The following is a 56,903-nucleotide window of genomic DNA, read 5'->3' as shown; positions in this document are numbered from 1 at the left end:
TTCAAATTGAGGTGGTTTGAGGCGGGACCCATTTCCGCCAGTCTCGCGGAATTCCAGCCAATAAGAAAAGCGGCCGTTTCCGGCCGCTAAAGGGATTTGTTCCAATTTCTCTGTATTTCCGGAAAAACTTGGGATCCGGTCAGAGGCCAGCCCCAGGGGATCAGGACTTGTAGATCAGCCAGCTCTTGGTGAATTCTTTCTGCATTCCGTCCTCATAGACGACGGTGCAGTTGCGGCCGGCGTTTTTGGCGCTGTAAAGCGCGATATCGCTCTTGGAGTAGAGTTCGCCGGCATCGTCGGCGTGCGAGGCCATGCAGATGCCGATGGAGACAGTGACCGGGCCATAATTGACGCGGGTACGGGAATTCTTGAAGGGGGTGGATTCCAGCGTCCGGCGAATGCGCTCGGCGACCGCCGTCACTTCGTCCAGCGTGTTGCCGTCGATGATGAGCGCGAATTCCTCGCCGCCGGTGCGGGCGACGAAAACATCGCGCCGGACATTGGTGCGGATGACGGAGGCGACCGTCGCCAGAACCTTGTCGCCGACCGGATGGCCGTAGGTATCGTTGATCTTCTTGAAATTGTCGATGTCGGCCAAGAGCAGGGCGGTCACCGGGCGCAACGCCGGATTATTGAAGACGGCGGCCAGCCGGTCGTCGAAGGCGCGGCGGTTGGATAGGCGTGTCAGCGAGTCGGTATTGGCGATGCGCTTGTATTCGTCGAGTTCCTTGCGGACCTGGTCCATCTCCTGCGAGCGCTGGACCATGTCTTCGACAGTCTTTTCGCCGTGGGTGATCGTATCGCCGGTTGCCTGGGTGAGCAGGTCAATGGCGTTTTCGATGAGATCGGCGCTCATCGTGCTCTTGGAGCTGATGCGCTTGCAGGTTTCGTTCAGCAGCCGGTTATAGCTTTCGAGCGAGGTCTGCTCCTGGCGCAGCACGCGCAGCAGGCCTTCCAGCTCGCCGGCAATGCGGCTGTGGGCATCATCGAAGATCTTGGCTGGTGCAGTGTGGGAGCAATGCTGGGTGCCGAGAGCGTCGAGCTCGGCCTGCGTCGCCTGGCTACCGAGCGCAGCAAGGTCACGGGTGAGCGCCGGGTTGGAGCCAATATAGGCCTCGTAGAAGAGTTCGTAATTGCGGGGAATTGGTGCAACGCCCATGGAGCGCATGGCATAGGTGATCTGACCCGCCACATCGGGAACCTGCACCTTGGGCGCAACGGCCGTATTCATTCCGGCAACTCCTCATCCAATTCTTAAGCAATCTTCTATTTGTTATCTTAGATTTCTTGGGAAATGATTAAAGCGACATATACCAAAGATTACATACGATAAGTTTGATGGGCATCAATACTACGATCAGCCCTATGATTTTTCTCAAATATTTGTAAGTTCGACTGTAACGGAGACACCTCTTATGCGCGAGGTGCTCCAAAAAAGTTCAATCGTTTTCTCTTTTCAGGGATTGTTTTCGTTTTGTTGACGGTCGGTATCTTTGGTCTGGTCTACTGGCGGGCAGGGCGAGGCGACAGATTCTGTCTCAAGAGACCGGATTTATGGGGATCGGATCGCGGTCCCCTGTCGAAGGCATGAGATTATGGAATCGCCTCGCCACACTTCTCCCGCCATACTTGCGCTCGCCATCATTGCCGGCTGCGCTTTTCTTTTACAGCAGACTGGCTTCTTCAACGGCATCTTCAGCACGGATATCCTCGCCAGCGTAGAGGCGGAGGATATTCTCAGTGCATCCGATATCGCCGCCATGGAAAGACCCGTAGTTCAGCCCATGACGGCGGCCAGTATCGATCCCGCCGAGACGGCTTCGGTGCGATAGCCAGCAGCCCCAAGTCTCAGCCGAGGTTCAGCTCCTGGAAGAAGTCGTTGCCCTTGTCGTCGATGACGATGAAGGCCGGGAAGTCTTCCACCTCTATCTTCCAGACGGCTTCCATGCCGAGTTCGGGATATTCCAGCACATCGACCTTGCGGATGCAGTCCTGCGCCAGGCGGGCGGCCGGGCCGCCGATGGAACCGAGATAGAAGCCCTGATGCTTCTTGCAGGCTTCGCGCACGGCGCGCGAACGGTTGCCCTTGGCGAGCATCACCATCGAGCCGCCGAAGGACTGGAACTGGTCGACATAGGAATCCATGCGGCCGGCGGTGGTCGGGCCGAAGGAGCCGGACGCGTAACCGGCGGGCGTCTTGGCCGGGCCGGCATAATAGACCGGGTGATTCTTCATATAGTCCGGCATGCCTTCGCCCTTTTCGAGCCGTTCGCGGATCTTTGCATGGGCGAGATCGCGGGCGACGATGATCGTGCCCGATAGCGACAGGCGCGTCTTGACCGGATGCTTGGAAAGTTCGGCGAGAATATCGGCCATCGGCTGGTTCAGATCGACACGCACGACGGATTCGGAGAGCTTCGCCTCGTCGATATCGGGCATGTACTTGGACGGATCGGTTTCCAGCTGCTCGATGAAGATGCCGTCGCGGGTGATCTTGCCCTTGGCCTGGCGATCGGCGGAACAGGAAACGCCGAGGCCGATCGGCAGCGAGGCGCCGTGGCGGGGCAGGCGGATGACGCGCACGTCATGACAGAAATACTTGCCGCCGAACTGGGCGCCGACACCGAGGCTCTGCGTCAGCTTGTGGATCTCCTTTTCCATCTCGATGTCGCGGAAGGCATGGCCGTTTTCGGAGCCTTCGGTCGGCAGTTCGTCGAGGTAGCGGGTGGAGGCGAGCTTGACGGTCTTCAGGTTCATCTCGGCCGAGGTGCCGCCGATGACGATCGCCAGATGGTAGGGGGGACAGGCTGCCGTACCTAACGTGAGGATCTTCTCCTTGAGGAAGTCCAGCATGCGGTCATGCGACAGGAGCGAGGGCGTGCCCTGGAAGAGAAAGGTCTTGTTGGCCGAGCCGCCGCCCTTGGCGACGAAGAGGAAGTCGTAGCTATCGGTGCCTTCCTCATAGATATCGATCTGCGCCGGCAGATTGTTCTTGGTGTTCTTCTCCTCGAACATCTTGATGGGGGCGAGCTGCGAATAGCGCAGGTTCTTCTTTTCATAAGCGTCGAGCACGCCCTTCGAGAGCGCCGCCGTATCGCCGCCTTCGGTCCACACACGGCGACCCTTCTTGCCCATGATGATCGCCGTGCCCGTATCCTGGCACATGGGCAGCACGCCGCCGGCGGCGATATTGGCATTCTTCAGGAGGTCATAGGCCACGAAACGGTCATTGTCGGTCGCTTCCGGATCGTCGAGGATCGAGGCGAGCTGCTTCAGATGGCCGGGGCGCAGCAGATGGTTGATGTCGGCGAAGGCGGTTTCGGCGAGCAGGCGGATGCCCTCAGGGTCGACCGTCAGAATCTCCTGACCCTTGAAGCTGTCGACCGAGACATAGTCGCTGCTGATCTTGCGGTAAGGGGTGGTGTCGGCGCCGAGGGGGAAGAGATCGTCAGCCATCGAAGTGACCTTTCTGGTGGGATAGTTTGGAACCGGTCTAAAACTGGTGGATGGCAAAATCAATTGGCGAGGGCGGGGGATTAGCGGCAAAAATGACGCGTCTCCTCCCCCCTCATCCCTGTGCTTGTCACAGGGATCCAGCAGCCGCGTGTCCACGCGGCGCGGGACTCCCAGCCCTACGGCACCTCAAGTTATGCCGAAATATAGCGCATCGTTGAGACCCGGATTGTGCCGGTTCTGTTGTTTAAGAGTCTTTTCGGCTTGCAGACGCAAGCCGGCTGGATCCCTGTGACAAGCACAGGGATGAGGGAGGAGAGGGAGACGCCGAGCCTCTACGGCAGCAGATAAGGCAAGTGTCTTTGCCGCGTTCCCCAAATAGAAAAGGCCGGCTAAGCCGGCCCTTTCATGCTTCAAACCAACCCAATCACTTCGGACTGATCATCGTCTCCGGCCGCACGATCGCGTCATACTCTTCCGACGTCACCAGCCCACTCGCCAGCGCCTCTTCCTTCAGCGTCGTACCATTCTTGTGTGCCGTCTTGGCGATCTTGGCGGCGGCATCGTAGCCGATCTTGGGGGCAAGGGCGGTCACCAGCATCAGCGAGCGTTCGAGGCCGGCCTTGATATTGTCTTCGCGGGCCTCGATGCCGACGACGCAATTGTCGGTGAAGGAGACGGCTGCATCGCCGAGAAGCTGCACCGACTGCAGGAAGTTATAGGCCATCATCGGATTGTAGACGTTGAGCTCGAAATGGCCCTGGCTGTCGGCAAAGGTGAGGGCCGCGTGGTTGCCGAAGACATGGATGCAGACTTGTGTGAGCGCCTCGCACTGGGTCGGGTTCACCTTGCCGGGCATGATCGAGGAGCCGGGCTCGTTTTCGGGCAGGGCCAGTTCGCCGAGGCCGGCGCGCGGGCCGGAGCCGAGAAGGCGGATGTCGTTGGCGATCTTGAAGAGAGCGGCCGCCGCCGCATTGATCGCGCCATGGGCGAAGACCATCGAATCATGCGAGGCGAGCGCCTCGAACTTGTTCGGCGCGGTCACGAAAGGCATGTGGGTGATTTCGGCGATCTCTTCGGCAACCTTCTCAGCGAACCCGACCGGCGCATTCAGGCCGGTGCCGACGGCGGTGCCGCCCTGGGCGAGTTCGCAGAGGCCGGGCAGGGTCATTTCGATACGCTTGATGGCGGAGCCCACCTGCGCGGCGTAGCCGGAAAACTCCTGGCCTAGCGTCAGCGGCGTCGCATCCTGCGTGTGCGTGCGGCCGATCTTGATGATGTGGCTGAACTCGGTGACCTTCATGTCGAGGGCGGCATGCAGGTGCTTCAGCGAAGGCAGTAGGTGATGGGCGACCTGTTCGGCGCAGGCGATGTGCATGGCCGTTGGGTAGGTATCGTTCGACGACTGGCTCATATTAACGTGATCGTTCGGGTGCACCGGCTTCTTGGAACCCATGACACCGCCGAGCATTTCTATGGCACGATTGGAGATCACCTCATTGGCGTTCATGTTGGACTGTGTGCCGGAACCGGTCTGCCAGACGACCAGCGGGAAATGGTCGTTCAGCTTGCCGTCGATCACTTCCTGGGCGGCATCCACGATGGACTTGCCGATGTTGGAATCGAGCTGGCCGAGCGCCATGTTGGCACGCGCCGCCGCCTGCTTGACGATGCCGAGCGCACGCACGATCGAGAGCGGCTGCTTTTCCCAACCGATCTTGAAATTGCCGAGAGAACGCTGCGCCTGCGCGCCCCAGTAACGGTCGCTGGCGACTTCGATCGGGCCAAATGTATCGGTTTCGGTGCGGGTGGAACTCATGGCTTCGTGCCTTCCTGTCACATGCTGTTAAGAGCAGTCTTTGAAGATGAGGGACTTATAGGGTGGAAAGCTTTCCAAGAAAACCGGAGGTTATGCGAAATATTGAAGACGGATCTCAAGTTTTGCATCGCCATTCAGGCGCTGTAAGGCCGTGTTTTTTCGGCCACGCCGGGAAATTAATGCAAAGAGTGGCAGAAAGCGCCCTTTCTCCTGGTGGAAAATTCGGTAAAAAATTAACTAATAATTTCATAATTTTGTGTGAACTGCTGCACGGCGCTTGCGTTCGACCCCGTCACACAAAGTTGAGCCTGAAAGCGCTGGCGGCGCAGTCCGATTTCTGATGAATGGGCCGCAGCTGCCGGGAATTTCTGGAAGAATTGATCAGAGCCTTTTTGCTCGACAACAGCATGGTACTGGGACTGGAAAACAAGATGAAATTCGTTTTGAAAAGCGCGGTTTCCGCATTGGCACTTTCCTGTGTGATGGGCGCGGTTCCTGCGCATGCCTATACGCTGATGGACATGCTCCGCGGCGACCGGGCAAGAAGCGGCCAGAGCACGATCATCATGGATCCTTCGGCTCCGGTTCGCGGCAATCGTAACGGCCTTGGCGGCGATATCGATCCGGAAGCCGCGATGCCGAAGGTTTCCAGCCCGCGCTACTACACCTACAAGGCTGAAACGCTGCAGCTCGTCGATACGACGAAGTTTGCCGATCCTGTCGTCACCGGCGCAGTCGCCGACGTCTCCGGCTCGGCCACGACCGACGGTGCTCCACAGCGCCACTTCCTGACGGAAGCCAAGGTTCGCGCCAATGCCGATATCGCCAAAGCCCTGCAGGCCTATTACGGTGACGGCAAGAACCCGCTGGTCTGGGTTTCCAGCGATGGCATTAATGATCACGGCAAGGCGGCCCTTAGCGTGCTCGCCGATGCTGCAAGCGTCGGCCTCGATCCGGCCGATTATGCCGTGTCCGAACCGACCATCGATCCAGCCAATCCGGATCCCGATGTCCGCGACCGGGCGCTGACGCAATTCGAACTGGCGCTTTCCTCCAAGGTTCTCGCCTATGTGCAGGACACCACGCGCGGCCGCGTCGACCCCAACAAGCTCTCCGGTTATCATGATTTTCAGCGCAAGGTCGTCAAGCTCGATCCGGTGCTGAAGCTCTCTCGCATGAGCCCTGACGTCGCTGCCTATCTCAACAGCCGCAACCCCGACAGCACGCAGTTCCTGGCGCTGAAGGCCGAGCTCGCCAAGCTGCGCGCCGTCGACGGTGGCAATGAAGCGCCGATCACCATTTCGCTTACTTCCCTGCTGCGCCCGGGCGACAGCTCGCCGGAAGTCGCCAACATCGTCAAGGCGATCCAGAAGAATGGTTCGGAAGAGCTGAAGACCGCGCATGCGGCCACCTTCTCGGCCTATACCGGCAGCAGCGACTATTCGCCCGAGATCGTGTCACTGGTCGAGGACTTCCAGAAGGAACATGGCCTGAAGCCCGATGGCGTCATCGGCCAGGCGACCGTGCGCACCATGACCGGCGGCGACAGCAACGGCTCCAAGATCGACAAGCTCGTCGTTGCAATGGAGCAGTCGCGCTGGTTGCCTGATGATCTCGGCCCGCGCTATGTAATGATCAACCAGCCGGCCTTCATGGCCTATTACTATAACGACTCCAAGCAGCAGCTTGCGATGCGCACCGTCGTCGGCGGCAAGAACAACCAGACCTATTTCTTCGACGATGAAATCGAGACGGTCGAGTTCAACCCGTTCTGGGGCGTGCCGCAGTCGATCATCATCAACGAGATGCTGCCGAAGCTGCGCTCCGACCCGAACTATCTGGACCAGATGGGCTACGAGGTCGAAGTCGGCGGCCGTGCCGTTCCGTCTTCCAGCGTCGACTGGTATGGCTCGACGCAGAACATCTCGGTCCGCCAGCCGCCGAGCAGCGACAATGCGCTGGGTGAACTGAAGATCCTGTTCCCGAACAGCCATGCCATCTACATGCACGACACGCCCTCGAAGAGCTTCTTCAAGCGTGACATGCGTGCGCTGAGCCACGGCTGCGTGCGCCTGGCGGACCCGCGCGCCATGGCGGCCGCCGTTCTCGGCACGACGGTGGATGATGTGGCGAAGCAGATTGCTACCGGCCAGAACCATGCCGTGAAGGTGCCGCAGAAGATCCCGGTCTATGTGTCCTATTTCACGGCATGGCCGAACAAGGATGGCGTGATCGAGTATTTCGACGACGTCTATGGCCGCGATGCCTATGTCGACAAGGCATTCGATGTGACGACGAAGTCGCGTGAGGCGCAGATCTGACGCCAAGCGTTTGACTGGTAATTTGAACGGGCGGTCTTTGGGTCGCCCGTTTTGTTTTTGGGTGTTTGCCTACGGGAAATATGAGGAGAGGGGTCGTGACTGCAGATGCATCAACCCGATCGCCAACCCTCAGACAATAGCAACCTTCGCCGCAGAACCGTTCAGCAGACTCTCCACCAGTTCCGGCGTCAGTTCATCGAAATGCGTGATGATCACGTCAGGATCGAGGCTCGACACCGGCACATCCGAATAGCCGAAGGGTACGGCGATCGCCGGCACACCGGCATTCCTCGCCACCGCAATATCATTGACACTGTCACCGATCATCACGGCGCGGGCAACATCGCCGCCGGCGCGTTCAATCGTGCCGGTCAGATGCCGCGCGTCGGGCTTGCGGTATTCAAACGTATCACCGCCGGTGATCGCGTCGAAATAATGCGTCAGCCCGAGCTTCTCCAGGAGTACGGTCGCGAGCCCTTCCATCTTGTTGGTGCAGACGGCGAGCGCATAGCCCGATGCCTTCAGGCTATCCATCGCGGCGACGAGACCGGGGTAGGGCTCGGTATGGCCCGGCATGTTTGCGCTATAATGGGCCACGAAACGCTCCACCAGTGCCGGCAGCTCTTCCTGCGAGATCGGGCGGCCCTGCAGCTTGCAGGCGCGCTCGATCATCACACGGGCGCCCTGGCCGACCAGGTGCGTCAGGTCGTCATAGGTGACGGGCTTAAGATTGAGCGCTGCGATCGTGTAGTTCAGGCTTTCGACCAGATCGACATGGGTGTCGAGCAGCGTACCGTCGAGATCGAAGACAACAAGGGCCCTATTCTGGGGAAGAGCTTGGCGGGCATTTTCGGGAGCGGGGGTCAAAGTGATGCCTCTTTGCGGGGTAGGATCATCCGGGAGTAGGCGATGAACAGGCGAAAAGCAACGCCAGGACGGCTGATAGAAAAGTCGCAGCCGAAACGCGTGGCTTTCAATCGCAGGACGATGATTTTGGCTTTCGTTTGCAATACGAGCCGTGTAAACAGCACATCCAACGCAATATCAGGAGCTGGCGGCGCATGGATGCCCGCGAAATGAAGATCAAGGCCGCTGAGGCCGCGCTTGTCCATGTTGAGTACGGCATGCGCCTCGGAATCGGGACGGGAAGCACGGCGGAAGAATTCGTCCGTCTGCTCGCCGAAAGGGTTGCAGCCGGTTTCAAGGTGGAGGGCGTTCCGACGTCCGAGCGCACCGCGCGGCTCTGCGTCGAACTCGGCGTTCCCCTGAAATCGCTGGATGAGCTGCCACAGCTCGATCTCACCATCGACGGCGCCGACGAAGTCGATGCGGGCTTGCGGCTCATCAAGGGTGGCGGCGGTGCGCTGTTGCGCGAAAAGATCGTCGCTGCAGCCTCGACTCGGATGATCGTCATTGCCGACGAAAGCAAGCTGGTGCAGACGCTCGGCGCCTTCGCGCTGCCGATCGAAGTCAATCCATTCGGTCTCGTTTCGACGCGCATCGCGATCGAAAGGACCGCCTCGCGCCTTGGTCTCTCCGGCGAACTGACGTTGCGTCAGTCCGGTGACGGAGAGTTTACCACTGATGGCGGACATCACATCATCGATGCATCTTTTGGCCGCATTCCTGATGCAGAGGCGCTTTCGAGGGAACTGAATTCCATACCCGGTGTCGTGGAGCACGGGCTTTTCATCAACATGGCGGCGCTTGCGATCATTGCCGGTCCTGCAGGCGCCCGCACGCTGCAGGCAAACAGATAACAGGAGCATAGAAACTCATGATGAACATTGCAGGTCTTGGCCGTCTTGCCGCTGCGACCATCGTTCTTTCCGGGCTTGCCTTCGGCTCTGCCGCAAGAGCGCAGGAAGTGTCCGAAGAGCAGCTGAAGGCTGCCCGCGCAGCCATGGACGCCATCGGCGCAACCACCCAGTATGACAACATCCTGCCGGGTCTGGCCGAGCGTCTGAAGGCCGGCCTCATCCAGGATTCGCCGAACTATCAGGATGTCATCTCCGCGACCGTCGATGCGCAGGCGCTGGCTCTGGCACCGCGCCGTGCCGACCTCGAAAAGGAAGCGGCTCTGACCTATGCAAAGGCCTTCTCGGTCGAAGAGCTGAAGGCGATCGCCGACTTCTACAATTCCGACGTCGGCAAGAAGCTGCTGCGCGACGGCCCGGTTGCCTCGCGCGAAACCGCCAAGGCTGCCGACATCTGGGCGCAGGGCATTTCCCGCGACCTCGAAAAGCAGAGCAATGTCCAGCTCTCCAAGGTCATCAAGGCTCCGCCGCCGGCGACCGACAGCCCGGCGACGCCGGCTCCGGCCGCAGCACCGGCACCGGCCAAGCCGTAAGGCCGCCTTCACCTTTCGCAAAAGCCCGGCATCGTCCGGGCTTTTGTTTTTCTAATCCTCCCTCCTATATGTGAACCACCCATCCAGCGATTCCCTCCGGAGATCATCATGCCTTCCTTCGACTACGACCTCTTCGTCATCGGCGGCGGTTCTGGTGGCGTGCGCAGCGCGCGCGTCACGGCCTCGCTCGGCAAGAAGGTGGCGATCGCCGAGGAATACCGCTATGGCGGCACCTGCGTGATCCGCGGCTGCGTGCCGAAGAAGCTCTTCGTTTACGCCTCGCAGTTCCACGAGCATTTCGAGGATGCTGCCGGCTTCGGCTGGACGGTCGGCGAAAGCTCGTTCGACTGGAAGAAGCTGATTGCCGCCAAGGATGGCGAGATCGCGCGACTGGAAGGGCTCTACAAGAAGGGACTTGCCGGCGCCAATGCCGAGATCCTGGAGACGCGCGCCGAACTCGTCGATGCGCACACGATCAGGCTTCTGAAGACCGGCGAAACGGTCACCGCCAAGACCATCGTGATTGCAACCGGCGGCAGGCCGAACCCGCATGAGGCGCTGCCCGGCCACGAGCTCTGCGTTTCCTCCAACGAGGCTTTCCATCTGGAAGAGCTGCCGAAATCGATTCTGATTGCCGGCGGCGGCTACATCGCTGTCGAATTTGCGAATATCTTCCACGGGCTCGGCGTCGAGACGACGCTGATCTATCGCGGCACCGAGATCCTCTCGCGCTTCGATGAGGACCTGCGCCGCGGACTGCATGAGGCGATGGTTGCCAAGGGCATCCGCATCCTCTGCCAGGACGTGATGCAGAAGGTGACGAAGGGCGAAGACGGCCTCGTCATCGAGACGCTGAAGAACGGCACGCTCAATGCCGGTGTCGTCATGCTGGCGCTCGGCCGCGATCCGAATACCAAAGGGCTCGGGCTCGAAAAGGCGGGTGTTGCGCTGAACGAGCGCGGCGCCATCATCGTCGACGATTATTCGCGTACCAATGTCGAGAACATCTATGCGCTCGGCGATGTCACTGACCGGGTACAGTTGACTCCGGTGGCGATCCATGAGGCCATGTGCTTTATCGAGACGGAATACAAGAACAACCCGACTAAGCCGGATTACGACCTGATCCCGACCGCCGTCTTCTCGCAGCCGGAGATCGGCACGGTCGGCCTTTCCGAGGAAGAGGCGGGCAAGCGCTACAAGGAGCTGGAGGTCTACCGCGCCCAGTTCCGGCCGCTGAAGGCCACACTCTCCGGCCGGGCCGAAAAGATGATCATGAAGCTGATCGTCGATGCCGCAAGCCGCAAGGTCATCGGCGCCCATATCCTCGGTCATGACGCCGGCGAGATGGCGCAGCTTCTCGGCATCACGCTGAAGGCCGGCTGCACCAAGGACGATTTCGATCGCACCATGGCGCTGCATCCGACGGCCGCCGAAGAGCTGGTGACCATGTATGCGCCGAGCTACCGCATCCGTGACGGACAGCGCGTTTAATCTGGGTGTCTGATCTGTTCTCATGAAATGATGCCTGCCGCACGAGCGGCAGGCGAGAGTGGTTAGCTGGTTAGCCGCGGCGCGCGGATGACCTTCAGGAACAGCGCCTTCATTGCATCGGCAATGCCTTCGGTCGGCGACACCTCGAAATAAAGGCCGGGTGAGGCGCAGGCGGCCATGCGCGAGGGGATCTCGCTCTGGAAAGGCCTGATCCAGTCATTGTACCAGTTGTTGCTCGGCAGCGGCAGGTAGGTGGTGTAGAGCACGGCGATCTTGACGCCGCGATCCTTCAGCGGCTTGCAGAAAGACGTATCGATCGGTTCCTGGCAGCGGCCGCCGGTCGTCTTCTTGGTGCATGTCGAGGGCTTGTAGCTGTCGCCGACGCCATCCGACACGAAGAACAGGATCTTTTCCGGGTTGACGTTCGACGTTCCGTCGCCGGCCGGGTCGATGATCGTGTTCATCTGCGTCATGGCGCTGTCGAAGCTGGTGAGCTGGTCCTGATTGTAGTTCTGCTTGGGAATGGTCATCAGATCGACGGCGTTGGTATAGTTCTTTACCGCCGTCAGGTCCGAGGTGAGGCTCGATATCGTCGTCAGCTTGGCATCCTCGGCCTTGGTGCCGAACGTGTAGACGCCCATGCGGAACTGGTCGGCGCTGACGCGCTCGGTCTTGGCCGTATCGGTCAGCGCCTGGGTTGCCTTGCGCACTACGTCGATGCGCATGGCGACGCCGAGGTCCTTGGCAATCGTATAATTGTTGACGCTCTTGTCCATCTGGTGGCAGGCAAAGGCGCAGCCGGTCTTGGCCTCCAGCTTGGAAACATCGGTCGGGGTCGCGGCGACGCCCATGGAAGGCGTATTATCGAGCAGGATGTAGAAATCCATGAAGGAGGCGGTCTGATATTCCGCCGTCGCCGTGCCCGATATGGTGATCGAGTCCTGGCCGAGGACATGCATGAAGGTGGTGGGCACGGAGGCGCTGAAGGAGACGAACGAATTGATCTTGTTTGCCGTCTTGGTGACATCGATGCTGAGCTCTACAGGCACCGAGGTCAGTTCACCGGACATCTGTGAAAAGAAGATGCTGCGGGCATCCGTCTTGGCAACGGAGATGGTGCCGTTGCCCTTCATGGTCATGGCGGCTGCCACCGCATCCGATTTTTCGGAAACGGCGCCGACGGCTGCGGCATCAGCGGCGGCATAGAGCTGGGTGCGCAGGCTAAGCGCATGGGCATAGTCCAGCGCCAGACCGGCAGAGCCGACCAGCGGCACCATCAGCAGTGCCGTCATGATGCCGAAATTGCCGGACCGGTCCGAAAGGAAACCGGACGAAAGGATACCCATGCTGAACCCCTATTTTATTAGGGTATTCTGTACATTCGAAATCTAAATTAGCCGGAAAATAGCATGGTATATATAGCCTTAACGCCAGTTTCACCGTCATATTGGCGCAGCCAGAGTGACGCTGCGAGCCGCCGATCGAAACTCTCCCGGGGCGCCGAATGCGCTAGGCAAGGGGAGCCGAAAGGTTTATAAGCCGCCGCATTCTTTAACGGGCAGGCATCCGGGGCAAACTGGATGGGGAAGCAGATGAGTGACATGGCACAGAATTGGACCCCGAGCAGCTGGCGGAGCAAGCCAATCCAGCAGGTTCCGGAATATCCTGACGCGGCTGCGCTGGCCGCGACGGAAGCCGTGCTTTCCACCTATCCGCCGCTCGTTTTTGCCGGGGAAGCCCGCCGCCTGAAGAGCGCGCTTGCCAATGTGGCCGAAGGCAATGCCTTCCTGCTGCAGGGCGGCGACTGCGCCGAGAGCTTCCTGGAGCATGGCGCCGACAACATCCGCGACTTCTTCCGCGCCTTCCTGCAGATGGCCGTCGTGCTGACTTTTGGCGCCCAACTGCCGGTGGTCAAGGTCGGCCGTATTGCCGGCCAGTTCGCCAAGCCGCGTTCGGCGCCGATGGAAACGCAGAACGGCGTGTCGCTGCCGAGCTATCGCGGCGATATCGTCAACGGTATCGAATTCACGCCGGAATCCCGTATCCCGAGCCCGGAGCGCCAGCTCGACGCCTACCGCCAGTCGGCCGCGACGCTGAACCTGCTGCGCGCCTTCGCGATGGGCGGCTATGCCAATCTCGACAACGTGCACAAGTGGATGCTCGGCTTCGTCAAGGACAGCCCGCAGGGCGAGCGCTACCGCAAGCTTGCCGACCGCATCAGCGAAACCATGGATTTCATGAAGGCGATCGGCATCACCCCGGACAATAATCCGAGCCTGCGCGAGACCGATTTCTTCACCAGCCACGAAGCGCTGCTGCTTGGCTATGAAGAAGCGCTGACCCGCGTCGACTCCACCTCCGGCGACTGGTACGCGACGTCAGGCCATATGATCTGGATCGGCGACCGCACACGCCAGCTCGACCATGCGCATGTGGAATATTTCCGCGGCATCAAGAACCCAATCGGTCTCAAGTGCGGCCCGTCGCTGCAGCCTGACAACCTGATCGAACTGATCGATGCGCTGAACCCTGCCAACGAAGCCGGACGCCTGACGCTGATCTGCCGCTTCGGCCACGACAAGGTGGCCGACAGCCTGCCGAAGCTCATCCGCGCCGTCGAACGTGAGGGCAAGAAGGTCGTCTGGTCCTGCGACCCGATGCACGGCAACACGATCACGCTCAACAGCTACAAGACGCGCCCCTTCGAGCGGATCCTCTCGGAAGTCGAAAGCTTCTTCCAGATCCACCGCGCCGAAGGCACGCATCCGGGCGGCATCCACATCGAGATGACCGGCAAGGACGTGACCGAATGCACCGGCGGCGCCCGCGCCGTGACGGCCGAGGACCTGCAGGACCGCTACCACACCCATTGCGACCCGCGCCTCAACGCCGACCAGGCACTGGAGCTGGCATTCCTGCTGGCCGAGCGCATGAAGGGCGGCCGGGATGAGAAGCGGATGGCTGCCAACGCTTAAGGCGAGTAGCCGATAGAGTTTGAAAGCCCGGCCTTGCGCCGGGCTTTTTTGTTTGTGGATCGGCACACCTCATACTCCCTCATATCAGTGCTCACGGATGAGGGAGGAGAGGGCATCACCGCACCTGAACATCAAGATGGTCGTCGTGGCGCGCCGCCCGGCATCCCTGAAAACGCACATGATCGTCGACAATACCGAGCGCATTCTTCATATGCGGTTCAAGAAATACCTTCTCCACTCCGAACCGGCTCACGCCCTCAGTGGTCAGCCAATTGATCGCGGCAACCATCCGCTGCTCCTCAAGCCGATAGTCCGGAAACAACGGCTGCAGCACATCCAGATCCCATCGCCCGGTCAGCCAGTCATTCCATCCTTTGCATGGCTGCTCCTCGCCATCGGCGGGCTGCTCGAAGGCGAAATAGCCGATCGGCGAGCGAGTGATGCCATCGAGGACGTTGCCGCTGGCATCTTTGTAGTAATAGGCGAAGTCGAGCTTCCTGCCATCGGTATGCGACAGGTGCGGCAGCAGGGGAAAGCCCGTCAGGAACGGGAAGTTGGCATCCAGCGCGATGGTCGTGGTGCCGGGAAATTCCTTTTCCATATGATCGGCCAGGGCATGGGCCAGATCGCGCAGGCGTGGCGTCACATAGTTGCGACCGAGGGCGCAGTAGATCGGTGAGCGGATGACGAGCTTTTCCGAAGCATTTGCCAGACACGACAGGGGAACACGCCCGAAGATCGGTGCAACGATGCTGGTGGCGAATATCAGGCTGGTATAGACGAGTAGAAAGATTGCAAGCCTCGGCACAAATCTGCCCACGCCACAGAGGCGTGCAACCACAAGGCCCGCAAGATAAGCGATACCGCCGATCTGGGTGAGCAGGGTCAAAAAGACGACGATTGCGAAGCGGAAGGCGAAACGAAGCATCTGATGTTTTTTTGCAACGTGAGTTGCGATTATCTTCCATTGCCATTCTGATGAGTGATGACACAAGAGGGTAAGTTTGATGCGAACACGTCCGTCTGCGCGGCTGCTTCTGCTCGACCAGTTCGACTGCGTCCTGCTGTTCAAGTTCGTCTTCAGCTCCGGCGCCCTTGCGGGCAGCCAATATTGGGCGACACCGGGCGGCGGGCTCGAGGACGGGGAAACGTTTGAGGAGGCGGCTCTACGCGAACTGCGGGAAGAGACAGGCCTTCATGCGGAGCAGGTGGGAACATCGATCGGCAGCCGGTCCTTCGATCTGCGGCTAACCGATGGCGAGACGGTGTGGGCCGAGGAGCAGTTCTTTGCCGTGCGCGCCGAACGCGGCGCGATCTCCGACAGCGGTTGGACGGATTTGGAGCGGGAAGTCATGGCCGATCATCACTGGTGGTCGGCCGCGGAACTGGTCGGCAGTACCGAGATCATTTTTCCCGACGGAATCCTCGATCTGATGGAGGCCGCCGCCGCGCAGCCGGCCTTGCCTAGTGCCGTGCGTCGTTGATCAGCCCTCTTGTGGTCGGGTCACAGGCCCTGTATGCAGGCTGCATGACCCGTGTACCGACCCTTTCCGGCCTGTATTACGCGCTGCTCCCATAGAGCGGCGACGGTCATCTACGACACCCGAAACGCCGCACGGTCGGCGGCGTGTGTTTCAGCAGAAGGTCTCCGGCCTGATTGGCCCCCATGGAGACCCTTGTGACCCTCAATTTCCAACCATCCACCAGACCCCGGTCGGAGTTCCTGCGTGTTCTCTCGGAGCGCGGATTCATCCAGCAATGCACCGACCTCGAGGCGCTCGATAGCTGGCTCGGTGCCGGGAGCGGTACAGCCTATAACGGCTTCGATCTGACGGCCGACAGCCTGCATGTCGGCCATCTCATCCCCATCATGATGCTGCGCTGGTTTCAGAAGACCGGTAACAGGCCGATCGCACTGATGGGCGGGGCGACGACCCGGCTCGGCGATCCGAGCTTTCGCGATACGTCGCGCCCCTTGCTCAGCGAAGAGCAGATCGCCGGCAATCTCGCCGGCATCCGACGCATCTTCGAACGGTTCCTCACCTTCGGCGACGGGCCGACCGATGCGCTCATGGTCAACAATGCCGATTGGCTGGGCAATCTGAAATACCTGGATTTCCTGCGCGATGTCGGCCCGCATTTTTCCGTCAACCGCATGCTGACATCCGAAAGCGTGCGCCAGCGGCTGGAGCGGGAGCAGTCGCTCTCGCTGCTCGAATTCAACTACATGGTCATGCAGGGCTATGACTTTCATGTGCTTGCCGAAACGCATGCCTGCCTGCTGCAGCTCGGCGGTTCGGACCAATGGGGCAATATCCTCAGCGGCGTGGAATTCGGCCGGCGCGCCGGCGGACGAACGCTGTTCGGACTGACGGCGCCGCTCCTGACGACGGCCTCGGGCGCGAAAATGGGCAAGAGTGCTGCGGGCGCGGTGTGGCTGAATGCCGACCGGCTTTCGCCTTATGAGTTCTGGCAATTCTGGCGCAATACCGAGGATGCTGATGTCGGCCGCTTCATGCGGCTCTTCACCGACTTGCCGCTTGACGAGATCGCCCGGCTGGAAATGCCGAGCGGCTCCGAAATCAACGTGGCGAAGAAGGTGCTGGCGGATGAGGTGACACAGCTCTGCCATGGCGTAGATGCCGCGGCAGAGGCCTCCGAAACGTCTCGCCGCATGTTCGAAGACGGCGAAGCTGCCGCGGGGCTGCCTACCGTCATGGTGACCGGCGAAGGGCTTCGTGAAGGCCTGCCACTGCCGGACGCGCTTGTGACCGCCGGGCTTGTTAAGTCGAAAAGCGAGGCGCGCCGACTGATCCTTGGTGGCGGGGTTCGGGTCAACAGCCGCGGCGTTGACGATGAAACCATGCGGCTCGGTTATGCGGATATGGAGGGTGGCGTCATCCGCCTATCGGTCGGTCGGAAGAAGCACGTGCTGTTGCGGCCGAAACCGTGATGCGATCGGGGGCGGGCGCCTATGTCACGTAGGCGACCGCTCCCCGATGTTACAGGGCATTGCGCGCGCGGAAATGGCGCTGCAGGAAAGCCTGGGCCTTGAGGAAGCTCCACGTTTTGGCGGAGCCGGGCATGAAATCCTCGTTGTTCAGGATGTCACTCAGCGGTGATGCGAAGAGTTCGGCTGCCTCGTTACGGTCGGGCGCATGGCGGGCGCCGTCGAGGATTTCGGCGGCGGTAGAGCGGCTTGATGCCATCAGGAAAAGCTCCGGATGGCAGTAGACCGGATCGTAGGCGAAACCGATGGCGAAGGCTGAGGAGCGCGCGATATCGGTAACGGCAACCTCCTCGGCAAGCTCACGGGCCGCCTCGTCGAAGAGATCGATCTCTTCACCTTTCGCTGGCTCCGCGTAGCCGCCGATCAGATAGAGAGCGCCGGGATTTTGCTCGGCAGTGAGGCTTCGCCTGGTGACGATCACCTGCTGGTCTGCGGTGACAAGAACGACGGAAAGCCCGAGCGGGTCGGCGCGCTCGGCCTGCGGGTGCTCCTCGGCAAAGCCGGCATGGCGGGTCGCCACATAGGCGGAAAAGCATGTGCTCTGCGCCGTGATGGTCAGCCTGTTGTCTTCGATGCGCTGCGCGGCCATGCGCAAAAGCTGTCCGTCGAAGGCGGCGGGGTGTCTGGCGAGGAAGCGATCCCAGCCAGCCTTCCGCAGCGCCTCGACCGGATCGGAGAGGTGGAAGCTTCCGGCAAGGCGGCAATGGATATGATCGACTGGTATCGTGAATGCCTGGTCGGCAAATGTCATGTGCGCAATATCTTTCTCAGCAATTCGATGGCCTCTGTCACGGATGGTCCCTTTATCGGCGGCGGATCGGCCCGCTCGCAGAATTCCCGCCAGACGAAGAAGGTCAGCTCTGCGCCATCAGTCGGGGTTTCGCCGGGACCATAGGCGAAGGTCTGGAGCAGGCGGTAACGCTCATCCTGCCAGAAGAGATCTTCCACCCAGTCGTAGATCGGGATGATGTGGAAATGGATAGGGTAACCCGGCGCGTGGCCATAGCGGCCGATGTAGACGCGTTTTGCGCCGAGCACCGTGCCAAGGGCCGTCTGCGCCCCTGCCAGTAATGGGCCGAGTTCGGCGAGGGCTTCGGGCGAGAGTTCCGAGAGTTCGTTGGTAAAGCTTCGCGAACTGACCATGAGATAGCCGGGCAGGGCGGAATTGATGCGATGGTTCACCAGCCAGCCTGATGTTTCGGATACATAAAACTGTTCGGGAATTTCCAAGGACTGTTTCTCCATCGCGTGGGGCCTGCGTGGATTCGCACTGTGGCCGACGATGACAAGCTTCGGCAAGGCAAGGGGAAGTGACTTTCGCCTGTTGTCGAGGCAGATTGGGGACGCATCGAAGGGAAATGTTTTTGACTGATATTGCATGCGCCATCTTCTGGCGGGAAGGCCGGGTTCTGCTGGTCCGGCGAGCAAGGCACAAAGAGCGCTTTCCGGATTGCTGGGATCTGGTCGGCGGCCATGTTGAAACCGGCGAAAGCCCCGAGGCGGCAATGGTGCGCGAGGCAAAAGAGGAGGTCGGCCTGACCCCGTTGCGGTTCCGAAAGGTCGCCGAGCACCTCGAACAAGCTACCGCCTACCATCTCTTTCTGGTGAGCGAATGGCAGGGCGAAGAGCCTGTATTGCTTGGTGATGAACATACGGCGATGCAATGGGTCACGCCTGGTGAGGCCGAGGTCCTTCACGATATGGGGCACCCGCAATGGTGTTCGATCTTCCGCGAGCTTCACGCACAGTCTCTGGCTTGCAACATGGGTCGATAGCCGAGGCCGTCGTTCAGGCACGGCAACACATATAAATAAAACTATATTTAAAATGCGAGCCGGATGCCCTAATGGACCCGGCCCGCATTCGCTTACAGACTCGTTGCCAAGTTCCAGTTGTAGACACAGCGATCAAGGCCGATGGCGATTTCGAGGACGAGAACGTCGTGCTCGACGGCCGGACCCTTTTTCGGCTGCGTCCTGTAGCGTTCGGGAAAATCCGTGCGGCGGGAGATCGAGCAGACTTCCATCCACTTGTCGCCGTTATCCACTTCCACATCGACTGTCGTCTGCGAGTAGGCAGGCAAGCGGTCGGAGGGCACGATGCGGGTCGGCAGTGGAATGAGCGAGGCAATCATGCGGCGCACGGGCTCCAGCGAAGCGGCGTGGTAATCGTTGCCGCTATCGGCGGTGTAGGCGCATTGGAATTCCAGCTGCCAGAATTCCTTCAGGCGCATGTGCTTGGTCGGCTGCTCCTGCTCGCGCCGGTAGGATCGACCTGCCTGCCAGACGCAGAGAGGCAGACGCGTTCTGGAATGATTGCCGAGAATGTGCTGCATGTAGACGTAGCTAGAGGGCGTCGTTTCCGGCCGCAGTACGAGCGGTGGATCGGTTTCGGAAAGCTGTTCCTGCACCCAGATATCGGCATTGCTATAGGCATCCGAGATGAGGGCGCGCGGCGTCAGCGCCGGCGCCTCGACCCGTCTGACATCCCAGGCCGGGTTAACTGACCGGAGGAAGGTTCGCACTTCCTCGGAGAAGAAGCGGACCATATGGTCGCGCATGTTGATTTCACGCTCCTCCCAGTGGACGAGCGAATTGACATTGAAAAGATTGAGCACGGTGCCTGTCTCCCTGGCAGCCCTAACAGAATGATGGGGGCTTTACGTCCAGCAGTTCGCCGGACGCCTGGGGCATCCGGACGTCACGACTGGACGCGGAGACCTCGTCCGCCAAAAGCGCGCAGAACGGCAACCTGCAGGCAGGTGCGGTCAAGACGGGAGAGGGGCGCGCTGTTGGAACTCATGGTAAGCTTCGTACTTGCGGGGCGGGGGCTTGTCAAACCGGCTTTTCGCATTGCGGCACCCGGGCCATTTATGCATTCTGGCGGCATGAGCGATCTGGATCTGGACCATATTCTTAGAGAACTTGCTGCCCGTGAGCCGATCTTCCACAGGCGGGAATTCGGCACGTCGCGGGCCGATCTCGAGCGGATGACCGATAGCAATTTCTGGGAAATCGGTGCGAGCGGGAGAGTTTATCAGCGCAGTTATGCGATCGAAACATCGCTTGCGCGCTACGCGAACGGGCCAGAACCGCATGATTGGCCCTGCCGGGATTTTACCATCACGGTGCTGGCGGATGGGCTGTTCCTTCTGTCCTACATACTCGAAGAGCCGCAGCGCGTAACGCGCCATTCGACCATCTGGCGCCGGACAGACGAGGGCTGGAAGATCGTCTTCCATCAAGGCACGCCGGCGGGCTGAGCCGACGAGATGATGCTCTGCCTCTTCCAAAGCATCAGTTTTGCTGAAGCCTTTGATCAGCGCTTTGGATTTGACTGGCGGTTGTACCGACGTCACTCTCCCAGTTGCTTCGGGGAGAACGGAAATGAGCGAACATCATGCAGGCGGGTGCCTGTGCGGCGCGGTGCGGTTCGAAACGCGGGAGAATCCCGATGTCGTGGTCGGCTGCCATTGCTCGCAATGCCGGCGGCAGACGGGGCTTTATTATGCTTCGGCCGACGTGCCGGTTTCGGCGCTGACTATTACCGGCGAGGAAAACCTGCGCTGGTATCAGTCGAGCGATGAGGCCAGGCGCGGCTTCTGCTTGCAGTGCGGCTCGGCGCTGTTCTGGCAGAGGCTCGGCGGGCCGGCCATGTCCATCCTGGCCGGCGCTTTCGACGAGCCAAGCGGGCTCCACTTCGGCTATCATATCTTCTGTGCCGACAAGGCCGATTTCTATGAGATTCCCGATGGCGTTCCGCAATATGCAGTACGACCTTAAACCTTCACGAAGCGGTAGGCGCTGTCCTTGCGCTCGGCATAACCGACGCCGGGATAGGACCAGTGATAGCCGAGCAGCTTGATCTTTTCGGAGGCGGCGCGGTCGAGCAGCATGCGGCGGTTTTTCAGGGCGGTTTCGGGATCGGTGTCGAAGCCGAAATGCCAGGCGGGATGTTCGAAGAAGATCACGTCATTGGTGCTGGCGTCACCCGTGATGAGGAGATTGCCGTCGCCGGCAAGCTCGAAGGAAATGTGGCCCGGCGTATGGCCAGATGTTTCGATCACCTGCATTCCGGGCAGGATTTCCTGTCCCGGCTTGACGAGGGTGAGCCTGTCTTTGACCGCGAAGAGATCGCGTTGTGCGCCGCGGGCAAAATCGTGCAGCGCTGATGGCATATGGGTCTCATAGTCCTTGTCGGTCCAGAAATTCCATTCGGTCTCGCTGACGAAATAGTCGGCATTCGGATAGAGCAGCTTACCTTCGGCCACGGTCGTGGCACCCGAATGATCGGGATGGGCGTGAGTGAAGATCACCTTGGTGATGGCTTCCGGCTCGATGCCTGCTGCCTTCAGGTTGGCGGCGAGTTTGCCGGCACTAGCCTGGAAGTGGCTGCCGGAGCCGTTATCGATGAGGATGAGGTCGCTGCCGTGGCGGATGAGCGGGATATTGGCCTGAACCGGCGCGCCGGCCGCATCTCCGCCGAGCCGCGCCAGGATCGGTCGGCGCTCTTCCGGCGTCGCATCGGGAAGCAGGACTTCGGCGGGCAGAGTGATGAAGCCGTCGCTGATGACAGTGATATCGAAGGCGCCGTGCGTAAAGCGATGAAACTGCGCCGCATAGGTGCCGCGCGTCAGGGCAAGGGCCGCCGCGCCCGAGAGGGCGCCGGCCAGAAGCTGACGGCGCGTGGCCGATAGGCCGAGATTGTCCGGATTGTTCATCTGCTCGTCTCCTCGGAGATATCACCATGAGGAGACAATAGCAGCACGGCGATAGGGTTTCGCCTATAAAATTCAACATTATCAATGATTTACATTGCTTTTCAGTTCTTTACGGCCGATGCCAGGACACTATACCGGACAACCATTCCCTGACGACGGTGACGACCGCATATCAGGATTAAAAAGGCGCGCCGCAAGGGCGCGCCTTCGCATGTCTTCGAGAGAAAAACTTAAGCCTTGATGAAGGCCAGCAGGTCCGGGTTGATGACTTCAGGATGCGTGGTGCACATGCCGTGCGGGAAGCCGGGATAAGTCTTCAGCGTGCCGTTCTTCAGCAGCTTGGCCGACAGCGGCGCCGAATCGGCATAGGGGACGATCTGGTCGTCATCGCCGTGCATGACGAGAACGGGCACGGTGATCTTCTGCAGATCTTCGGTGAAGTCGGTTTCGGAGAAGGCCTTGATGCAATCGTAGTGCGCCTTGGCGCCGCCCATCATGCCCTGACGCCACCAGTTTTCGATCACGCCCTGGCTGACTTTGGCGCCCGGACGGTTGAAGCCATAGAAGGGGCCGGTCGGGATATCGAGGAAGAACTGGGCGCGGTTGGCGACGAGGGCTGCGCGGAAACCATCGAAGACTTCGAGCGGCAGGCCGCCGGGGTTCTTGTCCGACTTGACCATGATGGGCGGCACGGCGCCGATGATCACGGCCTTGGCGACACGACCTTCCTTGGCACGGGCGACATAGTGGACGACTTCGCCGCCGCCGGTCGAGTGGCCGATATGGACGGCATTCTTGAGATCGAGGTGATCGGTCAGTGCGGCAACGTCGGCCGCATAGGTATCCATCTCGTTGCCTTCGAAGGTCTGGGTCGAGCGGCCGTGGCCACGGCGGTCATGGGCGATGACGCGGAAACCCTTTTCGAGGAAGAACATCATCTGCGCGTCCCAGTCGTCGGCGCTGAGCGGCCAGCCGTGATGGAAGACGATCGGCTGGGCATCCTTCGAACCCCAATCCTTGTAGAAGATTTCAGTTCCGTCCTTGGTCTTGATGAAAGGCATGGTCTGGCTCCAATTTTCTGGTGATGTTGGACTGGTTGCGGCAAGCGCGGCTTTCGGCAGGGCGATGGCCGCAATGGCGGCGCCTCCTGCCAGAAGAACGTCCCGCCGTGTGGCATCCGCCGTCAGTGCAATGCTGCGTTCACTCATGATCGCCTCCGTGTGGCATGGTTGCCTCCTTGCGGGCTTCTCCGCGCCTCTTCGACGAGAACAAGCTGACTCACTTCCGGCAGCGATACGAGTTAACCGTCGTAAATTGATGCAAAGCAAAAATGACGGCAATGCGCCATTAGACGTATTACCTCATGAAGACAGTATGTTATCCGCAAGCTTTTTATTCTCGAAGCTGCCGGCGCTAGCGGGATTACCGCCTTCAGAAGATCAGCAAACTGGATTGCCCGAAGCGATCATTGCAGATTGCGCCAGATGACCGGCCGGTTCTCGTTGAAAGATCTGGCCTCCTTCTTCCAATGATTGAAGTGTCCGCGCTCTTGCAGCCTGGTTGCCGCGTCCCGACCGACCATCTTCGCAACCGCCGTCTCGTCCCCCATGTGGTTCAGCACCTCTAGGACCATATCGAGCAGGCCGACATAGTCGCTGGTGCCATAGGCTGAACAGAGCAGCTTCAGTCGGCTGCTGCCATTGGCAAGGTCGCGGGCCGAGGGTTCGGCTAGGTCTTCGGAGGAAAAAGAAAGCGGTGCGAACCAATAGGCGAGGTAAGCGAGGTCTCGCAGATGCGGCCCCGGACCTGCGAGGTCGAAATCGATGATCGCGACCGGGAGGCCATCCCGAAAGATCATGTTGTAGGGCGCAAAATCATTGTGACAAATCACGTCATTGCGTTCGGCAAGAGGGTAGGTATAGGCCCAATTGCCGTCGGGGACGAAGTCCAGGCTTCGGGTCGCATCGTGCAGCTTCCGTAACATTGTGGCGGATTCGGTGAGGGCAGCGGTATTCTCCCAGAGCGTCTCCGGGATCATCGCCGTGCCTGCCATGTAAGAGAGGATTTCTCTTCCGCTGTCATCGATACCTAGGAAACGAGGCGCATAGGCCAAACCCCACCGTTCCAGTTGCTTCAGCAGCCTGTGCACGTTCCCGCTATTCGGGCTCATTGAACGGCGTACCGTATCGGCGACCCTGACGACGCCGGCATTGATATTACCACCTGCGAGTGGCGTTTCGTCATCTGATGTCGGCATCCTTGCTCCCCCAGAGCCATGATCGCACTTGCAACCAGATAGCGGAAATAGACAGGGTTGCCCACGAACAGTTCGGCAGTCTGCTTAGGAGGGGCTGGCGTCGGCGATCCGCCGCTTGTCGAAGCCACGGAAACTGCTGTGCGCCAGTGGCGCGAGCGTGGCGGCGAGATAGGCTAAGCCTGTCAGAAGCAATGCGGTTGAAAGGCCCCAGGCATCCACCAATGCGCCGCCGACAAGCCCGCCGAAGGGGAGGAGCGCCCAGCAGAGCGCGGCATTCAGCGATGTGACGCGGCCTATCAAAGGCTTCGGCGTGCGCTCGAAGAGCACGGCCGAGAGGATGGGATTGAGGAAGCCCGAGGCAAAGCCGCCAATGGCGAGCGTCGTAAAAATGATCGCAGGCGGCGTTTCCACCGCAAAGACCAGAAAGCGCGGAAAGCCGGTCAGCAGGAAGGCGACCGTGTAAACGGCAAGGCGCGGCAGGCGCTCGCCGATCATGGCGGCAATCACGGCGCCGATAATCGAGGCGCCGGAGAAAACGGCAAACATGGTTCCGAGCAGGGCCGGGCCATGGCCCGAGGTCTGCGTCCAGACCGGCAACAAGACGGCGCCGAGGGCCTGATCGAGCAAATTGGTGGTTGCCACCATCAGCACGATTGCGACCAGCACCGCATCGCGGCGCAGGAAGCGCCAGCCTTCCGCGAGTTCACGGCCATAGGCGGCGATCCCGGTTGCTTCGGGCTTCGGAGCGCGCCGCAATTGGGGGATGCCGGCTGCGACGATCACGGCGGCAGCGGCGAAGGTGAGGGCGTTGACGGCTAGCGCCTGGCTTGCTCCGACAAGGGCGATCAGCGCGCCGGCGCCAGCCGCGCCTGCAGCGGATGCCAGGCGCTCGATGGCGCCAGCGACTCCGGTCACGCGTTCCAGCGGCACGGAGGCGAGTTCCGCAATGTCGGGGACCATGGATTGCTTGGCGGCATCCGAGGGGCCGCGCAAAACGCCCATGGCGAAGACGATCGGCAGCAGGATCGGCATGGTGAGCAGGTCGAGAAGATGCAGCACGGGCACGAGGCCGACGGCGATCACCGAGGCGCTGTCGCAGATGACAGCGATGCGCTTCGGGCCGACGCGGTCGATCAGGGGGCCGCCGAGCGCCTTGGCGACGACATAGGGCAGCATCTCCATCATGGCGACGAGGCCGGTCAGCACGGGGCTGCCGGTCGTGCTCAGCACCAGCCAGGGGACGGCGACGCTGGAGAGCCGCGTGCCTGAAATGGAAAGCGTTTCGGCGACCGCGAGCGCGATGAAGGGACTGCGGTGGCTCATGGCTCGCTCTCTTCCTCGCCATGCGGCAGGCGGCCCGGATAGGGAAAGGCGTGCAGCATGACAGTGAAAGGCACCGTGCCTGATGGCAGTGGCTCGCCGAGGGGCGGGGCCTCGCACATCGCTTCCATGAGGAGGTCGTTCAGCCGCTTCGTCAGGGCTTCGGCCTTTTCAGAAGTCAGCGGAATGATGATGTCGCTTGCGGTGCTGGCCTTCCGCCATGCGAGCGGCAGCTCGGCATATTCCTCGACTGCCTTCTGCATCTGATCGACCTGCAGGGAGAGGATCGCCTGCGTGAAGGCGACGTCCATATCGAAAGCCTCGCCTTCGGTTTCCGCCGGCGGCACCGAGGTGATCTCGTGGCATGCCCTCCACCAGCGGTCACGACGGGATGGCCCCGGCGCATCCTCGATGAAACCATACTGGGCAAGCTGGCGCAGGTGATAGCTCGTCGCGCCGCTGTTGAGCCCGAGCCGTGTCGCGAGCTGCGTTGCTGTTGCGGGACCATCGATGCGGAGCATGCCGAGCATGCGCAGGCGCACCGGATGGGCGAGCGCCTTCAGCGCCGTGACGTCGGGGACGACCCGGCTGACGTCGCGGGATGTAGATGACGCTGGTGTAGGAACGGGTGTTTTCATGGCGGCAGCTTAGTATCGCAAATGAATCTTTGCAAAGATTTCTTTGCAGATGTGACAGTAGACCGTCAACCCGCCGACGTCACTGTCTTGCGGCCTTCCAGCACGACCTTGAGAAGTGCATGGGCTGACAGCAGCGGGGACGCTTCGCAGTCGCCGAGGATCAGCAGGCCGGCGGCGGCACCTTCGGGTGTTATGTCCAGACGCCGGCCGGGAATGACGGCGACCGGTTTGCCCGATGTCAGAAAGGCGCGGATCGTGGCTGCGACGCCCTCGGCGGACCAGAGCGGGCCGGAAAGACCGATGCAGAAGGCGGCGTCGAAATCCTCTGTCACGATCTGGTCGAGGCGCAGAGTATCGGCGAGATCGTCGCGTGCGGCGCGGTCGGTGAGGAAACGTCCGACAGTAGGCTCCTTATGGACGCTCTGACGCAACTCGCTTGTCAGATCGGGGAAGCCGCCTGATGGTGTCGCGAGGACGATTTCTGCCGGTGCATCCCTGAAAAGGTAATAGGCGGGTGCGAGGCGGGCGATCCTGACCTCGCTGTTATCTCCATCCGCAGCGAGAATGATCAGAAAACGGATGGGTATTTGGACGTCCATGGGCATGCTCCTCTTGGGGAGCAATGATGCACGGACAACGAGAAGCGGACGAGTTGATCGTTGTAAATCGGTGTAAACGGGTTTAGCCGGCCGCGCCCGAAAGCTGCGCCGGTTCATGGCCGAGGGCTTCGAGATCGACGTTGATGCGGCGTTCCCAGCCGATCGCGCCATCCTGCCTTGCAGCGACGCGTGCCGCCTCGAGGATGGCTGAAGCGGCGTCCAGCCCTTCCGGGCTCTGCCCCTTTGCGGTGACCATTGCCTTCACCCGCAGGAGTTCGGGCAGGCACCAGCGTTCGCCCGAGACATCGCCATGCTCCAAGGCGCTATCGATCACCGCATGGGCTTCCGCATGTTGACCGAGGCCGGACAGGGCCTGCGCCTCGATGGACTGGAAGTAAGTGCGGAAAAGGTTGAAGCCGGCAAGATCGAGGATGTCCATTGCCGGGCGCAGCTTTGCGAGGCAGAGCCGGTATTCGCCGTCCCGCAGACGTAGCTCCGCCTCGAAGCCGTCGGCATAGGTGTGCCAAACGTCGAGCGACAGGGCCTTGGTATGGTCACGCAGAAGCCGGATCGCGGCAGCCGCTTCGCCGTCGTTGCCGGAGAGAAGCGCCAGCGGGCAGACGGCTTCGGCGAGAAGATTGCTGATCGAATGGTTATGGCCGATATCGCGGGCGTAGCGCATTGTCTCTTCGACCTCCTTCAGCGCGGCCTTCTCGTCGCCCAATATCCAGAGGCAGCGGGCGATGATGATACGCGCCGTCACGCGCTGGTCGAACTGAAAGCGGACGGAATGGCGGGCCTGCGGCACATGCTCGTAGTCGGCAAGCATCGCCAAAAGCTCCTGGCGGGCCTCGCCGTGGCGGCCGAGCCAGTGGAGCGTAGCAGCCTTCATGCGCCTGCCGATGACGACATCGGTCGGATCGGCGGAGGACGGAGCAAGGGCTGCGAAGCGTTCCGCCAGCTCCAGTCCCTGGCGAGGCTCGGCGCGGTTCAGCACATCGACCCAAAGCGCCCAAATGGCGCGAAGTTGATGATCGACATCGCCGAGTTCCTCGGCGATCCGCCAGGCCGTCGTCCAGGCGGCAACGCCGTCTTCGGGTGCATTGGTGGCACGAAGCTGCGGCCAGCCGAGCGCGGCATAGAGTTTCATGCGGCTTTTCTCGTCAAGGCCGGGGCGGGCATCGAGGAAGGTTATTGCATGGGTGAGGGCCGCCAGGCACTCGTCAAGCAATGACAGGCGAAAGAAAAGCGGCAGGGCGGCGACCGTCAGGCGTACGCCGAGCAGCGCATCGCCGCCTGATGGACCGAAGGCCCAGTCCAGGGCTGCGCGCAGGCCCGGCACCTGCTGGGCGAAATCGTCAGGCCATTCCTCCGGTGAGGCGGCATAGAGATCCTGTTCGGCGCTTTCGAGCGCGCTAGAGAGACAGGCGGAGAAGCGGGCCATGACATCGGGCAGTTCGCCCGAGGCCGCAAGCTTTTCGCCGGCATAGAGGCGGGTCGTATCGAGCAGGCGGTAGAGCGTTTCGTCGGTCGCGGTCTCGACCACGACCAGCGATTTGGCGACGAGGGCGGCCAGCAAATCCCCGGGTTCGGTGCCGGAGAGGACCGCGGCTGCGGCCCCGCTGCTGAAGCGGCCGCGGAAGACGGAGAGTTCGCGCAGCGCCTGCTGCTCCTCCGGCGACAGGATGAGGTAGCTCCAGTCGAGCGTGGCGCGCAGTGTCTGGTGGCGGGGCAGCGCCGTGCGCCGGCCGCGCGTCAATACCCGGAAGCAGTCGGAGAGCGAGCGGGAGAGGGCGGCGATGCCCATCGCCTCCAGCCGGCCAGCGGCAAGCTCGATTGCCAGCGCAATGCCATCGAGCCTCGTGCAGATATCGACGACATCGGCGGCGTCCCCGTCCGTCAGCTCGTAACCGCCGAGGCAGGCATCGGCGCGTTCGACGAAAAGCTGGACGGCGGGCGAGGCCAGGGCAGCCTCTGCTGTCACGGCAGACAAGGGCAGGTCGAGCGGCAGCAGACGGTGGACACGTTCGCCTTCAGCGCGCAGCGGCTCGCGGCTGGTGGCGAGGATATGCAGATCGGGCGCTTCCGCCAGCAGGTCTTCGGTGAGCTTGGCGATATCGCCCACCACATGCTCGCAGCTGTCGAGCACGAGCAGGACATTGCGCGGCTGCAAATGGGCGGCGATCTCCACTGCGATATCGTCGCTGCGCGAGAGGATGCCGAGTGCAGACGCCACGACCGTCGGCACGAGATTTCCGGTCGCGACTTCCGACAGGTCGATCCAGACGATCTCGCCATCGAAGCTGCCGCGCGCAATCACGGCGCGGGCAACGGTGGATTTGCCGATGCCGCCAGGGCCGGCGATGGTCACGAGACGGCCCTTGGTGAGCTGTCTGGTCACCGCCGCGATCGTCTGTTCGCGGCCGAAGATGCGGGCGGGCAGGCGTTCGGGGCGGAATCTCGGGAGTGTCGGCCGAGCGACAGGCACTGCGCCATTGTTCCGGCGGTTGACGGGCGCGATGAAGGTATAGCCGCGGCCGGGCACGTTGGTGATGAATTGCGGTTCGCGCTTGATGTCGCCCAGCGCCTTGCGCAGGGCCGAGACGTGGACGCGCAGATTGGCCTCGTCCACGAACGTATCCGGCCAGACCTGCCTGACGATCTCCGCATTGGTCTTCAGCTCGCCCGGATGGTTGAGCAAAAACAGCAGGATATCGACGGCGCGGCTGCCGAGAGGCACGGCAGACCCTTCTCGCAACAGGCTGCGCCTGGCGGGCACTATCGAAAATGCACCGAACTGAAGCTCTTCTTCCAAGCATGCTCCCTGCGTGATGGCCGCAGGTTGGCTAAATGCCTGCTCCCTGTCAAATGAAACGCGGTGACAGGGCTGGAATTGCGACGAGATTTCAGACGTTTAAGGCCGTGCTATTTTAGCGGGCTCAAGCTTGCCCGCGCTCAGCAAGGATGGCGTTCAGGCGGGAGACATCCTCTCGCAGCGCAGTCAGTTCCGTCAGCACACGCATATCGATCTTCTGATGCAGCGACAGAACCTCAAGCTCGGCCTTCAGATTCACCTCATAATCCTTGGCGGCCTCGAAACGATCGCGTTCGGCCTGCCGGTTCTGCGACATCATGATGATCGGCGCCTGGATAGCCGCAAGCATGGAAAGGATGAGGTTCAGGAAGACGAAGGGATAGGGGTCGAAGGCGCGGGAAAAAAGGATGACCGTGTTGATGATGGTCCAGACGACGAGAAAGGCCAGAAATGCCAGAATGAAGGACCATGAGCCGCCGACACGGGCGATGCCATCGGCCAACCGCTCGCCGAAGGAGGATTCGGCGGCAATGGCGGCGTTGACGTCTGTGGAGATGATCTTGCGCTCATGTGCCTTGGCCAGCACGCGCTTTTCGATGTCACCCAGTTCTTCGGCCGGCTTGCCGAAATGCAGGTGGACGAAATTCGGAAGATTATACATGGCATTGTCCCGGGAGTGGATCGAATTGGCGCGCAGTATTCCGCCGTCGCCGCAAATTGCAATGCGTATCGGCGTCGCGCAAGACAAACAGAGGGATAGGCAGAGCGATGGGGCCACCCTTCATCAAATTTTCGCCGCAGATCGCTACGGCTTTTGAAGCGGCTTATTGCGGTGCACGAAGGGGCGGATTAAATGAATGACATGACACAGGAAAACGCTCTCTCCCAGACCTTCAACATCGCCATCGCCCAACTGAACCCCACGGTGGGCGATGTCGCCGGAAACCTTGCCAAGGTGCGTGAGGCGCGCGCCGATGCGGCGCGGCAGGGCGCGCATCTCTTGATGATGACCGAGCTTTTCATCTCCGGTTACCCACCGGAAGATCTGGTTCTGAAGCCGGCCTTCATCCGCGCTTGCTGGACGGCGGTCGAAAGCCTCGCGGCAGACACCGCCGATGGCGGACCGGGCATCGTCATCGGATTTCCGCGCCAGGACGAGACGGGCCGCTACAATTCCATCGCCGTGCTCGACGGCGGCAAGGTGATTGCGGTGCGCGACAAGATCGACCTGCCGAATTACGGCGAGTTCGATGAGAAGCGCGTCTTCGACCAGGGCGCGATGCCCGGACCCGTGAATTTCCGCGGCGTGCGCATCGGCGTTCCGATCTGCGAAGATATCTGGGGCGATCTGGGTGTATGCGAGACGCTCGCCGAAAGCGGCGCGGAAATCCTGCTCGTGCCAAATGGCTCGCCCTATTATCGCGGCAAGGTCGATATCCGCCATCAGGTGGTGCTGAAGCAGGTGATCGAGACAGGCCTGCCGATGGTCTATGCCGCCCAGCTCGGCGGCCAGGACGAACTCGTCTTCGACGGCGCAAGCTTTGCCTTCAATGCCGATAAGTCGCTCGCCTTCCAGCTCAGCCAGTTCGAAACGGCCCTTGCGGTGACGACCTGGAAGCGGACAGAAAACGGCTGGCGTTGCTCGGAAGGGCCGATGGCGCGCATACCCGAGAGCGAGGAGGCCGATTACCGCGCCTGCCTGCTCGGTTTCCGCGACTATGTGAACAAGAACGGCTTCAAGAATGTCGTGCTCGGTCTCTCGGGCGGCATCGATTCGGCGATCTGCGCGGCAATCGCCGTCGATGCGCTCGGCGAGGAACGGGTGCGCACGGTCATGCTGCCCTATCACTATACGTCCGAAGACTCGTTGAAGGATGCGGCCGATTGCGCCAAGGCGCTCGGCTGCCGCTACGATATCGTGCCGATCGAGGGACCCGTGACGGGCTTTTCCTCGGCGCTGTCGAGCCTCTTCGAGGGCACGAACAGCGGTATCACCGAGGAGAACCTGCAGAGCCGTGCACGCGGCACGATCCTGATGGCGATCTCCAACAAGTTCGGCTCGATGGTGGTCACCACGGGCAACAAGTCGGAAATGTCGGTCGGTTATGCGACGCTCTACGGGGACATGAACGGCGGCTTCAACCCGATCAAGGATCTCTACAAGATGCAGGTCTATGCGCTGGCCCGCTGGCGCAATGAGAATGTGCCGCCGGACGCGCTCGGCCCTTCAGGCGTGGTCATTCCGCAAAACATCATCGACAAGGCACCGTCCGCCGAGCTTCGTCCCGACCAGAAGGACCAGGATTCGCTGCCGCCCTATCCCGTGCTCGACGACATACTCGAATGCCTGGTCGAGCGGGAAATGGGGGTCGAGGAGATCGTGGCGCGCGGCCATGATGTCGAGACGGTCCACCGTATCGAGCATCTGCTCTACCTCGCCGAATACAAGCGCCGTCAGTCGGCGCCGGGCGTGAAGATCACGAAAAAGAATTTCGGCCGCGACCGGCGCTACCCGATCACCAACCGGTTCCGGGATCGATAGAAAACTCATCTGGGAGAGGACGAGATGCGCAGCTCTGTCGAAATCTACAACGTCAGGAGAGGCGAAAGCCGCGTCGTCTGGCAGACGGAGGCGCTGGTGGAGGCGCCGAATTTCTCAGGCGACGGCGCCTATCTGCTGATCAATGGCGACGGGCTGCTCTACCGCCTGCGGCTCGACGGCAGCGATCTCGTTGAGAAGGTCGATACCGGCTTTGCAGTCCACTGCAACAATGACCACGGCATTTCGCCCGATGGCGAGGAAATCGTCATTTCCGACAAGACCGAGTTCGGCAAGTCGGCGATCTACATCCTGCCGATCGAGGGCGGCAAGCCGCGGCTGATCACCAAGAACCTGCCGTCCTACTGGCATGGCTGGTCGCCCGACGGACGCGAACTTGCCTATTGCGGCATCCGCAACGACCTCTTCGATATCTACACGATCTCGGTCAAAGGCGGCGAGGAGAAGCGGCTGACGCATGGAGAAGGCCGCAATGATGGGCCGGACTGGTCGGCCGACGGGCAGTGGATCTATTTCAACTCCAGCCGCACCGGGCTGATGCAGATCTGGCGCATCCACCCCGATGGTACGGGTCTCCAGCAGGTGACATCAGACAATTACGGCAACTGGTTCGCCCATCCGTCACCCAACAACGACAAGGTGCTGATTCTCTCCTACGACCCCGATGTCTTCGACCATCCGCGTGATCTTAGTGTCAGGCTCAGGATGATGGACATGGACGGCGGCAACCTGACGGAGCTGTTCGAGCTCTTCGGCGGGCAGGGCACGATCAACGTGCCGAATTGGTCACCGGATGGCGAGGAATTCGCTTATGTTCGGTATTTTCCGGCGAAGGCCTGATCATCATCATTGAAGGATGACGCGGCGGGGTTTGCCCGCCGCGACTGATGCGGCCACTCAGGCTGCGACGGCTGCCTTGCGGCGGTCGCGGACGGCCTTGGCGAGATCCTCGAGCACCTCGACCGACGTATCCCAGCCGATGCAGCCGTCGGTGATGGACTGGCCGTAGACGAGCGGCTTTCCGGGGACGAGATCCTGGCGGCCGGCGACGAGGTTGCTCTCGATCATCATGCCCTTGATGTGGTGGTTGCCGGCAAGAATCTGGCCGGCGACATCATGGACGACCTTCGGCTGGTTCATCGGATCCTTGTTGCTGTTCGCGTGGCTGGCATCGATCAGCATGCGCGGGTCGACGCCGAGCTTGACGGCTTCGGCGATGACAGCCTGCACGTCAGCTGCCTCATAGTTCGGCCGTTTGCCGCCACGCAGGATGATGTGGCAGTCCTCGTTGCCGCGCGTGGAGGCAATCGCTGCCTGTCCATCCTTGGTGACCGCCGGGAAATGGTGCGGCTGGGAGGCCGCCATGATCGCGTCGAGCGCGATGCGCGCGCTGCCATCTGTGCCATTCTTGAAGCCGATCGGGCAGGAGAGACCCGAGGCGAGCTGGCGATGGATCTGGCTTTCGGTCGTGCGCGCGCCGATGGCGCCGTAGCTGACGAGATCGGCGATATATTGCGGCGTGATCGTATCGAGGAATTCGCAGCCGGCCGGCAGGCCCATGGCGTTGATGTCGAGCAGCAGGCGGCGCGCGAGGCGCAGGCCTTCCTCGATCCGGTAGCTGCCATCCAGATGCGGGTCGTTCATCAGGCCCTTCCAGCCGACGGTGGTGCGGGGCTTTTCGAAATAGACGCGCATGACGATTTCGAGATCGCCGGAAAGACGTCGTCGCTGCTCGACGAGACGGCCGGCATATTCGCGGGCAGCCGCCGGATCATGGATCGAACAGGGGCCGATGATGACCAGCTGGCGGTCGTCCTGACCGGTGAGGATATTGTGGATCGTGTCGCGCGTGCTGGTCACGGTCTTGGTAACAGCGGCGTCACGCGGAATTTCCGAGATGATATCGGCAGGTTTGGTCAGCGGGGTGATCTCGACGATGCGCAGATCATCAATAGTGTCAGTCACGGTATGCTCTCCTGTTGGTCATACCGTGGCGGAACAAAAAAGCCGCCAGGTTGACTAGCGGCTGTTCGGGTTGTCGTCGCGTTAGTTTCGGTTACGCACAGACCCGCATCCGCTGGAAGCAGCGGTACGAATAAAATCGCGATGCGTAAACGGACGAAATCGACATGCGGCTTATGTAGCCATGCCGATCGGAATTGTCACGTAGAATCTGTGAGGAAAAACGACAGATCCGTGAAGTTTTCAGCGGCTCTCCGCCATTGCCTGTCCGTGGGCCTGTCCCTGGGCCTCTTCCGGTTCTGCCGCCTCGGCATGTCTGTTCTTGTGGCGGCGTGTCGTCAGCTCCTCGCCGGCATTGGCGGGCAGGCGCAGGAAAGTGATGCAGGCAAGTGCTGATATCGCCGCTACGATGAAGAAAGCGATATGAAAATCCGAGACCAAAAGCTTGCCGCCGTGGAAGCTCGAGGAGATTTCCAGGATCGTGCCGGCTACCGCAACGCCCATGGCCATGGAGATGCGCTGCGCCACCGCGTTGATGGCAGTCGCCTGGCTGCTGTCGGCCTCGTCCACATCGCCGAAGACCATGGCATTGACGCCCGAAAAGGCCATGGAGCGGAGGAGGCCGCCGACAAGAAGACAGCCCATGATGACATACATCGGCGTTTCGGCAGTGAAGAAGCCATTCACGCCGAGGAAGATTGCCGCGAGGAAGGTCGTCAGCGCGATGACGTTGCGGAAGCCGAAGGCGTTATAGGTGCGGTTGGCCGCAAATTTCGAGCCCATGGAGCCAAGAGCGCTGATGAAGGTGATCGAGCCTGACTGCAGCGGCGTCAGGCCGAAGCCGAGCTGCAGCATCAGCGGCATCAGGAAGGGCAGCGCGCCCAGGCCCATGCGGAAATTCGAGGCGCCGAGGATTGCCGCCCGGAACATCGGGTAACGAAACATCTTGGGGTCGAGCAGCGGATGCGGCGTGCGCCTGGCATGCACGAAATAGAGGATGCCGGAGAGGACGCCGACGGCGACAGTGACATAGCCGTAGATGACGGGAACGGCGGGCAGGCTGATGACGGAGAGGCCGAATACGAAACCGGCAAAGCCGATACCCGACAGGAAGAAGCCCGGAAAATCCATCGGCTTCGGGCTGCGCGGCTCGACGGCCGGCAGGAAACGGGTGACGAGGACGATGCCGATAATGCCGATCGGCACATTGATCCAGAAGATCCAGTGCCAGCTGAGATATGTCGTCAGGAAGCCGCCGATCGGCGGGCCCATGATCGGGCCGATCAGCGCCGGAATGGTCAGCCATGCCATGGCATTCACCAGTTGGTGACGTGGCGTGCCACGCACCAAGAGCAATCGCCCGACCGGCGTCATCATCGAGCCGCCGGCACCCTGGATGAGGCGGGAGATAACGAAGGCGGCGATGGAATTGGAGAATGCGCAGGCGACCGAGCCAACCATGAAAACGAAGATCGCCAGGCGGAAGATGTTGCGTGCGCCGAAGCGGTCCGACATCCAGCCGCTGATCGGGATGAAGATTGCGAGCGCCACGAGGTAGCTCGTTACCGCAAGTTTCAGCGCGATCGGCGAGGTGCCTATATCGGCAGCAATCGCCGGCAGGCTGGTGGCGATCACGGTCGAATCCATCTGTTCCATGAACAGGGCGACCGCAAGGATCATCGGCGTTAGACGGGACACGGGCAACCGGAAGGCAATGAGAGAGGATTCGGCGCCAGCGGCGTCGGGTCTCGTTCTAGGCCAGCATTTTCAGCCTGTCCACGAAATGAATGTCGCATGCAGCTTGCCGCCATGCCGTTTCCGCGCCATAGATCACCCGTCAGGTGCCCGCTTTCACAAGCGGGAGAATCGGGAATCCGGTGCAAGACCGGAACGTGCCCAACGCTGTAAGGCCGACGCTTGCCGCATAGAATGCCACTGGCCGCAAGGCCGGGAAGGTAGCGGTCAAGCGGATGACGCCAAGTCAGAAGACCGGCCTGGCAAGATAGACCCAACCCGCGCGGACGGCGGGCGGTTGCGTTGTTGGGGATTTGACGATGCGACCCATTGATGATGCCGTTTGCCCGGCATCCAGCTTTTCTGCGGCCGAACGCGAGGCCGTCTATCACGCGATCATGACGCGGCGTGACGTGCGCAGCCAGTTCCTGCCCGATCCCTTGCCGGATGATCTGGTGACGCGTCTTTTGACCGCCGCGCATCACGCGCCCTCGGTCGGCTTCATGCAGCCGTGGAATTTCATTCTGGTGAAGAGCGTCGAGGTAAGGGCGCGGGTACGCGATGCCTTCCTTAGGGCGAATGAAGAAGCGGCCCGCATGTTCGACGGCGAGCGGCAGGAGCAATACCGTTCGCTGAAGCTCGAAGGCATTGTCCAGGCGCCGCTCGGCATCTGCGTGACCTGCGATCCAACCCGCAGCGGCAGCGTGGTGCTGGGGCGCACGCATAATCCGCGTATGGACAGCTATTCCACCGTCTGCGCCATCCAGAACCTGTGGCTTGCTGCTCGCGCCGAAGGGGTGGGCATCGGCTGGGTCAGCATTTTTCGCGAGGGTGACCTGAAGGAGATCCTCGGCATTCCCGATCACATCGAGATGGTCGCCTGGCTCTGCGCCGGCTTCGTCGACCGGCTCTATGATAAGCCGGAACTGGCGGTCAAAGGCTGGCGGCAGCGGATGGCGCTGGAAGAGCTGGTTTTCCATGACGGCTGGGGGCAGGTGGAAAGCGAGGCCGCGCCGGTCTGAGCCGGCGCGGGTGTGCATCATTCTGCCGGCTGGGTGCCGCAATCCTCGGCGCAGGCCGGCGTCTTCCAATGGGCGAAGACGAGGAAGCTTGCGGCGGCGAGAAGCCAGACACCAATCGCGCCATAGAGCATGACGCCACCGAAGCCTGCGACCAGCGCATCATGCACCGTCCCGGCCGGAATGTCTGGCAGGGAGGCAATGTTGCCGGCGGAGATCCGTTCGGCGAGCAGGCGCAGGTCGCCGGCATCCGTCGAGGTTGGCAAGGTGCTCTTGAGGTGGGAGAGCACGCCGCTGAACAGGATGAAGCCCATGACGGCGATGTTGATGGCGAGCGAGATCATCCGGGCGCTCATGTCGATGCCGGAAGCCATGCCGGCGCGATCGCTGGAGACAGCGCCTGTCGTCGTATTGGTGACCGGAGTGTTGGTGAAGCCAAGCCCGATGCCGGCAAGCAGCGCGCCAGGCAGCATCGTCAGCCAGCTTGGCGCGGCGGCGGCACTGCCTGATTTCATCAGCAGGAAGCCGAGCCCGATGGTGAAAAGGCCGCCGGGAATGATGATGCCCGGCCGATAGCGCAGCATGAGCCGTTCGGCGAGCGGCGGTACGACGAGCGTCGGCAGCGTATAGGCAAGCAGCGCCAGACCCGCGGCCACACTGCCATAACCGAGACCGGCTTCATACCAGATCGGCAGATAGATCATGAAGGGCCAGAAGCTGATATTCATGGCAGCCGAGCCGATGATGGCGCCCGAGAAGGCGCGGATGCCGAAGACCGAGGCATCGAACATCGGTCGCGGGTTCAGCCTCTCGGCGAAGATGAAGGCGACGAGGCTTGCCGCGGAAAGTCCGATAATGGCAAGCGCGGTAGGGCTGGCAAAGCCGAGAGCCGGACCCTGGGTGATGAAGAAAGCGAGGCAGAAGACCGCCAGCGAAAGGGTGGCGATGCCGGCGATATCGAGCCGTCCTGCAGCGGGGTCACGCGATTCCTCAACGCCCGTTACGGCAAGGGCCACCGTCACGGCAGCCAGCACGGCATGGATGAGGAAGACCCATTGCCAGCCGGCGGCTGCTACGATCGCAACGCCTATGATCGGGCCAAAGCCGAGGCCGATGCCGAAGATGATGCCCCACCAGCCGAAGGCCATGCTGCGGGCTCTGCCCTCCGGGAATTGATGGGAGAGGACGGCCACCTGGCAGATCAGCATCACGCCGCCGCTCATGCCCTGCAGAAAGCGAGCAACGATTAGCAGCGAAACATCCTGAGCAAGGCCGGCAATCAGCGAGGTGAGGTCAAAGGCGGCAATGCCGATCAGGAAGACGCGCTTGCGGCCGTAGCGATCGGCTAATGTGCCTGCTGCCATCAGCACCGTCGTCACGGCGATCGTATAGGCATTCATGATCCATTGCAGCGCGCTGAAATCGGCATGCAGCACCTTTTCCAGCGTCGGCAGGATTGCCGGTACGCTCGATATTTCAAGGCCGAACATCAGTGAGGAGAGGCAGGCCGCCATCAGGGCGACGATGCCTCTGATACGTGAGGATGGAGGGGAGGCAGGGGTCATGCTTTGGCCTTTCGACGTTGAGACTTGCAAGGGTGACATCCGTTGTCGTCCATTTGCGTCAGCATAAGCAGAGCTTGATCATTACAGAATTGGATGATTGAGTATTTCAGACACAACAATTTCGGATAGATCCAATGACCATGCTCGATGTCGATTCCGTTCAGGCTTTCGTGACGATCGCCGAGAACAAGAGCTTCACCCGCGCCGCCAATGAGCTCGGCAGCACGCAAGGGGCGATCAGCGTCAAGCTCAAACGGCTGGAGGAGCGGCTCGGCCATCGGCTGATCGAACGCACGCCGCGGCTGGTGCGGCTTTCGGCACAGGGGGCGGTATTTCTTGATGCCGCACGGGAATTCCTCGCTGCCCATGACCGGGCGATCGCGGCACTTTCCTCGTCGCGCCGTCATTTCAGGCTGGGCATTGCGGCCCATGTCGCCGGACCGGAAGTACCGACGCTGCTTGCGCGCCTCAATGCCCATGACCCGGGGTTGACGATCGAGGTGCGGCTCGACAATTCCTGCGAGTTGCTCGCCGCCTTCGATCGCGGCGACCTGGATGCGGCGATCGTCCGTCGGGATGAGGACCGGCGCGATGGCGAGGTTCTGGCACCAGAGCATTTCGGCTGGTTTGCAACGCCGCAATTCGAATATCGCCACGGCGAACCGCTGCGTCTTGCAGCACTGTCGCCCAACTGCAAGGTGCGGGATGTCTGCACCCGAGCGCTCGATGCGGCGGGCATTCCCTGGGCGGAAGTCTTCCTCGGCGGAGGCTCTTCGGCTGTGACAGCAGCCGTTTCAGCCGGGCTTGCCGTCTCGACCTTCTCCCATCGTCTGGCGCCTGTCGGCACGATCGAGGTCAGCGAGCGCTTCGGCCTGCCGGCGCTGCCATCCTCCGAGGTCGTGCTGCATTCGACACTGACGGATGCCAAGTCGCGTGCGGCGCTGCGCACACTGGCGGCAGCCTTCCGGGAGCACCGCTCGTCAAACTGAAGATGCGATTTTGATTGCCGATATCGTGGTTATTGCTGTTGTTGGGGCTGCGGGCCTGATGTCGCCGGATTGGTGAGATCGATCTTGCCCTGATCGCCGGCCAGGAATTGCGGGCCAACCTGGCGCACCTTGTTGCTGGCGGGGTCGTAGGGACGATCCGGCACCTGCGCCTGCGGGGCGGGCGGGGCGCTCGCAGCCTTCGGTGCTTCCATATGGATCGTGGTGATCGAACCCTTCGGCTCAGGCGCCGGCGCATAGGCTGCCTGGCTCTTGCGCATTTCCTCGTAATAGGCGGTCAGATTGCAGGAGCAGGCGGATTTTTCGCCGGGTGCGCGGGTCTTGTAGGCGAAGGCATTCTTCATCGCGCCATAGGGGGCGCCCGTTGCCGTCGAGATCATGTTCGAGGCTTCGGCGCTGGAGATGTCGCGGTAATAGAGCTCCGTCTCCACACCAGGGCACATCTTGGCGCAGGTCGCGGCATCGCGGCCGAAATCGACCGAGGTTGCATTATTGCTGATCGGGAAGAAGCCACCGTCGCAGGTGCGTACGCAGATGGTGCTGACGGGCGAGAGCATTTCCGCCCGCGGCAGGCCGTAACGCTCGCCGCCGCCAAGCGGAATGAAGGTGTCGCCGCGCATGGCCTGCTCCTCGATGGAAGGAGCCGGAGCATAGGCATCACCCTGCGCAGGTTCGCTAAAGCTGTCGCTGTTGCAGCCATTGTCTTCGAGTGCCGCCATCAGCCCCTCGCGGGCCGGATCGGCGCCACCCTGGCGCAACTCGTTGCGGCGATCCTGCAGGTAGCGGATATTGTCCACCATCTTGGCTTCGGACTGCTCAAGCTCCTCACAGAAGCCGGCATTTTCGCCGCCGACGACGACCATGCTGCCCGACGTGCAGCCGTAGCGGCGCAGATCGCCGCGCACCTTGCGCAATTCCAGGTTCTGTTCGGCAAGCGCGCCCGCATATTGGCGCATCTCGGCACCATTCGTGCCGATCGATTGCGGCAGATCGGCAAGACGCCCGCGCAGATCCTCGCAGATCGCATTGGTCTCAGCGGCTGCCGGAACCGCAAATGCCAGAAAGAAGAGGAGAGACAGGTTTCGGCGCTTCACGACGTCGTCCCGGAATGAGAAAGTATCTATCGGTCAATTGCGGCTTCAACCGACCGCGCTTTGTCTTAACGTATTTCCCTTAATAAGCTCGAAGTAATTCCTAGCGCATTTTTGCGATCTTATCCAGCAAGCCCTATGCTTCCACTCCCATCTCTCCCGCAGCTACGCGGGAGCCCGCTGATATCTAAACGGCTGATATGACAGGAATTTCCGACGAGATTCGTTCTCTCTCAACGACACCGGTAAAACCGGAACCCCGACACGGCCTTCACGTTTTCGTGGACGGTTGTTATGAGCCCGGTACGCGGCAGGGCGGGTGGGCCTTCGTCGCCTACCGCGATGGCGTGGAAATCGCGTCCGGTTTCGGCGGCGTAGAAGATTCCGCCAACAATGCGATGGAACTGACTGCAGTGCTTGAGGCGGCAATCTGGATCAGCCGCACAGCAGAGGGCGTGGCAGCGGTCATCTGGTCCGATTCCGTCTACGCCGTAGACGGCTGCAACAGCTGGCGTCCTATCTGGAGGAACAATGGCTGGAAGAAAAGCAACCCAGGTGGCAAGGCCAGAAACCGGGCGATCTCGGATGCGGAACTCTGGAAAGCCGTCGATATCGCGCTATCCCAGAATCCATTGATAGCGATTGCCTGGTGCAAGGGCCATTCCGGCATTGAAGGTAACGAACGCGCCGACGAGCTGTCGGATCAGGGACGCCGATCCATACGGCGTGCCTGATATGCCGGAAGCCAACGGCCGTCGCTTCGCAGACGGCCGCAGCGCGGCTTACGCCGGCTGCGATGCCTCGACAACAGCAAGTGCTGCCATGTTGACCACACCGCGAGACGTAACCGACGGCGCCAGGATATGGGCCGGCATTGCGGTACCGAGCAGGATCGGGCCGACATGCAGGCCGTCGGTCATTGACTTGACGACACCGAGCGTGATGTTGGCCGCATCGAGGTTCGGGAAGACCAGCAGGTTGGCTTCGTCATGCAGCGTCGTGTGCGGCATGACGCGGCGGCGCAGCTCCTCAGAGATCGCGCTTTCGCCGTGCATTTCGCCGTCGACTTCGAGATCGGGAGCCGCTTCACGCACCAGCTGCAGCGCATTGCGCATCTTGGTGGCGCTTTCGGATTCGCGCGAACCGAAGTTCGAATGCGAGACGAGGGCGGCGCGCGGGGTGATGCCGAAGCGCTTGATTTCCTCGGCTGCCAGCACTGTCGCCTCGGCGATTTCCTCGGCCGTCGGATTGAAGGTCACATAGGTGTCGGTGAAGAAGGTCGCGCCGCGCTGCGAAATCAACAGGCTGAGCGCAGAGAAATCGCGCACGTTCGGACGCTTGCCGATGATCTGACGCACGTCGCGCAGATGCTTCTCGTAACGCCCTTCGAGGCCGCAGATCAGGGCATCGGCTTCACCACGCTTCAGCGCCAGCGCACCGATGACTGTCGTGTTGGTACGAACGATGGTGCGCGCTGCCTCCGGTATGACGCCGCTACGTCCGACCAGCTGCAGATAGAGATCGACATATTCGCGGAAGCGCGGATCGTCCTCGGGGTTGATGACCTCGAAATCCGACAGAGGGCGGATGCGCAGACCGTAGCGCTTCAGGCGTGTTTCGATGACCTGCGGGCGGCCGATGATGATCGGCTCGGCAATGCCTTCTTCGATCAGAACCTGAGCGGCGCGCAGCACGCGCTCGTCTTCACCTTCCGAGAAGACGACGCGCTTGCGCTCAGCCGTCTTTGCCGCCGTGAAGATCGGCTTCATGATGAAGCCGGAGCGGAAGACGAAGCGGTTCAGATGGTCGAGATAGACATCGAAATCGGTGATCGGCCGGCGGGCGACGCCGCTTTCGGCAGCAGCCTTTGCGACGGCAGGCGCGATGCGCAGGATGAGGCGCGGGTCGAAGGGCGAGGGGATGAGATAGTCGGGGCCGAAGACCGGGGTTTCACCGGAATAGGCGCGGGCAGCAACGTCCGACGGCTCCTCGCGGGCGAGGGCCGCGATGGCGCGCACGGCCGCCATCTTCATTTCCTCGTTGATCGTCTCGGCGCCACAGTCCAGCGCACCCCTGAAAATATAGGGGAAGCAGAGGACGTTGTTGACCTGGTTCGGGAAGTCGGAGCGGCCGGTACAGATCATCGCGTCCGGACGCGCTGCGCGGGCGAGATCAGGCATGATTTCCGGCGTCGGGTTGGCAAGCGCCATGATCAGCGGCTTGTCGGCCATCTGCGCCAGCAGCTCCGGCTTCAGGACGCCGGCAGCGGACAGGCCGAGGAAGACGTCGGCGCCGCCGATATTTTCGGCAAGCGTGCGCGTGTCGCTCTTCTGGGCGTAGATCGCCTTCCACTCGTCCATCAGCTCGACGCGGCCTTCATAGACGAGGCCTTCGAGATCGTGGACCCAGATGTTTTCGCGCTTCGCGCCGAGCGTCACCAGCAGGTTGAGACAGGCAAGCGCTGCCGCACCGGCGCCTGACGCAACGATCTTGACCTCTTCGATCTTCTTGCCGGCGAGTTCCAGGCCGTTGAGGATGGCGGCGGCGACGATGATTGCGGTGCCGTGCTGGTCATCGTGGAAGACCGGGATCTTCATCTTTTCGCGCAGCTGCTTCTCGATGCGGAAGCATTCCGGGGCCTTGATGTCTTCAAGGTTGATGCCGCCAAAGGTCGGCTCGAGCGAAGCGACGGTAGCGACCATCTGATCGACATCTGGCGCATCCACTTCGATATCGAAGACGTCGATGCCGGCAAATTTCTTGAAGAGGACAGCCTTGCCTTCCATGACCGGCTTGGAGGCGAGCGGGCCGATGTTGCCAAGGCCGAGCACGGCGGTGCCGTTGGAAATGACGGCAACGAGATTGGCGCGGGACGTATAGTCGGCGGCCTGCTCCGGATTGTCACGGATAGCGAGGCAGGGAGCGGCGACACCCGGAGAATAGGCGAGCGCCAGATCGCGCTGGTTGCCGAGCGGCTTGGTCGCCTGGATTTCCAGCTTGCCGGGGCGTGGATAGCGGTGGAAGAAAAGCGCCTGCTCGTCGAGGCTACCGCCCGTCAAATTCTTTTCCGATTTGGATTTTTCCTGGTGATCCATCGCCGCCTCCAGCGTTGTTCGAAGTCTTTTGAAGACTCCTCCATACATCAATCGACCGGTCGGAACAGTACGGAAATAGCCGCAGCTGAACTTTTTGACCTGATGGTAACGGGGAGCTGACATTGGCCGGTGGATTGAAAGGCTTGCCGGCCTTTCCTGCGGTTTGTCATCTTCCTGATACACGAGTCTGATTTTGGAAGACCAGACGAAGAACGATGGGACACGAGCGGAAAGGCTTGTGACAGACATGATGGAACCTCGGCGCTTCCGCACCCTCTTCATTTCCGATGTGCATCTCGGCTCGAAAGCCGCCAAGGCGGATTTCCTGCTGGATTTCCTGAAATACCACGAGGCAGACACGATCTACCTCGTCGGAGATATCGTCGATGGCTGGCGCCTGAAGCGCAGCTGGTACTGGCCGCAAGTCTGCAACGACGTGGTCCAGAAGCTTTTGCGCAAGGCGCGCAAGGGTACGCGCGTCGTCTATATTCCCGGCAATCACGACGAATTCCTGCGCGCCTTTCCGGGCATGCATTTCGGCGGCATCGAGGTCGTCGAGCGCATCATCCATGACGGCGCCGACGGTAAGAAGTACCTGATCCTGCATGGCGACGAATTTGACGTCGTCGTGCGCAACGCTCGTCTGCTCGCCTATCTCGGCGACTGGGCCTACGACACGGCGATCCGCATCAACATCGTGCTCGCAGCGGTCCGCCGCCGCCTTGGCATGCCCTACTGGTCCTTCTCGGCCTGGGCCAAGCTGCAGGTAAAACACGCCGTCAATTTCATCGGCGAGTTCCAGCGGGTGGTTGCCGAGGAAGCCCGCAAGAGCGGCGCCGACGGCGTCATCTGTGGCCATATCCATCACGCCGTGATCGAGGATATGGACGGCATCCGCTACATCAATACCGGCGACTGGGTCGAAAGCTGCACGGCGATCGTCGAGCATGAAGACGGCAGGTTCGAACTCATCACCTGGCGTGCGCTCACCAGCAACGTGCCGGCACTGACATCGGTCGAATTGCTGGAAGAGGGCGATCTTGCCCCGCAGGCTGCCTGAATAATGTGTGCGTACCGCATCGGCGGTCTCCGCCGATGCATCATGAATTTAGCCGTTGCCGTCTGGTGACAGGCCCTATTTATTTTTTTAAATCGTTTCGATTTATATCCGTATCGTTTCGATCGGGCTATTTCTCGCCATAGTCGTGTTTGATGGGATGTGTTAGGCAACGCACAGTTTCCTTCAGGTCCACTATGATTCCCGCACAAAATCCCTCGACGGGTGAGGGAGCGCCGCCGCGTTTCCGGCTGCTCAGCGCGCTTTGTTACAGCGCGCCGCTGCTGGTCAACGGTATCGTCCTGCCCTTCTTCCCCGTCTGGCTTGCGACTCACCAGTTCAACGATCATCAGATCGGCACGATCCTCGCCGTGCCGATGGTGGTGCGCGTTCTCGTGGCGCCGATCGTCGCGGTCTTTGCCGACCGCATGCAGGAGCGGGCGCATGTGCTCCTATGGTCGGGCATCCTCTCGCTGCTGACGGCCATCGCGCTCTACTGGACGAGCAATTTCTGGCCGGTGCTGATCGTCTTTGCGCTCCAGGGCGCGACCTTTGCCCCTTATGTGCCTGTCGTCGAATCGATCGTGATTTCGGGTGTGCGCCGCTGGGGGCTCGATTACGGCTCCATGCGCGTCTGGGGCTCGATCGCTTTCATTATTTCGACGCTCACCGGCGGCGAACTGGTCGGGCGTTGGGGTGGCGGCATGGTGCTGCCCGTGATGATCTTCGGCTTCGTGCTGACGATTACGATGGCGGTCTTCTGTCCCCGTATCGGGCCGACACGGCGGCGCGGCCAGCCGATCAATCTTCCGGCGACCACAGGCAGCGGGCTGCGCGAGCCGCATCTGCTGCTTTTGCTGCTCGGCGTTTCGATCCAGCAGTCAAGTCATGCGCTCCTCAACGCCTTTTCCTCGATCTACTGGCATCAACTCGGCTTTTCGGGCACCGAAGTCGGCATGCTCTGGAGTGCCGGTGTGGCCTCTGAGGTCACGGTGTTCTTCCTGTCGCGGCGCCTCAACCGCCGCTTCAATGCCTGGACGCTGATCCGCTTCGGCTGTGCCGTCAGCATCTGCCGCTGGGTGTTCTTCCCGACGGAGACGAGCTTTATCGGTTTCTTCATGCTGCAATGCCTGCACGGCTTCACCTATGCCTTCGTGCATACCGGCGTGCAACGGCGCATCGTAGCCACCGTTCAGGAGACGCAGGAAGCCTCGGCCCAGGGCGCCTATTTCTTCTATATCGGCATGGCCTCGGGCCTGATGACGATCGCCTCGGGTTATATCTATTCCGCGCTCGGCCTCGACAGCTATTATGTCATGGCCTGTGTCGCCGCCTTCGGGCTCGCCCTCGTCATCATCGCCTATTATCTTCAGCCCCAGAGGCTGGCTTCCGGCGGAAATACGAGAGAGCCGGCATAGTTGAGACCCGGCTCGCGGTCGCGGGCTAGGAGCAGCGGGCCGTCGAGGTCGACGAAATCGGCATCCTGCGCCAAAAGCACGGCAGGCGCCATCGCCAGCGATGTGCCGACCATGCAGCCGATCATGATCGAGAAGCCAAGCCGTTGTGCTTCTTCCTTCATTTCCAGCGCTTCCGTTAGGCCACCGGTTTTATCGAGCTTGATGTTGATCGCGTCGTAACGATCGGCAAGGCTAGCAAGGTCGCCGGTGTGGTGGACGCTTTCATCGGCGCAGATGAGCACATGGCGGGCAATCTCGGCCAGCATGTCGTCGCGTCCGGCCGGCAGCGGCTGCTCTACCAGCGCGATATTGGCTTCGGCAGCAATGCGCAGATGATGTTCCAGCCGGTCTTCCGGCCAGCCTTCATTGGCATCGAGAATGATGGCGGAATCGGGCGCGGCGGCGCGCACCGCCCGAATGCGGCTCTCGTCGTCGCCGGTGCCGACCTTGACCTTCAGGAGCGGGCGCTGCGCATGCTCGCGGGCCTGGGCCGCCATGACATCGGGTTCGCCGAGCGAGATCGTATAGGCCGTGGTCAGCGGCTTCAGCTTGCGCAGATCGAGCCGGAAAGCGACGCTTTTGCCCGTGAGCTTGGCTTCGAGATCCCACAGCGCACAATCGACAGCGTTGCGGGCTGCTCCCGGCGGCATGGCTTGCAGCAACCCGGCCCGCGAAATGCCGTCCTCGATCAGCGGGCGGGCCGCTTCGATCTGGGCCATGACGCTTTCCATCGTCTCGCCGTAGCGGCGATAGGGCACACATTCGCCCAAACCCCTGGCACCTCCCTCCGTCAGCGTGCAGGTGATCACGTCCGCCGAGGTCTTTGCCCCGCGCGCGATGGTGAAAGTTCCCGCAATCGGGAACGAATTCATCTGGATATCAAGATGGCGCGGCATATTTGCTCTCCTGCGAGCATGGAAATTGCGCGTTGCTTCTGTATATTAACGCGCCGGGCGGCGAATATATGTTCGCGAGTCGGGACTGTCGCTGCAAGCATTGAAAGACACAAGTATTTTGAAGTCCGAGAAACGCAACGCCGCCTCGCTGCATGTGGACGACCGAGCCGGGGGCTCGGGCCAGCTTGTGCATCTTGAAGGCAATTGGCGGAGCGCCAACATCCATCTCGTCCTGCAGGATTTCGAGAAATTGTCGCGCAACAATAGCGGCGACCTGACGCTCGATCTCTCCGATGTCACCGATATCGACACAGCCGGCATCTGGTTGCTTTGCCGACTAAAGAAACAGCAGGAAGAGGCGGGGCGACCGGTTCATTTCGAGGGCACGAACGAGCATATCGACGAGCTGATCGCCACCTTCTCCAAGGAGCCTGAAAAGCAGGAACCCGAGCAGAAGGAGAAGCTCTCGATCGTCGAGCGCATCCTCGCACCGATCGGGCGGATGACCCTCGATGTCTGGGACAATGTCGCCGCCTCCATGTATATCCTCGGTTCGGCGGTGCGCGGCGCGCAGATGAAATTCGGCCGCGGCAGCGGCGTTTCGCCGGCCTCGATCGTCAACCAGATCGACCATATGGGCGTGCGCGCCGTTCCGATCATCCTGCTGATGTCCTTCCTGATCGGCGCGATCATCGCGCAGCAGGGTGCCTTCCAGCTTCGCTATTTCGGTGCGGAAATCTTCGTCGTCGACCTCGTCGGCATCCTCCAGCTTCGTGAAATCGGCGTGCTTCTGACCGCTATCATGATCGCCGGCCGATCGGGCAGCGCGATCACCGCCGAGATCGGCTCCATGAAGATGCGAGAAGAGGTCGACGCGCTGAAGGTGATGGGCCTCAACCCGATCGGCGTGCTGATCTTCCCGCGGCTGGTGGCGCTGACCGTTGCGCTGCCGCTCCTGACCGTGATTGCCAACTTTGCTTCGCTGGCGGGTGCCGCTGCCGTCGCCTATCTTTATTCCGGCATTACATTTGCAACCTTCCTGTCGCGCCTGCATGAGGCCGTAACGCTTTCGACCATATTGGCCGGCATGATCAAGGCGCCGTTCATGGCGCTCGTCATTGGGATTGTCGCAGCTGTCGAGGGCCTGAAGGTCGGCGGCAGTGCCGAATCGCTCGGCCAGCATGTGACGGCCTCTGTCGTGAAGGCGATTTTCGTCGTCATCCTGATGGACGGGCTTTTTGCGATGTTCTATGCAGCGATCGATTTCTGACATGGCGGACGACGTGGATCAGCAACCGATCGAGGCGGGTAAGAACGAGGACCGTAACGGCAACGGAGACCGCGACATCGTGCTGTCGGCGCGCGATGTGACAGTGGCTTTCGGTCCCAAAGTGGTTCTCGACAAGCTGAATCTCGATATTTACCGCGGTGAAATCCTCGGCTTCGTCGGCGCTTCGGGCACCGGCAAATCGGTGCTGATGCGCACGGTGCTGCGCCTGCTGCCGCGCCGGGCCGGCACTATCAAGATCCTGGGCCAGGATTTCGACGAGCTGAATGAGCAGGAACGCAATGCACTCGACATGCGACTCGGCGTGCTGTTCCAGCAGGGGGCGCTCTTCTCCTCGCTGACGGTAAAGGAGAATATCCAGGTGCCGATGCGCGAATATCTGGATCTGCCTGTTACGCTGATGGATGAACTGGCGCATCTGAAGATCCGCATGGTGGGGCTCGCGGCCGACGCTGCCGACAAATATCCGTCGGAGCTATCAGGCGGCATGATCAAGCGCGCGGCCCTTGCCCGTGCGCTGGCGCTCGATCCCGAACTCGTCTTTCTCGACGAGCCTACATCGGGCCTCGATCCCATTGGTGCTGCGGAATTCGACGAGCTGATCGCCAATCTGCGCGATAGCCTGGGGTTAACCGTCTATATGGTGACCCACGACCTCGACAGCCTGTTTTCGGTCTGCGACCGTATTGCCGTGCTTGGAAAGAAGCGGGTAATGGTGGAAGGAACGATCGACGACATGCTGGCCTACGACGATCCGTGGGTTCAGGCCTACTTCAAGGGCAAGCGCGCGCGTTCGATCGTGCCGCAGGACGACGCGCCGGCGGCCCGGGCGCAGCATGACAGCGGGAAGTGACCGGAGACGATGGAAACCAAAGCCAATTACACGATCGTCGGTTTTTTCACCGTTCTGGTGATCGCAGCCGCATTCGGCTTCGTTTACTGGATGGCCGAATATGGCCGCAGCGGGCCGATGGCCGAGCTGATCGTGCGCATTCCGGGCTCTGCCAACGGCCTCAGCGTCGGTTCGCCTGTTCGATTCAACGGCATCCAGGTCGGCTCGGTGCAGACACTCTCCATCGATGCCGACGATCCGCAATATTCGCTGGCTTTTACCGAAGTGCGCTCGGACGCGCCGATCTATCCGTCCACCAAGGCAGCCCTTGAAATCCAGGGCCTGACCGGTGCTGCCTATATCGAGCTTTCTGGCGGCCGCAAGGAAGACAAGAACATTCTCCAGCAGGCGCTGGAAAGCGGCAAACGCGCCGTCATCGTCGCCGACCAGTCGAGCGTCACCAACCTGCTCGCAACCGCCGACAAGATCCTCGACCGAGCCAATGATGCCGTCGGCGACGTGCAGGGCTTCGTGCGCGATGCGCGCGGGCCGCTGACCAAGACCCTGCAGAATGCAGAAACCTTCTCGGATGCGCTCGCCAAGAATTCCGGCAATATCGACAGCTTCCTGCAGAGCGTCGGCGATCTCTCCAATACGGTGCGCAACGTCTCGGGCCGGGTGGACTCGACGCTTGCGGCTGTCGAGGACCTTGTAAAGGCGGTCGATGCCAAAAAGATCAATACGATCCTGAGCAATGCCGAGAAGGTGAGCCGCGATGTGGCCGATGCCTCCGGCGATCTGAAGAGCTTGGTTGCCAAAGTCGACCAGACGGTGACGACCTACAACGAATTCGGCAAGAAGGCGCAGGTGACGCTCGATCGTGTCGATACGCTGGTCGCCGCCATCGACGCCAACAAGGTGAAGGGTTCGGTCGACGATATCGCCCAGGCGACCAAGGATGCACGCGCCGCTGTCGCGTCGATCCGCGATGTCACCGATACCGTCAGAGACCGCAAGAAAGACATCGACCAGACGATCCAGGACGTCCAGCAGATGGCGAACAAGTTAAACTCGGCTTCGACGCGCGTCGACGGCATCCTCATCAAGGTCGATGCGCTGCTCGGCTCCGACAATACGAATTCGCTGTTTACCGAGGCGCGCGCGACGCTCGAATCCTTCAAGAAGGTCGCCGACAACGTCAATACGCGTATCGGGCCGATTGCCGACAATCTGCAGCGGTTCTCGGGCAGTGGCCTGAGTGACGTGCAGACGCTGGTCAACGAGCTGCGCGGCACGGCGAACAACCTCAACAATGCCATCAGCAATTTCGACCAGAATCCGCAGCGGATCATTTTCGGCGGGCCGACGGTCAAGCAATATGACGGGCGCACGCGGCGCTAAACAGAGGTCAGGGGTAGCGTAATATGGGTCTATCGCATGTGATGTCGCGCCGTTCCTGGATCCGTGGAACGGCGATTATTTTGCCGCTGACGGCAGCGCTTCTTGCAGGCTGCGGAACGACGGCGAAGAACGACACCTATGATCTCTCGGCAGCTACGGTCGATGGCACCGGTCCCTCGGCCAAGAGCAAGCAGATCCTGATTGCCGATCCGACGGCATTGAAGGCGCTGAACAGCGACCAGATCGTCATCCGCGTTTCGCCCTCGGAAATTCAGTATCTGTCACGCTCGCAGTGGAGCGATACGCTGCCGCGCATGGTGCAGTCGAAACTCGTCCAGGCCTTCGAGAATTCCGGAAAGCTCGGCGGCGTCGGAAAGCCGGGGCAGGGACTGGCGATAGACTATCAGCTCGTAACCGACATCCGCTCCTTCGAGATCGACGCAGCGTCTGGCAACAAGGCTGTGGTGGAGATTTCCGCCAAGATCCTCAACGATCGAAACGGCACAGTGCGTGCCCAGCAGGTCTTCCGGGCCACTGCTCCGGCCGGCGGTGACAACGTGAGTTTCGTCAAGGGGCTAGGCCGTGCCTTTACATCGGTCACCGACCAGATTGTTGGCTGGACGCTGACATCGATCTAAGCCTTCTCTTTATAGAGATAAGGCCCGAAACCGTCAGACGGTTTCGGGCCTTATTCGTTCCTGGCTTGTCTGGACGGGTTACTTGGTCGGCTGGGCATCCGTCATCGTCGGGTTGCCGCCTGTCGCCGATGCGGTCGCGGTCGAAGCGGAGGGCAGGTAGCTGTCGAGCAGGCCGGCCATCTTGTCGTCGCGCAGGCTGGCGGTCTTTTCGCCCATGACGACGCCGACGACGCGGCGGCCGTCCTTCGCTGCGGATGTCACGACATTGTAGCCCGATGCGTCGGTGAAGCCGGTCTTGATGCCGTCGACGCCGTTGTAGCGGTACATGAGGTTGTTATGGCCGCGCAGCTTCATACCGCGAAACTGGAAGCCGCGCATCGAGAAGAGCTTGAACTCTTCGGGGAAGTCTCGCATCAGCGACACGCCGAGTGTGGCCATATCGCGTGCCGTGGTGACCTGCGCCGGATCCGGCAGGCCCGACGGGTTCTTGAAGACGGTGTCCTTCATGCCGAGCTGATGGGCCTCATCCGTCATAATCGTACCGAAGGCTTGTTCGGAGCCCCCGAGCTGTTCGGCAAGGGCCACGGCCGCATCATTGGCCGACAGCACCACGATGGCTTCGACGGCCTCCTTGACCGTGACCTTGCGGCCGGCGCCGACGGCGAGCTTGAAGGGCTCCTTGCTCTCGGCATTTTCCGACATGGTGATCTTCTGGTCCCAGGTCAGGCGTTTGTCATGCAGCGCCTGGAAGGTGAGATAGAGCGTCATCATCTTGGTCAGCGATGCCGGATAGTTCAGATCATCCTGGTTGGACGCTTCCAGAACCTGGCCGGTCTGCACGTCCACGAGGAAGCTTGCCTGGCCGGCCTCGGCCTGAATGAACACGCCCAGAAGAAATGCGGACGAGAGGGCGGCGGCCATGAGCCGGGAAGTCGTCTTGGTCATCAATGTCTACGGTCTCTGTCGTGGCAAGCAATTGGCTTGGTGATGGTCTGATGGGGGACTGCCCCGTTGGTGCATGCGGATCAGGGATGTTTGTGACGGAATGAAGGAGCTGGGGCAATAAAAAAGGGCCATCCACAGATGACCCCTTTTGTCTCACCATGTCAGACTTCCATCCGACAACTCAGTTCAACCGGCCCGCCGCGTGGGCAAGCATCGTATAGACCTTGCCAGTATCCGACGTGAGGTAGGACTGCGTAACCGTGCGGTTCGGATCGGTGCGGGCGACATCGGCGAGCAGCTTTTCGAAATCACCGATATAGCGGTCGACAGCGGTGCGGAATTCCGGCTCGCGGTCATACTTGCGCTTGATCTCGTCGAAAGTCTGCTGGCCCTTCAGCGTGTAGAGGCGGCGGGTGAAGACGTCACGCTCACCGCGCTGGTAGCGGCGCCACAGATCCACCGAGGCGTCATGGTCGATGGCGCGGGCGATATCGACCGAGAGCGAGTTCAGCGATTCAACGACATGGCGCGGGTTGCGGCTGTCATTGGCGCGCTGCGTGGGGGTCGGAGCCGGAGCGGCGGCTTCCGCTGCCGGGCGGGCCGGGGCAGCACGCGATGCTTCCTCGGTCTCTTCGCGCGAGGCGCCGCGCAGGAGATCGCTGATCCAGCCGCCGCTGGTGGCTTCCGTGCGCGGAGCTTCCTGTCGGGCCGGAGCAGGAGCGGGAGCCGGCTGGGGAGCCTGGGCGACCGGGCGCTGCGGAGCAGGGGCGGGAGCGGGTGCCGCTGTTGTTGCGGGGGCAATGGTGCCACGCAGTCCCATGGACTCGATCGACTGGCGTGCCGTCGGTGCCGGCTGCGGAGCCGGAGCCGTCGGGATCACCGGCTGGCTGACGCGCGGCGCAGGCTCGGCCTGGGCGAGGCTGCGGGCGACCGGCTCGGAGATTTCGAGACGCTGGCTGGAGCGGCCAACAATCTGCGAAATATCCTGCAACGCCTTGATCTGCTCGGCGACGGCGCGGCGCATGGCGGACGCGCTTTCCTTGGCTTCTTCCGGCAGATCGAAGGCGCCGCGCTTCAGCTCGGCGCGGGTGGCGTCGAGTTCGTTGCGGATGTCGGTTGCGGAGCGGCGGATATCTTCCGTTGCACCCGAGAAGCGGCCGACAGCGTCGTCGATCGCATCGCGGAGCGATTCGCGCAGGTGCTGCGCTGCGCTGTCGGAGGCACGGCCGGCCTCACCGAGCATGCGTTCGACTTCCGAAAGCGAAGCCGTCAGGCCGCCACGCAGGCGGTTAGTGAGGTCGCCGGAGCGGCGCTCGACATTGGCAAAGCTGGTGTCGATCGTCGCATTGGCTTCCTCGCCGGCGCGGTTGATCGCTTCGCGCATGTTGGACGCTGCTTCCTCGGCGCGCTTCTCGGTATCCGAAAGCACGCGTCCGATATCGGCAAACGAGGCCTGCACGCTCTGGCGCAATGTGCCGGTGACCTGGTTGGAGCGCTGCTCGGCGCGTTCGAAGACCGTTTCGATCATGCCGCCGAGGCCGCGCATGGTCTTTTCGATCTCGGCCGAACGCTGCACGAGGCCGGTTGCCAACGTCTGCAGGGCGGTCTCACGCTCTTCCAGGGTCGAGACAAGGCCGGACTGGGCGGCAGCGAGAAGCTGCGAGGCCTGGCCGAGAACCTTCGAATGGTCGTCGAAGCGGCCGATGATGCCGCCGACCTGAGCGAGCGTCTGGCCTGATATATCCGACAGGCGATCGACCTTGCCTTCGAGAAGGCGGGTCGAAGCCGAGACCATTTCGGCAGCTTTAGCAGCAGAGTCCGTGAAGCGCGTGGTGGTGTCGCCGAGGCGGCTGTCGACGCCGCTCAGCTGATCGGCGGCGCGCGTCATCATCATGGACATGGCGGCGCTGCTTTCCGACAGGCGCTGGACAAGGCCGTTGACGTTGTTCGTCAGGCTGTTCTCGATGGCGGCGACGGCATTGGCGACATTTTCGGCACGGGCGGCGACGGCCTCGGTGAGCGCTTCATTTTCCGCACGCAGGCGCTCGGCGCTGAGGCTTGCTGCCGCGGTGATGCGGGCTGCAGCTTCCTGGCCGGCGTCGGTGTAGCGATCGATGATCGGCCGTGCCGTCTCATCCAGGATGCGCGTCAGCTCGGTGGAGCGGCCGGCAAGCATGGAGTTCAAGTCGCGGGTGCGCTCGTCGAGCGTCGTGCGGATCGAATTGCCGCGTGCTTCCAGCGCCTTGTCGATATCTGTGAGTGTGGTGTCGATTTCGCGGGCACGCTGCTCCAGGCTGGAGCGGATGATGCTGCTGCGGGCCTCCAGCGCACGGTCGACCTCGGCCATGCTGGATGTGATCTGGCTGCCGGCATCCGTCAGCGTCGAGCGGATCGAATTGCCATGCGCTTCCAGCGTCTGGCCGGCATCGGCGAGAGCATGGTTGATGGCGCTGACCTGGCTGCTGACGATGTTTTCTGCTTCCGCCACCTTGCTGACGATGACGTTGCCGGCCTCGGAGAAGGTCTGGGCAACGGCGGCAGCCTGGCCGGCGAGGCGGCTCTGTGCCTCGGCGACGCGGTTGACGATCTGCGACGAACGCTCGTCCATGGCTTCGGCGAACTGCTGGCCGGTGCGGCTCAGCAGTTCCGAGGACTTGGTGGCTTCGCCATCCATGCCTTCGGCAGCTTCGGCGACGGCGTTGCGCAGGCTAGCAGCAAGACCAGCCGCCTTGCCTTCGATCGTGCGGTTGACGGCATCGAGACCGACGGTCAGAGCGCGGTCCATGGTGGAGAGACGCTCTTCGATGCGCGCGGTGCCGCGATCCATCATGTCGCTCAAGGCCGAGGTCCGGCCGTCGATCGACTGGGCCATGTTCGCACTGCCGCTGTCGAGCGTTTCGGCAAGATGCGCCCGGCGGCTGTCCAGAGACTGGGTGAGATTGGCGCTGTGGCTCTCGAGAGCATGCGTGAGGTTGGCGCTGCTGTTGTCAAGGGCCTGGGTGAGGTTGGCGCTGCCGGCATCCAGTGCATCCGTCAGGCTGGCGGCGCGGCCGTCGAAAGCTTCCGTCAGGCTGGCGGTGCGGCTGTCGAGTGCCTGGGTCAGGTTTGCGGCGCTGTTGCCGAGCGTTGCCGCGATGCGCTGGGCTGTGTCGTCGCCGATCGAACCCAGACGGGAGATACCGTCATCCAGAAGGCCTGAGAGATGGCTGCCTGCAGCATCGACCTTGTCGGCCACGCCGCCGACGCCGTCGGCAATACGGGCCTCGATGGCGGCAAGGCTGGCTTCGACGCGGGCGCCGGTCTCGGTGAAGCGGCCCGTGAGGTTGTCGACGGAGTGGTCGAGATGGCCGGAGAAATCGGCGGCCGAACGCGAGATCGTGTTGGCGGCTTCCTGGAAGCGGCCGGCAATCTGGCCGGCACCTTCGCGCATGCGATCCTCAAGCGACTGTGCACTCTTATCGATCGCAGCGCGGATCGCAGCTTCGCGATCTTCCAGCGACATTTCGAGCATGCCGATGCTCGTCGCAACCGACGTGCCGATCGAGGTCGCCTGTTCGGAGAGCGTGTCGTTGATGAGATTATGAGCCTCGGTCAGCGTCAGCGTGATGGCATTGGTGCGGTCGTCAAGCGTGGTGCGGATGCGGTCATGCGCGGCGGCGAGCCCGCCTTCGACGTTGCTTGCGGCATCGTTGGCGAGGGCGGCCATACGCTGCTGGGCGTCGGTGAGGCCATCCTCGATGCGGCCCGTCATGCTGCCGATGATGCCTTCCATGCGGGCGCTGCCGGCATCGAGGGCTTCGGACAGAGTGGAGGTGTGCTCGGCGAGCGCGGTTTCCAGACGTGCCTGATTATCCGTATAGGCGGCGCGGATCGCTTCCGTGCGGTCGGCAAAGGCGCCGGCAACACGCTCTTCGGCATTGGCAACGGTGTCCATAATGGAGTTGCTGCGGTTTTCGAGCGCGGATTCGAAGCGGCTCTGGCCATCGTCGAGCGAAATGGCGAGCGCCATGGTCTTTTCGTCAAGCGTATCGGACAGGCGGTCGGCGCTGTTCGTGACGGCATTGACGATGGATTCGGCGCGGCTGGTGAGTGCTTCCTCGATGCGGAACTGGCTTTCGCCGAGCGATGCGGCGATCCGGTCATGCGTGCCGGTGGCAGCATGGACGAAAGCATCAGTGCCCGCCGTCAGCGTGTCTTCCAGGCGGCTCTGGCTTTCGTTCAGCGAGATGGCAAGGGCCATTGCCTTTTCGTCGAGCGTTTCGGAGAGGCGGTCATGCGTGCCGGAGACGGCGTTGATCAACGCTTCCGAATGGGTCGAGAGCGTGTCTTCGATGCGCGACTGCGTTTCGTTCAGCGAAATGCCGAGCGCCATGGCCTTCTCGTCGAGGGTTTCAGCGAGACGGTCATGCGTGCCGGAGACGGCGTTGATCAACGCTTCCGAATGGGTCGAGAGCGTGTCTTCGATGCGCGACTGCGTTTCGTTCAGCGAGATGCCGAGCGCCATGGCCTTCTCGTCGAGGGTTTCAGCGAGACGGTCATGCGTGCCGGAGACGGCGTTGATCAACGCTTCCGAATGGGTCGAGAG

Annotated in this window: 50 protein-coding genes, 1 pseudogene and 1 riboswitch (1 of these 52 running past the window's edge); of the genes and pseudogenes, 25 read left to right on the top strand and 26 right to left on the bottom strand. The window is 61.5% G+C overall.

The genetic code is table 11. The features are described 5' to 3' along the window. Positions 1-20 carry the final stretch of a glucan 1,4-alpha-glucosidase gene (locus J2X71_RS29020; protein ID WP_310387683.1) on the top strand. 2,404 nt of this gene lie to the left of the window's left edge, so the window shows 20 of its 2,424 coding nt (coding positions 2,405-2,424); the start codon falls outside the window, past its left edge; it ends in the stop codon at positions 18-20. 140 nt (positions 21-160) lie between these two features. Here the strand turns inward: J2X71_RS29020 and J2X71_RS29015 are convergent, their stop codons facing one another. Next, positions 161-1,231, bottom strand: a complete 1,071-nt coding sequence (locus J2X71_RS29015; RefSeq protein ID WP_310387681.1) for a diguanylate cyclase domain-containing protein — start codon at positions 1,229-1,231, stop codon at positions 161-163. Between the two features lie 364 nt (positions 1,232-1,595). On the opposite strand from J2X71_RS29015, the gene J2X71_RS29010 reads away from it, so the two are divergent. Then, positions 1,596-1,832: a hypothetical protein gene (locus J2X71_RS29010; RefSeq protein ID WP_310387680.1), complete on the top strand. Its 237-nt coding sequence runs from the start codon at positions 1,596-1,598 to the stop codon at positions 1,830-1,832. 16 nt (positions 1,833-1,848) lie between these two features. Here the strand turns inward: J2X71_RS29010 and J2X71_RS29005 are convergent, their stop codons facing one another. Both J2X71_RS29005 and fumC read right to left on the bottom strand, forming a co-directional pair. Further along, positions 1,849-3,456 carry a fumarate hydratase gene (locus J2X71_RS29005; protein WP_113323466.1) on the bottom strand — a complete coding sequence of 536 codons (1,608 nt, stop codon included), beginning with the start codon at positions 3,454-3,456 and terminating at the stop codon, positions 1,849-1,851. A gap of 424 nt (positions 3,457-3,880) precedes the next feature. After that, positions 3,881-5,272, bottom strand: coding sequence for a class II fumarate hydratase (gene fumC / locus J2X71_RS29000; RefSeq protein WP_310387677.1), 1,392 nt, complete (start codon positions 5,270-5,272; stop codon positions 3,881-3,883). A gap of 92 nt (positions 5,273-5,364) precedes the next feature. On the opposite strand from fumC, the gene J2X71_RS28995 reads away from it, so the two are divergent. Both J2X71_RS28995 and J2X71_RS28990 read left to right on the top strand, forming a co-directional pair. Further along, complete coding sequence (locus J2X71_RS28995; RefSeq protein WP_310387676.1) at positions 5,365-5,613, top strand: hypothetical protein; 249 nt, start codon at positions 5,365-5,367, stop codon at positions 5,611-5,613. A gap of 90 nt (positions 5,614-5,703) precedes the next feature. Next, on the top strand, positions 5,704-7,593 hold the full coding sequence (locus J2X71_RS28990; protein WP_310387673.1) for a murein L,D-transpeptidase: 1,890 nt from the start codon (positions 5,704-5,706) through the stop codon (positions 7,591-7,593). A gap of 129 nt (positions 7,594-7,722) precedes the next feature. Here the strand turns inward: J2X71_RS28990 and J2X71_RS28985 are convergent, their stop codons facing one another. After that, positions 7,723-8,460, bottom strand: a complete 738-nt coding sequence (locus tag J2X71_RS28985; RefSeq protein ID WP_310387671.1) for an HAD family hydrolase — start codon at positions 8,458-8,460, stop codon at positions 7,723-7,725. Next, the gene (locus J2X71_RS28980; protein ID WP_310388032.1) at positions 8,457-8,705 is read right to left on the bottom strand and encodes a hypothetical protein; all 249 of its coding nucleotides are present in this window, start codon (positions 8,703-8,705) and stop codon (positions 8,457-8,459) included. The genes J2X71_RS28985 and J2X71_RS28980 overlap by 4 nt, the downstream gene beginning before the upstream one ends. On the opposite strand from J2X71_RS28980, the gene rpiA reads away from it, so the two are divergent. The 3 genes from rpiA (at position 8,655) to gor (ending at position 11,437) form a co-directional block, all read left to right on the top strand. Next, on the top strand, positions 8,655-9,353 hold the full coding sequence (gene rpiA / locus J2X71_RS28975) for a ribose-5-phosphate isomerase RpiA (protein ID WP_310387669.1): 699 nt from the start codon (positions 8,655-8,657) through the stop codon (positions 9,351-9,353). The two genes, J2X71_RS28980 and rpiA, sit on opposite strands and share 51 nt — an antisense overlap. 17 nt (positions 9,354-9,370) lie before the next feature. Then, a complete protein-coding gene (locus J2X71_RS28970) occupies positions 9,371-9,943 on the top strand; it encodes a DUF2059 domain-containing protein (RefSeq protein WP_310387667.1) in 573 nt (190 codons plus the stop codon). Positions 9,944-10,051: 108 nt separating this feature from the next. Further along, entirely contained in the window at positions 10,052-11,437 is a 1,386-nt protein-coding gene (gor, locus tag J2X71_RS28965) for a glutathione-disulfide reductase (RefSeq protein ID WP_310387665.1), read from the top strand. Between the two features lie 62 nt (positions 11,438-11,499). Here gor and J2X71_RS28960 read toward each other — a convergent pair whose 3' ends face one another. Beyond that, the gene (locus J2X71_RS28960) at positions 11,500-12,783 is read right to left on the bottom strand and encodes a pilus assembly protein TadG-related protein (protein WP_310387663.1); all 1,284 of its coding nucleotides are present in this window, start codon (positions 12,781-12,783) and stop codon (positions 11,500-11,502) included. A 255-nt stretch (positions 12,784-13,038) separates the two neighbouring features. Between J2X71_RS28960 and J2X71_RS28955 the strand changes: the two genes are divergently transcribed. Continuing rightward, on the top strand, positions 13,039-14,412 hold the full coding sequence (locus J2X71_RS28955) for a class II 3-deoxy-7-phosphoheptulonate synthase (protein WP_113325579.1): 1,374 nt from the start codon (positions 13,039-13,041) through the stop codon (positions 14,410-14,412). A 115-nt stretch (positions 14,413-14,527) separates the two neighbouring features. On the opposite strand, the gene J2X71_RS28950 is transcribed toward J2X71_RS28955, so the two are convergent. After that, on the bottom strand, positions 14,528-15,340 hold the full coding sequence (locus J2X71_RS28950; protein ID WP_310387661.1) for a hypothetical protein: 813 nt from the start codon (positions 15,338-15,340) through the stop codon (positions 14,528-14,530). Between the two features lie 79 nt (positions 15,341-15,419). Between J2X71_RS28950 and J2X71_RS28945 the strand changes: the two genes are divergently transcribed. Continuing rightward, the gene (locus J2X71_RS28945; RefSeq protein ID WP_310387658.1) at positions 15,420-15,896 is read left to right on the top strand and encodes an NUDIX domain-containing protein; all 477 of its coding nucleotides are present in this window, start codon (positions 15,420-15,422) and stop codon (positions 15,894-15,896) included. Between the two features lie 194 nt (positions 15,897-16,090). Then, positions 16,091-17,365, top strand: a complete 1,275-nt coding sequence (gene tyrS, locus J2X71_RS28940; protein WP_310387656.1) for a tyrosine--tRNA ligase — start codon at positions 16,091-16,093, stop codon at positions 17,363-17,365. A gap of 49 nt (positions 17,366-17,414) precedes the next feature. Here the strand turns inward: tyrS and J2X71_RS28935 are convergent, their stop codons facing one another. Together J2X71_RS28935 and J2X71_RS28930 are read right to left on the bottom strand one after the other, a co-directional pair. Continuing rightward, the gene (locus J2X71_RS28935; protein WP_310387654.1) at positions 17,415-18,173 is read right to left on the bottom strand and encodes an NUDIX hydrolase; all 759 of its coding nucleotides are present in this window, start codon (positions 18,171-18,173) and stop codon (positions 17,415-17,417) included. Continuing rightward, positions 18,170-18,652, bottom strand: a complete 483-nt coding sequence (locus J2X71_RS28930; RefSeq protein ID WP_310387652.1) for an HIT family protein — start codon at positions 18,650-18,652, stop codon at positions 18,170-18,172. Before J2X71_RS28930 ends, J2X71_RS28935 begins: the two co-directional genes overlap by 4 nt. Positions 18,653-18,780: 128 nt before the next feature. On the opposite strand from J2X71_RS28930, the gene J2X71_RS28925 reads away from it, so the two are divergent. After that, a complete protein-coding gene (locus J2X71_RS28925; RefSeq protein ID WP_310387650.1) occupies positions 18,781-19,197 on the top strand; it encodes an NUDIX domain-containing protein in 417 nt (138 codons plus the stop codon). 92 nt (positions 19,198-19,289) lie between these two features. On the opposite strand, the gene J2X71_RS28920 is transcribed toward J2X71_RS28925, so the two are convergent. After that, positions 19,290-20,039 carry an aminoacyl--tRNA ligase-related protein gene (locus J2X71_RS28920; protein ID WP_310387648.1) on the bottom strand — a complete coding sequence of 250 codons (750 nt, stop codon included), beginning with the start codon at positions 20,037-20,039 and terminating at the stop codon, positions 19,290-19,292. A gap of 270 nt (positions 20,040-20,309) precedes the next feature. Between J2X71_RS28920 and J2X71_RS28915 the strand changes: the two genes are divergently transcribed. Both J2X71_RS28915 and J2X71_RS28910 read left to right on the top strand, forming a co-directional pair. Then, positions 20,310-20,684, top strand: a complete 375-nt coding sequence (locus tag J2X71_RS28915; protein ID WP_310387646.1) for a DUF4440 domain-containing protein — start codon at positions 20,310-20,312, stop codon at positions 20,682-20,684. Positions 20,685-20,808: 124 nt separating this feature from the next. Next, complete coding sequence (locus J2X71_RS28910; RefSeq protein WP_310387644.1) at positions 20,809-21,204, top strand: GFA family protein; 396 nt, start codon at positions 20,809-20,811, stop codon at positions 21,202-21,204. Here the strand turns inward: J2X71_RS28910 and J2X71_RS28905 are convergent. From J2X71_RS28905 to J2X71_RS28870, 8 genes are all read right to left on the bottom strand, one after another. Beyond that, on the bottom strand, positions 21,201-22,142 hold the full coding sequence (locus J2X71_RS28905; RefSeq protein WP_310387643.1) for an MBL fold metallo-hydrolase: 942 nt from the start codon (positions 22,140-22,142) through the stop codon (positions 21,201-21,203). The genes J2X71_RS28910 and J2X71_RS28905 overlap by 4 nt on opposite strands. Positions 22,143-22,372: 230 nt before the next feature. Then, positions 22,373-23,203, bottom strand: coding sequence for an alpha/beta hydrolase (locus tag J2X71_RS28900; RefSeq protein WP_310388006.1), 831 nt, complete (start codon positions 23,201-23,203; stop codon positions 22,373-22,375). A 404-nt stretch (positions 23,204-23,607) separates the two neighbouring features. After that, positions 23,608-24,399 (bottom strand): phosphotransferase, encoded by a 792-nt coding sequence (locus J2X71_RS28895; protein ID WP_310387641.1) that lies wholly within the window; start codon positions 24,397-24,399, stop codon positions 23,608-23,610. Positions 24,400-24,483: 84 nt separating this feature from the next. Next, entirely contained in the window at positions 24,484-25,722 is a 1,239-nt protein-coding gene (locus J2X71_RS28890) for an MFS transporter (RefSeq protein ID WP_310387639.1), read from the bottom strand. After that, the gene (locus J2X71_RS28885) at positions 25,719-26,357 is read right to left on the bottom strand and encodes a helix-turn-helix domain-containing protein (RefSeq protein WP_310387637.1); all 639 of its coding nucleotides are present in this window, start codon (positions 26,355-26,357) and stop codon (positions 25,719-25,721) included. Before J2X71_RS28885 ends, J2X71_RS28890 begins: the two co-directional genes overlap by 4 nt. A 65-nt stretch (positions 26,358-26,422) precedes the next feature. Further along, positions 26,423-26,956: a transporter gene (locus tag J2X71_RS28880; protein ID WP_310387635.1), complete on the bottom strand. Its 534-nt coding sequence runs from the start codon at positions 26,954-26,956 to the stop codon at positions 26,423-26,425. 82 nt (positions 26,957-27,038) lie between these two features. After that, positions 27,039-29,771, bottom strand: a complete 2,733-nt coding sequence (locus J2X71_RS28875) for a winged helix-turn-helix domain-containing protein (RefSeq protein WP_310387633.1) — start codon at positions 29,769-29,771, stop codon at positions 27,039-27,041. A 124-nt stretch (positions 29,772-29,895) separates the two neighbouring features. Next, positions 29,896-30,432 carry a DUF1003 domain-containing protein gene (locus tag J2X71_RS28870; protein WP_113324491.1) on the bottom strand — a complete coding sequence of 179 codons (537 nt, stop codon included), beginning with the start codon at positions 30,430-30,432 and terminating at the stop codon, positions 29,896-29,898. Here J2X71_RS28870 and J2X71_RS28865 point away from each other — a divergent pair. Genes J2X71_RS28865 through J2X71_RS28855 form a run of 3 tightly spaced genes read left to right on the top strand, consistent with a single transcriptional unit; the run spans position 30,431 to position 33,171 of the window. Next, a complete protein-coding gene (locus tag J2X71_RS28865) occupies positions 30,431-30,589 on the top strand; it encodes a hypothetical protein (protein ID WP_162748097.1) in 159 nt (52 codons plus the stop codon). The two genes, J2X71_RS28870 and J2X71_RS28865, sit on opposite strands and share 2 nt — an antisense overlap. Before the next feature lie 44 nt (positions 30,590-30,633). Beyond that, positions 30,634-32,313, top strand: a complete 1,680-nt coding sequence (locus tag J2X71_RS28860) for an NAD+ synthase (protein WP_310388004.1) — start codon at positions 30,634-30,636, stop codon at positions 32,311-32,313. A gap of 24 nt (positions 32,314-32,337) precedes the next feature. Further along, entirely contained in the window at positions 32,338-33,171 is an 834-nt protein-coding gene (locus J2X71_RS28855; RefSeq protein WP_310387628.1) for a hypothetical protein, read from the top strand. A 57-nt stretch (positions 33,172-33,228) separates the two neighbouring features. On the opposite strand, the gene J2X71_RS28850 is transcribed toward J2X71_RS28855, so the two are convergent. Continuing rightward, positions 33,229-34,296: a 3-deoxy-7-phosphoheptulonate synthase gene (locus J2X71_RS28850; RefSeq protein ID WP_310387626.1), complete on the bottom strand. Its 1,068-nt coding sequence runs from the start codon at positions 34,294-34,296 to the stop codon at positions 33,229-33,231. Between the two features lie 240 nt (positions 34,297-34,536). Next, a complete protein-coding gene (locus J2X71_RS28845) occupies positions 34,537-35,973 on the bottom strand; it encodes an MFS transporter (RefSeq protein WP_405049771.1) in 1,437 nt (478 codons plus the stop codon). A 142-nt stretch (positions 35,974-36,115) separates the two neighbouring features. Then, positions 36,116-36,306: riboswitch (cobalamin riboswitch) on the top strand. A gap of 41 nt (positions 36,307-36,347) precedes the next feature. Between J2X71_RS28845 and bluB the strand changes: the two genes are divergently transcribed. Continuing rightward, entirely contained in the window at positions 36,348-37,049 is a 702-nt protein-coding gene (gene bluB, locus J2X71_RS28840) for a 5,6-dimethylbenzimidazole synthase (protein WP_310387624.1), read from the top strand. 17 nt (positions 37,050-37,066) lie between these two features. On the opposite strand, the gene J2X71_RS28835 is transcribed toward bluB, so the two are convergent. Further along, complete coding sequence (locus J2X71_RS28835) at positions 37,067-38,611, bottom strand: MFS transporter (RefSeq protein WP_310387622.1); 1,545 nt, start codon at positions 38,609-38,611, stop codon at positions 37,067-37,069. Positions 38,612-38,745: 134 nt separating this feature from the next. Between J2X71_RS28835 and J2X71_RS28830 the strand changes: the two genes are divergently transcribed. Continuing rightward, positions 38,746-39,600 (top strand): LysR family transcriptional regulator, encoded by an 855-nt coding sequence (locus tag J2X71_RS28830; RefSeq protein WP_310387621.1) that lies wholly within the window; start codon positions 38,746-38,748, stop codon positions 39,598-39,600. A 29-nt stretch (positions 39,601-39,629) separates the two neighbouring features. On the opposite strand, the gene J2X71_RS28825 is transcribed toward J2X71_RS28830, so the two are convergent. Further along, positions 39,630-40,712: a DUF2865 domain-containing protein gene (locus J2X71_RS28825; RefSeq protein ID WP_310387619.1), complete on the bottom strand. Its 1,083-nt coding sequence runs from the start codon at positions 40,710-40,712 to the stop codon at positions 39,630-39,632. Between the two features lie 197 nt (positions 40,713-40,909). Between J2X71_RS28825 and J2X71_RS28820 the strand changes: the two genes are divergently transcribed. Beyond that, on the top strand, positions 40,910-41,443 hold the full coding sequence (locus J2X71_RS28820; protein ID WP_310387617.1) for a ribonuclease H: 534 nt from the start codon (positions 40,910-40,912) through the stop codon (positions 41,441-41,443). A 48-nt stretch (positions 41,444-41,491) separates the two neighbouring features. Here J2X71_RS28820 and J2X71_RS28815 read toward each other — a convergent pair whose 3' ends face one another. Further along, positions 41,492-43,804: an NADP-dependent malic enzyme gene (locus J2X71_RS28815; RefSeq protein ID WP_310387615.1), complete on the bottom strand. Its 2,313-nt coding sequence runs from the start codon at positions 43,802-43,804 to the stop codon at positions 41,492-41,494. 247 nt (positions 43,805-44,051) lie between these two features. Between J2X71_RS28815 and J2X71_RS28810 the strand changes: the two genes are divergently transcribed. Beyond that, a complete protein-coding gene (locus tag J2X71_RS28810; RefSeq protein WP_310388001.1) occupies positions 44,052-44,864 on the top strand; it encodes a UDP-2,3-diacylglucosamine diphosphatase in 813 nt (270 codons plus the stop codon). 194 nt (positions 44,865-45,058) lie between these two features. After that, positions 45,059-46,279, top strand: coding sequence for an MFS transporter (locus tag J2X71_RS28805; RefSeq protein ID WP_310387613.1), 1,221 nt, complete (start codon positions 45,059-45,061; stop codon positions 46,277-46,279). On the opposite strand, the gene dgcA is transcribed toward J2X71_RS28805, so the two are convergent. Continuing rightward, the gene (gene dgcA, locus J2X71_RS28800; protein WP_310387611.1) at positions 46,231-47,214 is read right to left on the bottom strand and encodes an N-acetyl-D-Glu racemase DgcA; all 984 of its coding nucleotides are present in this window, start codon (positions 47,212-47,214) and stop codon (positions 46,231-46,233) included. The two genes, J2X71_RS28805 and dgcA, sit on opposite strands and share 49 nt — an antisense overlap. 100 nt (positions 47,215-47,314) lie before the next feature. On the opposite strand from dgcA, the gene J2X71_RS28795 reads away from it, so the two are divergent. From J2X71_RS28795 to J2X71_RS28780, 4 genes are read left to right on the top strand one after another with little or no spacing between them, the layout of a single operon-like run. After that, positions 47,315-48,484 (top strand): MlaE family lipid ABC transporter permease subunit, encoded by a 1,170-nt coding sequence (locus tag J2X71_RS28795; protein ID WP_310387609.1) that lies wholly within the window; start codon positions 47,315-47,317, stop codon positions 48,482-48,484. A 1-nt stretch (position 48,485) separates the two neighbouring features. Next, positions 48,486-49,355 (top strand): ABC transporter ATP-binding protein, encoded by an 870-nt coding sequence (locus J2X71_RS28790; protein ID WP_310387606.1) that lies wholly within the window; start codon positions 48,486-48,488, stop codon positions 49,353-49,355. A gap of 9 nt (positions 49,356-49,364) precedes the next feature. Further along, complete coding sequence (locus J2X71_RS28785; RefSeq protein WP_310387604.1) at positions 49,365-50,735, top strand: MlaD family protein; 1,371 nt, start codon at positions 49,365-49,367, stop codon at positions 50,733-50,735. Positions 50,736-50,758: 23 nt separating this feature from the next. Continuing rightward, positions 50,759-51,373, top strand: coding sequence for an ABC-type transport auxiliary lipoprotein family protein (locus J2X71_RS28780; RefSeq protein ID WP_007826825.1), 615 nt, complete (start codon positions 50,759-50,761; stop codon positions 51,371-51,373). 78 nt (positions 51,374-51,451) lie between these two features. Here J2X71_RS28780 and J2X71_RS28775 read toward each other — a convergent pair whose 3' ends face one another. Together J2X71_RS28775 and J2X71_RS28770 are read right to left on the bottom strand one after the other, a co-directional pair. Beyond that, positions 51,452-52,318 (bottom strand): D-alanyl-D-alanine carboxypeptidase family protein, encoded by an 867-nt coding sequence (locus tag J2X71_RS28775; protein ID WP_310387600.1) that lies wholly within the window; start codon positions 52,316-52,318, stop codon positions 51,452-51,454. Positions 52,319-52,499: 181 nt separating this feature from the next. Beyond that, positions 52,500-56,903: pseudogene (locus tag J2X71_RS28770) on the bottom strand (hypothetical protein); the annotation flags it as partial.

It is taken from the genome of Rhizobium sp. 1399 (assembly GCF_031455475.1).
Taxonomy (GTDB): domain Bacteria; phylum Pseudomonadota; class Alphaproteobacteria; order Rhizobiales; family Rhizobiaceae; genus Rhizobium.
Note: the sequence above shows the minus strand (reverse complement) of the source record. Positions and strands in the feature narration are given on the sequence as shown.

What these genes read in the sequence shown, in the direction of transcription:
- J2X71_RS29015 (WP_310387681.1), bottom strand. Translation starts at nt 1,231, where the DNA reads ATGAATACGGCCGTTGCGCCCAAGGTGCAGGTTCCCGATGTGGCGGGT.
- J2X71_RS29010 (WP_310387680.1), top strand. Translation starts at nt 1,596, where the DNA reads ATGGAATCGCCTCGCCACACTTCTCCCGCCATACTTGCGCTCGCCATC.
- J2X71_RS29005 (WP_113323466.1), bottom strand. Translation starts at nt 3,456, where the DNA reads ATGGCTGACGATCTCTTCCCCCTCGGCGCCGACACCACCCCTTACCGC.
- fumC (WP_310387677.1), bottom strand. Translation starts at nt 5,272, where the DNA reads ATGAGTTCCACCCGCACCGAAACCGATACATTTGGCCCGATCGAAGTC.
- J2X71_RS28995 (WP_310387676.1), top strand. Translation starts at nt 5,365, where the DNA reads ATGCGAAATATTGAAGACGGATCTCAAGTTTTGCATCGCCATTCAGGC.
- J2X71_RS28990 (WP_310387673.1), top strand. Translation starts at nt 5,704, where the DNA reads ATGAAATTCGTTTTGAAAAGCGCGGTTTCCGCATTGGCACTTTCCTGT.
- rpiA (WP_310387669.1), top strand. Translation starts at nt 8,655, where the DNA reads ATGGATGCCCGCGAAATGAAGATCAAGGCCGCTGAGGCCGCGCTTGTC.
- J2X71_RS28980 (WP_310388032.1), bottom strand. Translation starts at nt 8,705, where the DNA reads ATGGACAAGCGCGGCCTCAGCGGCCTTGATCTTCATTTCGCGGGCATC.
- J2X71_RS28970 (WP_310387667.1), top strand. Translation starts at nt 9,371, where the DNA reads ATGATGAACATTGCAGGTCTTGGCCGTCTTGCCGCTGCGACCATCGTT.
- gor (WP_310387665.1), top strand. Translation starts at nt 10,052, where the DNA reads ATGCCTTCCTTCGACTACGACCTCTTCGTCATCGGCGGCGGTTCTGGT.
- J2X71_RS28960 (WP_310387663.1), bottom strand. Translation starts at nt 12,783, where the DNA reads ATGGGTATCCTTTCGTCCGGTTTCCTTTCGGACCGGTCCGGCAATTTC.
- J2X71_RS28955 (WP_113325579.1), top strand. Translation starts at nt 13,039, where the DNA reads ATGGCACAGAATTGGACCCCGAGCAGCTGGCGGAGCAAGCCAATCCAG.
- J2X71_RS28950 (WP_310387661.1), bottom strand. Translation starts at nt 15,340, where the DNA reads ATGCTTCGTTTCGCCTTCCGCTTCGCAATCGTCGTCTTTTTGACCCTG.
- J2X71_RS28945 (WP_310387658.1), top strand. Translation starts at nt 15,420, where the DNA reads ATGCGAACACGTCCGTCTGCGCGGCTGCTTCTGCTCGACCAGTTCGAC.
- J2X71_RS28935 (WP_310387654.1), bottom strand. Translation starts at nt 18,173, where the DNA reads ATGACATTTGCCGACCAGGCATTCACGATACCAGTCGATCATATCCAT.
- J2X71_RS28925 (WP_310387650.1), top strand. Translation starts at nt 18,781, where the DNA reads ATGTTTTTGACTGATATTGCATGCGCCATCTTCTGGCGGGAAGGCCGG.
- J2X71_RS28915 (WP_310387646.1), top strand. Translation starts at nt 20,310, where the DNA reads ATGAGCGATCTGGATCTGGACCATATTCTTAGAGAACTTGCTGCCCGT.
- J2X71_RS28910 (WP_310387644.1), top strand. Translation starts at nt 20,809, where the DNA reads ATGAGCGAACATCATGCAGGCGGGTGCCTGTGCGGCGCGGTGCGGTTC.
- J2X71_RS28905 (WP_310387643.1), bottom strand. Translation starts at nt 22,142, where the DNA reads ATGAACAATCCGGACAATCTCGGCCTATCGGCCACGCGCCGTCAGCTT.
- J2X71_RS28900 (WP_310388006.1), bottom strand. Translation starts at nt 23,203, where the DNA reads ATGCCTTTCATCAAGACCAAGGACGGAACTGAAATCTTCTACAAGGAT.
- J2X71_RS28895 (WP_310387641.1), bottom strand. Translation starts at nt 24,399, where the DNA reads ATGCCGACATCAGATGACGAAACGCCACTCGCAGGTGGTAATATCAAT.
- J2X71_RS28890 (WP_310387639.1), bottom strand. Translation starts at nt 25,722, where the DNA reads ATGAGCCACCGCAGTCCCTTCATCGCGCTCGCGGTCGCCGAAACGCTT.
- J2X71_RS28885 (WP_310387637.1), bottom strand. Translation starts at nt 26,357, where the DNA reads ATGAAAACACCCGTTCCTACACCAGCGTCATCTACATCCCGCGACGTC.
- J2X71_RS28880 (WP_310387635.1), bottom strand. Translation starts at nt 26,956, where the DNA reads ATGGACGTCCAAATACCCATCCGTTTTCTGATCATTCTCGCTGCGGAT.
- J2X71_RS28865 (WP_162748097.1), top strand. Translation starts at nt 30,431, where the DNA reads ATGGCATTGTCCCGGGAGTGGATCGAATTGGCGCGCAGTATTCCGCCG.
- J2X71_RS28870 (WP_113324491.1), bottom strand. Translation starts at nt 30,432, where the DNA reads ATGTATAATCTTCCGAATTTCGTCCACCTGCATTTCGGCAAGCCGGCC.
- J2X71_RS28860 (WP_310388004.1), top strand. Translation starts at nt 30,634, where the DNA reads ATGACACAGGAAAACGCTCTCTCCCAGACCTTCAACATCGCCATCGCC.
- J2X71_RS28855 (WP_310387628.1), top strand. Translation starts at nt 32,338, where the DNA reads ATGCGCAGCTCTGTCGAAATCTACAACGTCAGGAGAGGCGAAAGCCGC.
- J2X71_RS28845 (WP_405049771.1), bottom strand. Translation starts at nt 35,973, where the DNA reads ATGATCCTTGCGGTCGCCCTGTTCATGGAACAGATGGATTCGACCGTG.
- bluB (WP_310387624.1), top strand. Translation starts at nt 36,348, where the DNA reads ATGCGACCCATTGATGATGCCGTTTGCCCGGCATCCAGCTTTTCTGCG.
- J2X71_RS28835 (WP_310387622.1), bottom strand. Translation starts at nt 38,611, where the DNA reads ATGACCCCTGCCTCCCCTCCATCCTCACGTATCAGAGGCATCGTCGCC.
- J2X71_RS28830 (WP_310387621.1), top strand. Translation starts at nt 38,746, where the DNA reads ATGACCATGCTCGATGTCGATTCCGTTCAGGCTTTCGTGACGATCGCC.
- J2X71_RS28820 (WP_310387617.1), top strand. Translation starts at nt 40,910, where the DNA reads ATGACAGGAATTTCCGACGAGATTCGTTCTCTCTCAACGACACCGGTA.
- J2X71_RS28815 (WP_310387615.1), bottom strand. Translation starts at nt 43,804, where the DNA reads ATGGATCACCAGGAAAAATCCAAATCGGAAAAGAATTTGACGGGCGGT.
- J2X71_RS28810 (WP_310388001.1), top strand. Translation starts at nt 44,052, where the DNA reads ATGATGGAACCTCGGCGCTTCCGCACCCTCTTCATTTCCGATGTGCAT.
- J2X71_RS28805 (WP_310387613.1), top strand. Translation starts at nt 45,059, where the DNA reads ATGATTCCCGCACAAAATCCCTCGACGGGTGAGGGAGCGCCGCCGCGT.
- dgcA (WP_310387611.1), bottom strand. Translation starts at nt 47,214, where the DNA reads ATGCCGCGCCATCTTGATATCCAGATGAATTCGTTCCCGATTGCGGGA.
- J2X71_RS28790 (WP_310387606.1), top strand. Translation starts at nt 48,486, where the DNA reads ATGGCGGACGACGTGGATCAGCAACCGATCGAGGCGGGTAAGAACGAG.
- J2X71_RS28785 (WP_310387604.1), top strand. Translation starts at nt 49,365, where the DNA reads ATGGAAACCAAAGCCAATTACACGATCGTCGGTTTTTTCACCGTTCTG.
- J2X71_RS28780 (WP_007826825.1), top strand. Translation starts at nt 50,759, where the DNA reads ATGGGTCTATCGCATGTGATGTCGCGCCGTTCCTGGATCCGTGGAACG.
- J2X71_RS28775 (WP_310387600.1), bottom strand. Translation starts at nt 52,318, where the DNA reads ATGACCAAGACGACTTCCCGGCTCATGGCCGCCGCCCTCTCGTCCGCA.